We start from the raw sequence: 54,383 nt of genomic DNA on the forward strand, positions 1-54,383 counted from the left end.
AGTGGAAGCATCAATGGCGCGTCAATCAAGCTGCGCCAACCGGAAGTCATCGAGGGCAAGCTGACTCTCGGCGTCGCCGAGGGCATCGAAACGGGCTTGGCCTGCTGGGTCGATTCGCAGGTCCCGACCTGGAGCTGCGTGAGCGCCAACGGCATCAAGTCGTTCATGTGGCCGCCCTCCCTCGAACGCCTGGTGATCTTCGCCGACAACGACCTGTCCGGCGTCGGCCAAGATGCCGCAAAGGCGCGGCCAACTACGTGGCGCGCATGACGCAACTGCTGGCTGGCCAGTGGCGGATGAACGAGTTCCACGAGCTGAAGCCGCAGACGATGCGCATGATCGGGCCGGTCCGCGACGTGTGGATCGACCAGCACAACCAGATCGAGCAAGCAATCTCGGGATCGCTGCGCGAGGTCCGCGGACTGGCGAACAAAGCTGCTGAACACATGGCCCGCATCGCTGTGGACCTGGCTGGCCCAGCGTGGTAAGCGCTACATCACCGTGAACGAAATGGCCCAATACGGTCCCAACAGCGTCCGTAGCGCTAAAACGCTGCGCATCTTGATGAATGTGCTCGTTGAGCACTACCTGGTGCGCCCGGTCCCCACGGTATGGTTGAATTCAACGGCAAGAAACGCCGCGAGGCGTGGGAAGTTCGCATGTGACTTTCAGTCTTCGCATCCCCGGACGGGATGTGCAGGCGTCGGACGCTGCTAATCCGGCTAATCCGCTAATCGACATCGCGACGGTTAGCGAATTAGCTGTATTAGCAGCGTCGGCAGTTTGCATTGCGGTGCAGCCACTGGTACCAATTAGCGGCTCTGCCGGATTAGCAGACCATGAACTCCCCGAAACGATGAACGATACTGGAGGCAGTTCCGTCCGGCGTCCTTGCGCAGGTACACGGAGACCACGATCAAGCTGCAACCCGACGTAGCCACCGCCGTTGCGACCGAACGCCGTACGAAGCGTCGCGCTCGTATCGTATGGATGGGCTATTTGATGTTGCGGATCAACTGAGCGGTCTTCTCGCGGCGCGTGACCAGAGGCTCGACGATCGTCGATTATCCATGGAATGCTCACATGCTGAACAACGCTAGTCTGTCGCGAAAGGTAGAGATTTCTGACTGACGCCCTGCAGCGCTGTAAACATTTCGAGGAAAACAGCTGATCGGTTCACGTTAGGCACACCAGCGCCAGCCAGCGGTGACGAATAACGTGACGAACCGGTGACGAACTAGTTGACGAACGATGCACCTTCCAATAAACCGTCAACTAGAGCCTCTACAACGTCACAAAACTTCAGACCTGCTGCGCGCGCAGCACGAGCATGCATTGCGAACCTGAGTACGCCCCTATTGCCCAGTGCACTGATCACTTGCCTCCGCCCGCCCCCCGAGGTCCGTCTCGTCACCGTGCAGCGCAGCTCAGCGCCGGGGTTGCCTTTAGCGTCAAGACGCACCGCACCTTTGCTGCTTGCCGAAGTGCGGTCACGAGCGGACGGGATAGTCTAGGACCGGCTTTTCGGAAAAGGCCCGTACGTGCTGCAGGGGCAGCAGTTGTACCTGGATCCGCGACATGCCCCCCGTGCTGGATGGCTGCACGTCGACGAATATGGGTTCGAACTGCTGAATCCACCAGACGGACACTTCATCCGCGGTGTGTTCTAATGGGACGCATTGGTCGCCCAATCCGGTTATCGACGGTTTATCCCTGCAGACTCTCGGTCATCTGCTGGCAGTATTTGCCGAGATTTTCCGGCAGTTCAGCGGGACAAACGCCGCATTGCTTATTGCCGGGAACCGCATAATCGATGAATTTAGGATATGGCAGGTTGAGCCCCGCCATGATCTGCCGGAACTCCTCGATCGAGCGGTCTGCACCAAGGCGAGGATTGCGCTCCTTTTCCTGCATGACGGAAGACACCCACCTTTTCTGATAATCATGCGCCGGATAGACGAGCGTTTCATCGGGCAGCGCGAACAGCTTTCCCCGCACGCTGTGGTAGAGCGCATCCGAATCGCCCTGCTGGAAGTCGGTGCGTCCACAAGCTTCGATCAACAGGGCGTCACCGGTGAAGACGCGGTCCCCGAGCACATAGGCGAAATGGCCCGAGGTATGGCCCGGCGTATGCAAGGGCTGGAATTCCATGGAGCCCACCCTGAACGGCGTTCCCTCTTCCAGCTGCACATCCGCACAGTCGACGCGTTCGGCCGCGGGCGCAGCGATCCTGCTCCCAACCTTGTTCTTCAGTTCCAGCGCCGCTGTGATGTGGTCGGCGTGGACGTGGGTGTCGACACTGTATGCAAGTGTCAGCCCCAGGCGCCCGATCTCCTCGAGGTCGCGATCGATGGTCACGATCACGGGGTCGATCAACACCGCCTGCCCGGTTTCCGGACAGCCGATCAGATAGGTGTAGGTGCTGGACAAAGGCTCGAACAGTTGGCGGAAGATCATGCGGCTTCTCCTGGTGACGATCAGGGCATGCCTGCCCCCGGATGCCGCAGTATAGAAGGCCAATCAGGTTTCTGGCGCGCGCTGCCACCACAACACTAGCTTGCTCGAGTGCTAATGCTGCATTAATCCGCGCCCTTTAGCATTTCCTGGCACGCGGTCCCGAAGCCATGACACGGCCGCAACATGACAGCCCTGCTGGCTGTCCTTTCAGGAGCGAAGTGGTGGACGAACTGGACGTGGGAAGTTTTGGAATACCGGTGCTGACTATCCTCGCCAGCGCTGCCGTGAGCTGGTGGTACCGACGCAAGCATGGATGGCATAGCTGGCCAGTGGTATGGAAGACGATCCTTGGGGGGCTGGTTGCCGCCCGGATCACCTACGTGCTCCAGAACGCGCGGGAATATGCTGCCGAGCCGCTCTCGATTCTGAATCTGGGTGATGGTGGATTCTCGGATACGGCAGGCATTCTGGTTGCATTCATGCTGGGCGCGCAGCTGACGGCGAGGACGAACACGCCGCGCCGACCGGTCCTGGCTGCAGTGTTGAGTGCCGGCATAGTCTGGATCGGCGGCGCCATCGCCATGCTCGATTTCGGACCGCCCAGCACACCGGTGCCGCTGGTAGAACTGCGGCGGCTTGATGGCAAACCGGTGCAACTACGGACCCTGACTGACAAGCCGATGGTGGTCAACCTGTGGGCGACATGGTGTCCTCCATGCCGGCGCGAGATGCCTGCGCTGCAGGATGCCCAGAAGCGCCATCCCGACATCACCTTCGTCTTCGTCAACGAAGGTGAGGACGCAGCGACGATCGGGGCGTTCCTCGCACAGCAAAAGCTGGATCTCGACAACGTCCTTACGGACCGGGCCCGCGAAATGGGCCGGCGTACCGGATCGTTCGCCATGCCGACGACGCTTTTTTATGGCAAGGACGGCCGCCTGCTTCTGCGTCACATGGGCGAACTCGACCGTGATGGCCTCGACAGGCGCCTGGAGATGCTCGTAGCGCCCGGTGCCGGATACAAGCGCTGAGAAGTAGCCGGCAGAGCCGGTCGTCTTTGATCACCCCGCCATCGCTGGCAGCGCGAGACGGGACACATGCTTACCGGCGCCGTCCAGGCGCAGCGAATGTCCAGCCGGCTCGGGCGCGAGCTTGAAGGTGCTGACAACGGCCAGCAGCTCTTGTGCCTGCACCTGCATAGAGTCGGCTGCCGCAGCGGCCTCCTCCACGAGTGCCGCATTCTGCTGCGTGACCTGGTCCATCTGGGCAATCGCCTGGTTGACCTGGGCAATCCCGGCACTCTGCTCCTGCCCGGCGAGCGTGATTTCAGCCATGATGTCAGTGACGCGCTTCACGCTGGCAACCACCTCGGTCATGGTGTCGCCTGCGACATTGACGAGCTTGCTACCGGCATCGACCTTGTCCACGGAGTCACCGATCAGCGTCTTGATTTCCTTCGCCGCGGCTGCGCTGCGCTGGGCCAGGTTACGCACTTCCGATGCCACGACCGCGAAGCCGCGTCCCTGCTCGCCCGCGCGGGCTGCTTCCACGGCAGCGTTCAATGCCAGGATGTTGGTCTGGAAGGCGATGCCGTCGATGACGCCGATGATGTCGGCAATGCGCCTGGAAGCCTCGTTGATCGCCCCCATCGTGCCCACGACTTCCTCCACCACCTGACCGCCTTTCAGTGCGACCTGGGAAGCCGTCGTGGCCAGCTCGTTGGCATGGCGTACGCTCTCGGTGTTCTGCTGGACGGTGCTGGTGAGCTCCTCCATCGAAGCCGCAGTCTCTTCGAGCGAACTGGCCTGCTCTTCGGTACGCGCCGACAGGTCGAGGTTGCCCGCCGCGATTTCGCCCGACGCGGTCGTGATCATATCCGTGCCGTCGCGCACCTTCTGCACCAGGGTGGCAAGGCTCTGCTGCATCTGTCGCATGGCGAACATCAGGCTAGTCTGGTTGCGCTCGTCATCGAGGGCAATCTGCACGGTCAGGTCACCAGCGGCAATCGAACCGGCGATGCTCGCAGCGTAGTCCGGCTCGCCGCCGAGCTGGCCGGTAATACTGCGGGTAAGCCAGAACGCGACGGCGCCTCCGGCAACAATGGCGAAGGCAGCAAGCACCAGGCTCAGCGTGAACATCGTCTGCGTACGTGCGGCCAGTTCGGTCTTGACCTGCTCCGCGGCAGCGTTCTTCTCCTTCAGAATCTTCAGCAGCTCCGCACGCATCTCGCGCCAAACCGGGGTTTCCTCGCCGTTCAGGATCGTGGCGCTCGAGGCCGCGTCGGTTTTCACTATTCCGACGATACGATCCTGTACCGCGGCACGCTGCTGCTGCAGGTTTTCCAGTTTCACCAATGCCGCATCCGCGGCAGCATCGTCTTTTGCGAGTACACGGGCTGACTTCAGGGCGTGGTCGAAATCCTTGCGCGCAGCTGCTAGGTTCTTGTAGCCAACTTCGTTGTCGGGCGCGAGGATGACATTGCGCAGCGCTTGCCCCATTTGCAGACCCTGTGCGTACATGGTGTTCGCCTCACCAAGGAACGCCTGGTCCTGATCCACAAAGCTACCGAAGCGTGAGCTTGCATCGCGCATCCCCGAAATCGCGACAGCCAACGCAATCGCAAACAACACAAAGACGATAGCCATGCATAAGGCCATTTTGTTTCGTAACTTCATCCGTTCCTCTTCTGATCTTGGTTCCACTGTATGCACAGCAATTGAGGAAATTATCGATGGAAATATATGATTCCATAAAGAAATAGTTGGCAGTTTTGGCGGGTTTCCTCCCATGTGACGCAAGCACACAACAGGCAACGTCGAGCACCGGACAAGCGTCTTCAGCCTGCGTCCCCGGGAGGGGAAACAGGCTGAATCGTCCACTTGTGATCGTGTCGCGCGCTCATGAGCGCGGGAGGGATCAGCTCATATCAAGCCCTTCAAGTCATTGAACGGATGCGTGTTCATGCTCTGATGAACCTATTTGAATTTCGCCAGCGATGGATCAGTGACACGCTGCTCAGGCAGTCTGGTGATGGACGGCAACTCCGACAGGCGCGGCATCCCGCCTTTCACCTGAACCTTGCCCTCCTTGTCCCGCCAAACCACACCAGGAGTGCCTGCAATGCCAAACCCCTCCATCAGTTCGCCGTTCCTGTGAACGGAGGCAGCCACCGACGGGTGCCCTTGTTCGGTCATGCCTGCGGTCGGCTTCCATGGCTTGCCGTGGTTCTGTTCCATGCGCCTGAACGCCGCTGTCTTGTCGGCCGCCGCAAGGACTTCGATCGCTTTCGGCATGCTGGTTGGCCCGAGCGTCGCAACCGGGATCCAGCGCACCTGAAGCCCTGCCGCCTCGTACGGCTGCACTGCGCGCCACAAGAAGTGGCAGTAAGGGCAGTTCGCGTCGACGAACGCATAGATGATGCTCTTCGGGTTATTGACGGTACCCTCGGCGATGAAGGCCGATTTCTCCAGCTGCGCGAACGCCGCCGCGAAATCCGGCTTGGGGATATACATGTCTTCGTGCTGGGCCGACAGGTTCTGGCCGCGCTCGTCGATCAGCATGCCCGCCACCAGCGTCTTGCCGTCCGCCGTCGTGTAGGCGAGCGAGTGGCGGCTTCCCTGGGACAAGACCCAACCGGTAAGCCCGGACGCCGCCGGGAACTGCCTGACCACCTTGACGCCAGCGCCCACGGCGCGCTCGAGCACCAGCGGGGTCTGCTGGGCGGCGAAGGCCGCACTGTTGATGAATGCTGCCGCGAGTGCGGCAACGAGTGCAACTGGTCGCGCATAGTGGAAAACCTGCATGTCAACTCCGATAAACAAGGTAGTGGTCAAGGTTGGGTGCCCGTTTGCGCGGCCTCGGCCTTGCGCAGCGAAGCGAGGAAGGCATCGGCATCTTCGTAGCCGATGACCCTGGTGCCGCCGAGCTCGCGGCCGTCGGCGCCGAAGAAGATGATCCCCGGCGGCCCGAACAGGCCAAAGCGCTTGAGCAGGGCCTGGTCGGCCGCATTGTTGGCGGTGACGTCGGCCTGGAGCAGGAGCATCTGCGCGAAGCGCGTCTGCACTTGGGGATCGGAGAAGGTGAAACGCTCCATCTCCTTGCACGACACGCACCAGTCCGCGTAAAAGTCGAGCATGACGGTCTTGCCGGGGCTGCTTGCAAGGATGGCATCGAGCTCGTCGACCGAGCGGACGCGCTGGAACGGTGTCTCTCCATGCGCCTCGGCCGTTGCGAACGGCGCCAGGGGATCGCTGCCGCCGGCGGCCAGCCCTGCCAGCTGCGTCAGGCCGAGCACCCCGGCGACCAGGCCGGCCGCCACCGCGAACGGACGGCGTGGACGCGGCAGCAGCAGCGACACGGCATAACCCAGGCCCAGCAGGCCCCAGCCCAGCATCAAGGCTCGGGACGGCAGGACCGGCGCAGCGATCCACAGCGCAGTGCCAAGCATCAGCACGCCGAAGAAGCGCTTGACGCCGACCATCCAGGCCCCGGCTCGCGGCAGCAATGTGCCCGCCGAGGCTCCGACCAGCAGCAGCGGCACGCTCATGCCGGCGGCCATGGCGAACAGCGCACTGCCGCCGATGAAGGCATCCTTGGTCTGGCTGATGTACACGAGCGCGCCCGCAAGCGGCGCGGCGACGCAGGGCCCGACGATCAGTGCCGAGATCGCTCCCATCGCAAACACGCCGGCGTGGGTGCCTGCCCCGTGGCGGTTGGACGCTCCCGTCAGGCGCGACTGGATCACCGCCGGCATCTGCAGCTCGAACACGCCGAACATCGGCAGTGCCAGCACGACCATCAGGAGGGCGAACGCGCCCAGCACCCAGGCGTTCTGCAGTGCCGTCGCCAGTCCTTCACCCGCCAGACCTGCCGCCACGCCCATCGCGGTGTACACGATCGCCATGCCAAGCGAATACGACACGGACAGCGCCAGGCCCCGCAAGCGCGACGTGGCTCCCTTGTCGCCAACGATGATCGAAGAAAGGATCGGCAACATCGGCAGAACGCAGGGCGTGAACGACAGGCCAAGGCCGAGCAGCAGGAACATCGGGACGATAACCGCCAGCTCGCGGCTGCTCAATGCCTGTTCGATGCGGCCGCTATCGCTGTCGTTCGCCAGCGCGCTCGCCGGCGCCGCAGCGGTCGAGGACAATTCCGCGGGCCCGCCAGCGGCCAGGACTGCGGTAGATGCCATCGGCGGGTAGCACAAGCCCTTGTCTGAGCAACCCTGCGACGTGGCCTTCAACGTAAAACTTCCGTTCCCGTCCACGGGAATGCGCACCTTGACGACGCCCCGGTAGGTTTCCATCTCCTTCTGGAAGGTTTCGTCGAAATGCTTTTCGCCAGCCGGGAAGGCAGGCTGTCCGAGCCGGGTCTGCCCGGCTTCGAATGCAAAGCGTTCGCGGTACATGTAATACCCTGGCGCGATGTCGAAGCGCACTTCAGCCGTCTGTCCGTCGACCATGGTGGCGGCGAAGCGGAATGCCTGCTCAGGGGGCAGGAAGTCGTCGTCAGCCGCCGTCGCGCTGCCGGAGGCTGCAAGCAGCACCGCGGCAAGCTGCGCCAGCAGAAGCGCGCGCAGGCACTGATAAAGTTTGGGTACCGTCCGAGATAAGAAAACCATACGCTGTCTCCTGTTTGTTGATGTCGCTATCGCACGCTTTTTGGTTCAGCGCTTGCCGCGCAGGACGGCCAGGTGCTCGGCCAGCGTGGCGCTCGATACCTCGCCCATCCGCTTGTCGACCAGTATTCCGTTCGCGTCGAAGAACAGCGTGGTTGGCAGGCCCGGGGCGCCGGCTGCCTTGGCAAGTTCTCCTCCTGGGTCGAGCACCACATTCCGCAGCGGCAGACCCTCGTGTTTCATATAGGCACGTACGGTGGCGCTGTCCTCGCCCTGGTTGACGAACACGAAATTCAGGTCGCTCGCTTCCCGCTGTGCCTTGCCCAGCGCGGGCATTTCACGCTTGCAGGGCGGACACCAGCTGGCCCAGAGGTTGACCACCAACGGCTTGCCCGCAAACGCGGACAAGGGAACGGCGCGCCCGTCGAGATCCGTCAGCGTCACCTCTGGCAAGGTTTGGGTGTCGGTGGCCATGCGAACCAGCCCGTTCCCGGCGATCCAGATGAAGAGGCCGGCCCATACGGCGCTGACGATCGCTGCGCGCTGGTCGGTCCTGCGCCATGCCAGGATGGCGGCAATGACGGCGGCCGCCGTAAAGCCTGCGATCGGCGCCAATCCACCGTCGCGCAGGTCCGCCAGTCGCCACGGCTCTTCTGCGTACAAAGACCAGTAGCGGGCCACGAAGGCAATGCGTGCAACGAGTACCCCCCCGGCGATGACCAGCCAGAGCGAGCCCTCGGCTTTCACGCCGCGCGCGGCCGCGACCCGGTTGCCGATGGCGGAGCCGAGGATGATCGTTGCAAATATGACCAACAGTTGCGCGGGCAAGGCGAGTGGTCCGAGTGTGACAGTCATGGTGTTATGCTTTCCTGCGCGTGGCGCCGGCCCGGACGGGCCGGGTCAACGCCTGGCGAATGCACGAATCCTATTCCTTGCCGATTAGCACCGCATTAACGAATCTGCCGAACTGGCGGACGCCCGCGCCGGCAATTCCGTTAACCGCCGCATAACCGCAAAGCGGTAAGATCGCGGTTCCTGCTCTTACTACTCGGGTTATCCATGCGTGTACTCGTCATTGAAGACGACGAACTGGTCGCCAGCGGCATCCTGGCCGGCTTGCGCCTGTCGGGAATCGGTGCCGACCACGTCGCCAATGCCTCGCAAGCGGACATGGCGGTGCAGACCGGCCGCTTCGATGTCCTCATCCTCGATCTCGGCCTTCCGGATACGGATGGGCTCAAGCTGCTCAAGCGCTGGCGCGGCGCGGGCAAGGACTGGCCCGTGCTGATCCTGACCGCGCGCGACGACGTGCAGGACAAGGTCGCCGGCCTGCGCAGCGGCGCCGACGACTACCTCGTGAAACCGTTCGAGCTCGATGAACTGGTCGCACGGCTGCACGCCCTGCAGCGGCGCAGTGCCGGCCGCAGTGTCGACCGCATCGAGCATGGTCCGCTTGCCTTCGATCCGGCCACCCAGGTGGTGACCCTGGATGGGGCCCCGGTCGAACTGTCGCGGCGCGAACTGGCCCTGCTCCAGGCCCTCCTCAACAGCGGCCAGCGCATCCTCAGTACCGACCAGGTCAAAGACAGCCTGTATGGACTTACCGACGGTGTCGAAAGCAATGCCTTGAACGTTCACATCTACCACCTGCGCCGCAAGCTCGGGCCGAATATCGTGGAAACCGTGCGCGGCCTTGGGTACCGGCTCGGCAAGGCGGGGACATGAAGACGCTGCGCCTGCGCCTCCTGGTCACGATCGGCGCCTCGTTCGCGCTGTTCTGGACCCTGTCGTCGGTCTGGACGCTGGTCGACCTGCGCGACGAGTTCCGCGACGCACTCGACGAGCGGCTTGCTGCATCGGCGCGCATGGTCGCCGCGCTGATCGTCGATTCGCCCCATCTTTCCGTGAAGCCAGGTTCGCGCGGAGCCAGTCCGATCCCCTACCTCGTCCGTACCGACAACGTGGCCTGCGAGATCCGGCTGCTGCGGGGCGGCGTCGTGGGCCGCACCGAAAATAGCCCGGCACGCCTCGGCCTGGTATCACCCGGTTATCGCACCCGCGTGATCGATGGCGTTACCTGGCGCAGCTACACCATCGAGCACAACGGGATGCGCATCACCACCGCCGACAAGGCGGAGCGCCGCCAGCAGCTGTTCCGGAATATCGCGTTCGCCACCTTTGTGCCCTTCCTGGTCGCCATGGGTGCGACCCTGATCGCGCTATGGTTCGCCGTATGCCATGGACTGCGCCCGCTCGAACGGATCTGTGTCGCCCTTGAAGCGCGCAAGCCCGGTGCGCTCCACCCGCTGCCCGAGCAGGACCTGCCGCATGAACTCGCCCCGCTGGTAACGACCGTCAACGGCCTGCTCGCCAGGATCGAATGCACCATGGAACGCGAACGGCGTTTCACCGGCGACGCCGCGCACGAATTGCGCACGCCGCTGACCGCCGTGAAAACCCATCTCCAGGTCGCCAAGTTGAGTGGCGACGGACCGGACACGGCGGTCGCACTCCAGCAGGCCGAACGGGGGGTGGGCCGCCTGCAGGGCATCATCAACCAGCTCCTGATGCTGGCGCGCGTCGAGGGTTCACTGGCTTTCGACGACGACGAGCGCCTGCCGGCCGGCCTGATCGCGGAGCAGGTCGTGATGCAGCTTCCGGCGCAGCAGGTTGCCAGGGTTTGCGTTCGCGACGAAGGCGGCGCGGTGTGCGCCCTCCGCATACCCGCATCCCTGGCCGTGACGGCGCTGCGAAACATCCTCGACAACGCCCTACGCTACGGCAATGCCGAGGCGGAGGTCGTGCTGCGTATCGTCCGGCATGATGGAATGGCGGGTTTCACGGTGGAAGACCAGGGCAGCGGCATGAGCGACGAGGAGCTCGCCAAGGCAGGCCAGCGTTTCTGGCGCAAAGGCAGCGGCCAGGGCAGCGGCCTTGGCCTATCGATCGTCAAGGCGATCGTCGCGCGCTACGACGGGAGCTGGAAGCTCGAACGCCGCGAGGGCGGCGGACTGGCCGCGCACCTCACCTTTCCTGCGGAATAGCCTCCCGAACCGGTCGTGCCTCAGGCGCGAGGCAGCGCACTCTTCCCGGACAGCAGCCGCCCCGAATTCAGCATGACGCTCAGGCTGCTGGCCAGCATGGCACCAGCGGCGGCAACCGGCGTCACCATGCCGCCCGTGGCCACCGCCAGCACTGCCACGTTATATACCATCGAAAACGCCAGGTTCTGGCGCACGACCCTGACGGTTCGCCGGGCATGTCGCCAGGCCACCGCCACCTGCTCCACCCCGCCGCTCGCAATGACCACCCCTGCTGTCGCAACAGCCGACGGCGTGGCTCCCTGCACCGCGACGCCGCAATCGGCAGCAGCCAGCGCAAGGGCGTCATTGACACCGTCGCCGACGAACACCGAGGGTTTGCCGGCCTGTTCGAGAACCTTCACTTTGTCCTCGGGCAGACAGTGCGCGTGGACGTCAGACGCCTTGAGGCCGACGGCTTGTGCAACCGGAGCCGCCGCCGCGGCACTGTCTCCGGTCACCAGGCGCGTCCTAATTCCTGCCTGCGCAAACGCATGCAGGGCGCCGGCGGCATCTTCGCGTACGCGGTCCTGCAGCAGGACGGCCCCGATCCACATGCCGTTGCGCGCTACCTCAACCCTGGTGCAGTTCTCCGACCTGCCTGCAGGCAAGGTCACGCCCTGCTCTGCGACGAAGCCCGCGCTGCCCACCAGTACCATGTCCTGGCCGTCCCCGCTGCACCACATGCTGCCCCGCGCATGACGCTGCACCTGTCCATCGCCGCGGCTGTCGGCGCCGAGTGTTCCGGCCGCCGCGAGGATCGCGCGCGCCACCGGATGCGCGACGTCCGCTTCCGCCCGCGCCGCGAGGGCAAGTACTTCGGCTGCAACAGCGTGCTGCGAACCCAGCACCTCGCGCACTTCGAGCATGCCTTCGGTCAGGGTGCCGGTCTTGTCGAACAGGATTTCGCGCGCGTTGGCCAGAGCTTCGAGCGATGCCGGGTCGCGCAGCAGGATGCCCTGACGCGCCGCGCTCGCGGTCGAGGCGGCATAGGCCAGCGGCAGGGCCAGCCCGACCGCACAGGGGCAGGCCGCCACCAGCACCGATAAGGCGCGCAAAGCCGCCTGTACCGGGTCGCCAGTTGCGATCCAGCCCAGCACGAAGCTGGCCGCCGCCAGCAATAGCGCGGCGGGCACCAGCCAGCGCGCAAAGCGTTCCGCCTGCATCGCGGCGGCGCTCTTGGTGCCGAGCAGTTCGAGCATGCGCACGCCGATGCGGTCGATAAAGCGCTGGCCCCAGGGCTGTTCGACCCGCAATACCAGCCGCGACGACAGGTTGATGGAGCCGGCAACGACGCTGTCGCCGGGCGCCACCGGCAAAGGAGCCGACTCGCCGCTCACGATCGCGGCGTCGACCTCGCTTTCGCCTTCAGTGACGGTACCGTCGACCGCCACGCGCTCTCCCGCATGGATCAGCACGAGGTCTCCGGGACCTGCCCGGTCCGCGGCCACTTCCGCCGGGGCACCGTCAGCGCCCAGGCGGCGCACCGTTTCCGGCACCGCCTGGCGCAAGGCATTCACCGCCACCGAATTGCGGCGCCGCGCATGCAGTTCGAACAGGCGCCCGCACAAGAGGAAGCTGACCAGCATCGTCGCGGTATCCACGTACACGTCGGCGCTGCCGCGCGCCAATGACCATGCCGAGAGCAGGCAGGACGCCAGCACGCCGGTCGACACCAGCGCATCCATGCCAGGCACGCCGGCACGCAGGGTGCGCCAGCCGGCACGGTAGAAGGCCAGCGCCGACCAGGTCACCACCGGCAGAGCGGCCAGGCAGGAGGCGAGCGCGATCCACCAGCCGGCCTTTGATGCAGCCAGTCCGGCGTCGAGATACAGCGCCACCGAGCCGAGCATGCTCCACATGCCGAAGAAGCCGGCCACGGCGAGCCGCATCCAGACTACGCGCGCCTGCGCGTCGATCTGCCGCTCCAGTTCGTGCGACTCGACCAGCGGCCCGATGCCGTAGCCGAGCCGTTCGACCCGGGCGAACAGTTCGTCCAGGTCGATCTGTTCCGGGTCCCAGCGCACCAGTGCCGAGCCTCCGGCAAAGCTGGTGCTGGCGGCGGTGACGCCGGGCGAGCGCGCGATCGTGCGTTCGACCGCCAGCGCGCAGCTGGCGCACCACATGCCGTCGATGCTGACCACCATGCGCCCGGCACGGCGCAGCGCGTCGCGGTTGATGCCGGCAAAGGCGATGTTCACGACCCTAGCCCTTGCTTGCGGCGACCGGGGTGGCGCGGGCCACGCCGACGCCGATGATCTTGCCGTTCACTTCCTTGCCGTAGTAGCTCTTCTCGTCCTTGTGGAAGCGCTCGCGCGCCTCCTCGATGCTGCCGGTCTGGCGCGGATCCTTCGGCCGCTCGTGGCTGTTGATGTAGGCGGCGACATCCCAGGCCTCCTGGTCCGATAGGCTGTACGGCTTACCGAGCGGCATATTGGCCTTGATGAAGCCGGCCGCCGTGTCGATGCGCGCCATGCCCGCGCCCCAGTTGTAGGCTTCAGGCCCCCACAGCGGCGGGAAGCGCAGCTTGCCGCCTTCGTCCTTGCGGCCCTGGCCATCGTCGCCGTGGCACAGCGCGCAGTTCTGCGCATAGACCTTGGCGCCGCGCGCGTGGTCGTAGCCCTGCGGCGTATCCTTGACCTTGATGTAGCCCCCGCCGCGCATCTGCTCGCCGTTCGGCGCGCCGTCGGCGAGCCAGTACATGTAGATCATCAGGTCCTTGTAGATGTCGTCGCCCGGCGGCGGTGGCTTGCCGGCTTCGGACGCCTGGGCGTTCATCGAATAGTTGAAGCAGCCGTTGATGCGCTCCTCCAGCGTGTTGACCTTCTTGTTCTTGGCCCGGTATTTCGGGTACTGCACATAGGCCGCCCACATCGGCGCCGAGTTCTCGCGGCGGCCGGCGTCGAGGTGGCACTGGGCGCAGGCCATGCTGTTGCCGACGTAGCGCTGGGCGTACTGGGGCGTGTGGATGAAGATGTCGCGGCCGCGGCGGATCGCATCGCCCTCTGGACCGTCGGGCAGTTCGCTCTCGAGCGGCGGCACGAAATAGCCGTCCGGGCCGATCGGCTGCAGCGGCGCGGGCGCCTTTCCTTCCTTGTCCTTCTTGCGCTCGGCGCGCGCGGCCAGCATGTCCTGGCGCACTTTCGCATCGGCCGCCTCGCGCGTGAGCGCCGGCGCCGGCGTATCGGGGGTGAATCCGGCCATCGTCTGGAATCGCTGCCAGGCGCCGGTCTGGACCACCAGGGCGCCGAAGGCGAACAGCACCAGGCCGCCGCCGGCCGCGGCGGCCATGCGGCGGGCGGTGCTGCCCAGGGTGTAAGGCGACTTGGTCGGGGTTTTCTTCAGGTCGTTCATATCGTGTCTCAAAAGCGCATTGCCATCACAGCGTTGGGGTGGAAGCGGCGTCGGCACGGGCCGTCACGGCCGGCGCCGGCATCGAGCCGAGGTAGTCCGACACGGCGCGCATGTCGTCCGGATTCATGCGCCGCGCGACGTCGTCCATCAGCTTTTGCGGCGAGTTCTTGCGCTCGCCCGCATGCCAGGCTGTCAGCTGGGCGAAGATGTAGTCGGGCTGCTGGCCGGCCAGCGCCGGAAAGCCGGGCGCGACGCCCTCACCGTTCATGCCGTGGCACTGGAAGCAGGCCGGCACGTTGGATTTCCAGTCGCCTTTCTCGGCGATCAGCTTGCCGCGTTCCAGGTTGCCGCCCAGGCTGGGCGCCAACGTAACGCGCAGGTCGATGCCGGCGTAGTAGCGCGCCAGCTTCTCGATGTCATCGTCGCTCAGGGCGCGCGCCACGAAGGCCATGGACTCGTTGTGACGCAGGCCCGAGCGGAAGTCCTCCAGCTGCTTGGCCAGGTAGGCAGCCGGCTGGCCGGCCAGGCGCGGCGTATTGAGCTTGCCCTCGCCGGCCGCGCCGTGGCAGGAGGCGCAGCTCCAAGCCTGGCCCTTGCCGGCGGCGACGATCTGCAGCGTCGCTGGATCGGCGGCGCCCAGTCCTTGCACTGCCGGCGCAGGCGCGGCCGCAACGGCTACCGCTGCCGTCGCCGCATCGCGTTGGTTCTCCTGCAGTCCACGGCGTTGCGCCTGGTACTCGGACACGTAGGTCAGCAAGCCCCAGAAGGCCAGTGCGAACACCAGCGCCACCACGAACAGGGGAATCGGGCGCGTCCGTTCCCACGGATCGAAGGCTTCGTCGACCTGCGGCGCTGCCGGGTTCTTGGCCGGATCGTTCTTGTTCATCGCTGTTCTCCCTTCGACAATGCATAACCTTCATCGCGGACGGCCTGGCCCGCCGGCGCTGCCGGATAAGTACGGTTGAGGCCCTGCAGGTAGGCCGCCAGGTCCAGCGCTTCCTGGCGCGCGACGACGACCTCGCCCTGCGGCTGGAACTCGGGCGGCAGCTTGACGACGACTTCGCCCGGCGCTGCCTGCTTCTTGCGCTCGAACAGATAGGGATAGGCCGGCATGATGCTCCACCCGAAGATCGCACGCGGCTGGTACAGGTGGGTCAGGTGCCAGTCGCGGCTCGGCAGGCGCGCGCCCACGTTGAGCAGGTCGGGGCCGGTGCGCATGGTGCCCAGCTGGTGCGGTCGGTCATGGGCAAAGTCGGCCGCGGTCGGGGCCCGGCCCCAGCCTTTCGAGAGGTCGGCCAGGGTCTGCCCGGCCGCGCGCGGCTGCTGGCTGTGGCAATAGACGCAGCCCTGGGTGATGTACTGCTGGCGCCCAGCCAGCTGCTGCGGCGTGTAGTCCACCAGGCCCGCGGCCGGGGCCTGGTCGCGGATCTGGGCGCCCGGGATCACGACCAGCATCAGAGTCGCGAACGCGAGGATGGCGATGGCGCCGACGAAAATCGGAATGAGTCGGTTCATGGTCATGCTCCAGCGGTAGCGGTTGCCGGCGCCTGGCCCGCGATAGCCGTGCGCTGGGTGCCCTTGCCCATCAGGAGGGCGGCGATATGGACGGCGAACACCAGGTGGCCCAAGGTCATCAGGCTGCCGCCGAGCGAGCGCGCCTGCAGGTAGGGGAGCGTGGCGCGGGTCACGGACTCGAAAGAGCGCCCCGGTTCCAGCAGGCCCACGCCTTGCAGCCAGCCGCCGATCGAAACGGCAAAGAAATACACCGCGAAGCCGCCGACCACCAGCCAGAAGTGCAGCTTGAGCAGGCGCGGCCATGGCCAGTCACGCCCGGTGAGATAAGGCAGCATGTAGTAGAAGGCCCCGAACAGCACCATGCTGGTGAAGCCGTAGGCGCCCAGGTGGGCGTGGCCCACCGTGTAGTGGGTGAAGTGGGTGATCGAGTTCACCGGACGCAGCGCCTGCAGCGAGCCCTGGAACGAGGACAGCGTGTACATCAACGCGCCCAGCGCGACGAAGCGCAGCGCCACCGATTGCTTCAGCGCCCAGGCGTTGCGGGCCACCGTGGTGTGCTGGTTGATCGCCACCGCGATCACCGGGATGAACATCATCACGCTATGGACGATCGACAAGGTCACCAGCCAGGTCGGGACCGGGGCGCCGATCAGGTGGTGGATGCCGACCTGGCTGTAGAACAGCGCCAGGCCCCAGAAACCAAGCAGCGACAGGCTGTACGAATACACTGGCTGGCCGACGATCTTCGGGATCAGGTAGTAGGCCGTCCCCACGCCGAGCGGGGTCAGCCACAGGCCGAGCACGTTGTGCGCGAACCACCAGTTGACGGTGGCCTGCTGCACGCCGGCGTGCAGGCCCGGCAGGTTGGCGATGAAGTACAGGACCGGGAACCACACCAGGCCACCCAGGAAGTACCATCCCGACACATAGATGTGGTGCGACTTGCGGTGGCGCGCCGTCATCACCAGCGGAAAGGCCAGGCATGCGCCGCCGACCGCCAGCAGCAAGCCGATCTGCCAGGGAATCTCGAGCCATTCGATGCCTTGCGTGTAGCCCAATGCGATGGCTGTCACGCCCATGGCGACACCGATGGTCCAGACCATGGCGCCGAACATGGCGACGCGCGGGTGACGCAAAGGCGTGTGGAAGATGCGCGGCACGATCCACAGCGCCGAGGCGATGCCGGCAACCGACAGCCAGCCGTAGGCGACCAGGTTCAGGTGCATGGTGCGCATGCGCCCGAAAGTGAGCGGGGCGTGCTGCACCAGCCAGTCGGGCAAGTGCAGCTTGAGCGAAGCGATGACGCCGAATACCGAGCCGAGCACCAGCCAAAAGGCCGCGACGGCCGCCATCAGGAGCACAGTGCGGCGGCCCGCGATGTCGATGCGCTCGCGAATCACGTCGAAGCGGTGGGCATGGGAGCCTTCCGGCGCGCGGCCGAAAGCGGTGGTGTCGTCAGGGGCGCCGGTTTCGCCTGGCTCGAAGATCGTGGAGGCATCGCTTTGCGACAGCGCGAACTGGCGGCGGGCGATCGCCCAGATCAGGAAGCCGAGCGCGGCAAGCGATGCCGTAAAGCTCAGCGCGAGCAGAAGTCCGATTGTGATTGGCATGAAGTTGAAATGCGTGGTGGACTGCGCCAGCAAGGGCACAGACAAGTTCATCGGGTTCGCACAGAGGGAGCGCCGCGGATGCGGCATGGCCCTATATTGACCAGTGCCGTATATTTAGTACGAGCAATTTCTGTTGCAAACAGCAATGCTATGCACCACGGATTAAGGCAGGATTAAGGAAGTTGCCGAGCTGCGGGCGATCGATGGAATCGGCGCTGCAATGCGTCTTGGGCCAGGAATAGCATGCGTGCCGCAGATGCCCCTGGCCTCTGCCATGGCAGGGCTCCCCCTTCCCTTCATACGAATTGTGAAGACATTACGCCATCGCAATTTTTTCTTGCCAGGATTTGAACAAGCCCACCATACTCGCCCCTCGCAAACCCACATTTCAACAAGAGCCAGGGACGATATGCACGCTGCAATGGGCACGACTGAAATCTTCCTGATCGCCATGGCGATCATTTTTACCATTCCCTACCTGATCTGGCGCTTGGCCGATACGGACTATTACGCCCCGCTGGTCGTGGTGCAGATCATTACCGGCATCCTGCTCGGCCCAGGCGTTCTGGGGCGGGCTTACCCGGACTACTATGGCTTCGTGTTCAATCCGGAAGTGATTCAATCGCTCAACGGTATTGCCTGGTGGGCCGTGATGATCTTCGTAATGATCGCCGGCATTGAACTCGACCTGAAAGCCGCCTGGGCGCACCGCCGTGAGAGCGTCATCACCGCATCGCTCGCGCTCGGAACGCCGCTGGTGTTCGGCTGCGTCGCCGCGCTCGGCATGCTGGGCTACGCCGGCTGGATCGGTCCGAAGGCGGAGGGCTGGCAATTCGTGCTGGGCGTCGGCATGGCGTGCGCTGTCACGGCCTTGCCGATCCTGATCTTGCTAATGGAAAAACTGGAAATCCTGCGCCAGCCGATCGGGCAGCGCATCCTGCGCTATGCAAGCCTGGACGATATTGCGATCTGGGGCGTGCTGGCCCTGATTCTGCTCGATTGGGACCGCGTCGGACGCCAGGTCGGGTTCCTGGCTGTGTTCTCCGTCGCGACCGTGTTGTTCCGCAAACTGATGGTCCTACTGCAAGAGCGCGACCGCTGGTACGTCAGCCTGATCTGGCTGACGGCCTGTTCCTTCGCCGCCGACTGGGCCGGCCTGCACTACATGGTTGGCGCCTTCCTTGCAGGTGCGGTCATGGACGCGCACTGGTTCGACCAGAAGAAAATGGATTTGATGCGTCACCACGTGCTGCTGGCCATCATGCCGGTATTCTTCCTATCCACTGGCTTGCGCACCAACTGGGCGGTGGGTGGAGCGGCGGTATTCTTCGTCGCCGCGGTGCTGCTGCTTGCCTCGGTGAGCGGCAAGTTGGCCGGCACCCACCTCGCCGGCAAGATCCTCAACTGGGACAAGGGCGAAGCATCCATCATCGGCTGGCTCCTGCAGACCAAGGCGCTGATCATGATCATCTTCGTCAACATCTTGCTGGACAAGGGGATCGTCACCAGCGAAACCTTCACGGCGCTGCTGTTGATGGCCGTCGGCAGTACCATGCTGACCGTGCCCGTGGTACACGCCAAGTTGCAGCGCGTTGCTGCGCTGGTGTTCAAGTCGGGCTGACGATGCGCAGCGTGGTGCCGGTATCAGCCGCAATGCCGCGAGGTGTCGAACTACGGAAAATACAGGTACAGCAGCCACAGTGCCACGCCCAGCAACGGCGCGAATACGACCAGAAAAGGCATGAGACGCACGCCAATCAGGTCAGGAAGCTGGATGCAGCCGCGATCGCCCCAGGCCAGCACATTCGTGCCAAGCTTCTCGGACAGTTCGGCAAACAGGTAACTACCCGCCAGGAGTCCGACGATCCCAGCGACGGCATCCAGGTTCCCCTGTCCTAACGCTGCGGCGCCGGTTCCCGGGCAATACCCAATCAAGGCAAACCCTGCGCCAAAGACCAGGCCGCCAATGACATTGGCTGCGTATTTCGTGGGCTTGAGGTGCAGCTTGATCAGTCCCCGCGCATGCATGGCGAAAATGCCGATCATCCCAACAAGAATGGCTGTCAGCATGATCTTCATGACCGTGAAATCGCTCAGCAGGAGCGCGCCCAGCAGGACGTCGTACTTGGCAACGCCGCCTTTCTGCAGCAGGAAACCGAAGACCATCCCGAAAAGAAGACCCAGTACGAGCTGCCTTGGCGCGTCGCTTTTGTCAGCCGCGTCGGCAGTGTCCCCCTGGGGGGCGGCGCGGCCGGCGCCGGACTGTGCGGATTTATTGTCCATACATCACCTGTGCCACCAGGGCCCCGCCCGCGAAGAAGCATGCGAGCGCAATCCACGAGCCGACCGACAATTGCAGTGCGCCGCTGATTCCATGGCCGCTCGTGCAACCGCCTGCCAGTCGGGCCCCGAACGCCATGATCACTCCGCCAAGGAAAGCGACCGACAGGCGCAGCGGTACCGAAGTTCCGAAATGCGCTTCCCACAGCGGCGGGATCGCGCTGGCACTGAATTCGCCACCCAACCAGGCGGCAAGGAAGGCCCCGGCGACGATGCCGAAGGCGAGCATGACTTCCCACTCGATCTTTGGAGTCTTATCCTGGTAAAACGCCAGGGAATCGGTGTGTTTTTTCGAAACCAGGTAGCCCAGCAGGCCTGCCATGCGTGCGAAGGCAGTCGACACGCCCAGTGGTTTATTGGAGAAGTAGAACGTCGCCATCGAGAGGACGCCGATAAGGGCGCCGACCAGATAGGGATTCCATGCGCCGCCAGCCGTGTTCATGTTCGCCTCCTTCGCGGGTTATTCGACCTGGTTCCTGTCCAACGGCAGGCCGAGCTTGTCCCAGGCCGTTATGCCGCCAAGCATGTTGAAGACATTGGTATAGCCATTACGCCGAAGGATACTGACCGCCAGCCCGGAGCGATGTCCCACGCTGCAGTGCGCGACGATGCGGCGGTCCTTCGGGATCTCGGGCAGCCTGCCTTCAAGATCGCCTACGTAGATATGGTGTGCGCCGGGTATGTGTTTCTCCTTCCACTCCATGTCGTCGCGCACATCCAGGATATACAGGTCCCCGTCCTCATTCCATCGTGCAGCTTCGCTGGCGCTCGTCGTGCCCAGCGCTTCGATCGGCAAGCCCGCTTCGCGCCATGCCTCGACCCCATTCACGAGCACCCCCTCGACCCGGTCAATGCCGATACGTGCCAGCTGTGCAATTGCCACAGGCGCCTTGCCGGGCTGCTCCACGACGAGGAAGACGGGTGTTCCTTCGTCTGCAAGCCATCCGCCAAACGTGGACAAACCCTCCAGCCAGACATTGTACGAGCCCTGGATGTGCGCGCCTGCGAAGGCATCAGGCGACCGGGTGTCGATCACGATGCCGCTCCTGGCGCGATCACGGAAGGCATCGGGCAACAACACCCGATCATCGGGGGACGCGGGCACGGGCCGACCCGCCTCCAGGTTGACCACTTCCATGTGCGAGAAATACGGCGGGCGCGGCAGATTCTCACCGGCCTTCTGCGCCATGAATTCCGCACGGGTTTTCGTGAATACAGGATTGGTCGCACGTTCGATGCCCAGCGTTGACTCGTCCCGCTGGGAGATGTTCCCCCCACATGCAGAACCCGCCCCGTGTGCCGGCAACAGGATCGCCTGGTCGCCGAGCGGCGCCAGTTTCTGGTGCACCGAATCGTAGAGCAGGCCCGCGTTTTCCGCGGTTTTCTCCGGGTCCGACAGGTCGGTCCTGCCGGTATCGCCCACGAACAGGGCATCTCCGGTGAACACGCCCCAGCACCGGTCGCCGGCGTCAGCGGGATACACCGCGTAGGACATGCTCTCGGGCGTATGTCCCGGGGTGGCGAGCGCGACGAAGCGAGTCGTCCCCACCATGAATTCCTCGCCATCCCCGACTTGTACATCGACGCGGCCGAACAGCGGATGCTTGCCTGCCAGGATCCTGGCGCCCGTGACCTCCGCCAGGCTTGCCGAGCCGAATTCGAAATCCTCCTGGCGATGCGTTTCGATGCAATAGGCAATGCTCAAATCATTGTCGCGCGCCAGCTGCAGGTACTCTGCCACGTCCCGCCGCGGGTCGACGATTACCGCAAGCCCATCGCCGCATCCGAGCACATAGGCGTTGTGGCCCAATCCCTGCGTTTTTACCCGTTGAAAAAACATGGTTCCGCTCCTTTCGTCGAGAGTCAGTCATGCCTGCGGTACGGCGGCGATCGCCGTCGTCACTGTCGCACAATGCGCAGCCGGGCGGCGCACATGCAGGAGTCATTGTCAGCACCGCGGGTTCGTATCCCAGTGTCTCGGGCCGGGATTAACTGCGCGTTAACGTGCGCGACGCGGCATCGGCCGTGCCGGACGGATTTTCCTTGGCACTCCTTGGTGCTTATCGTGAGACGGCGCCCAGCGGCTGTATCTCGACGATACCGTGGTGTGCGGCCGGCAGCGGCTTGAGCAAACGGATGCGGTCCAGCTGCAGCCCGTCTTTCGTCACGCGCTTGCCCGGCAAGGAGTCGAGATACATCTTCACGATGTCGGTGCCGTCGAGCGGTGCGCCCTTTTCATCCTTGATCACCACCACGCCCTTGGCCGGCAGCCTGTTGATAAGGGCAGGAATCTCCTTGTACCAGAGCCCGGCCACGGTATAGGTCGCATCCATGCGCAGCGGTTCGCCATCGATGCGCAGCTTGATCACCCGCGAACCCTGCCGCGCCTCCGGGTCGAAGTCCGCCGTTAGTCCGCTGATGCCCGCGGTCCAGCCATTGATCCATTCGCCGGTCCGCGCCTGCGTGTTCTGCGGATTGCCCTCGAGCGCCTTCTTGATCTGCATGCCGGTCAGCTCGCCGCGCGCGATCTGCGCTCCCACCGGCAGGAAGTGGTACAGATCCTCCAGCCTGATCGGGCCGGGGGCCACCGCCGTGCCATAGCGAAAGCCGGTAATCATGCCAAGCTGCGCCCCGCTCTGCCGGCGGAAGGCATCGGTCAGGAAGTCGTGCGAGGAACCCTCGATCACGGCAGGCATGCGCTCGTTGCTGAAGTTGCTGCGGTACAGCGGCACTTCCGTCTGTCCGACCACGGTATCGATCGGGTAGCGCAGCACTGCGCCGCTGAATGGGTTGGCAATGGCGCCCGGCCTGAACGCCGGACCACTGACCAGCGGCGCGCGCACCTTCGCGACCAGGGCGGCGATGCGCTTGTCCTCGGCCAGCTGTTCGGTGATCCTGTGCGACACGTAGCGCTTGTCGGCAACAACGCCCTTGTCCACGCGCACCTGCAGTTCACCCACTACCTGGCCGTCCATGCCCTGCTCCACGATCAGGGTGCCATTGCGCGAAACCACAGGCCTGGGCGTGATTTCATGCTTGTCCGACGACAGGATCACGTCCACGCCGGGAATGGCATCGGCCAGCGTCAGGTTGCCGTGCAAGCCCAGCTCCGATATCACCACAACCAGGTCGACATCCTGCGCACGCACTTGCTTCACATACTTCGCATACTCTTCCTCGCCGTCAGTGAAACGCAGGCCTGCCGTGACCTTCTGGTCGCCCGCCTGCGGACCGCGGTCCGACGTGAACCCGATGATGCCGACTCGTAAGCTACCGACCTGCTTGATGAGGTAGGGAGGTGCCACGGTCTGCCCGTTTTTTGCTTCTAGTCCGGGATAGTTATCGTAGTACAGGTTCGCAATCACCGGATTCCAGCGCGCTTTCGGCTCAGGGCCGGTAAAGTACGACAGGAACTTGTCCGCCCCGTACACGTAGTCCCAGTTACCGGGCGCATAGGCGTCGAAACGGAAGGCGTTGAGCACTTCAATCATCGCTTCCCCCTTGGTGAACAATGCCTCGGCGCCGCCGTGCAAGGTGTCGCCCGTATTCACCAGCAAGGTCTTTCCGGGATGGGCGCGGCGGATCTGTTCGACCAGCGTGTAGATGCGCGCAACGCCACCTTCCGTCTTGCCCGCCGCGTCGCTGCGCACGCTTGCATGCGGCACGAGGTGGCCATGCAGGTCGCCCATGTGAATCAGGGTTACCTCGCCTGTACGGTCCGAGGCCTTCGCCTGCGCTGCCAGGCCGACGACCAGACCGGCCAGGGCCAACATTGCTGCTTTATTCAATTTCATGGAAGCTCCTTGTGTGGGATTGCCTCCGGCGCAACGGTCCAGGACCACCTGCGCCAGGGCGCTGTCCCAGCGTAAACGCCTCCGATTAAGGCAGGGTTACCACACCCGGGATGCTTGCCATGACTCAGGGCTTGATATAGGCGTACCCCTCCTGGAACTGCAGGCGCGCCACTTCCGCAACACCGGACGGCACCACGGTCGCTTCCGGCAGCACCCGCTTGCGATCGATCTTGCGCCCCTGCAGGGTGTTATTGCACACCCGGAACTGCACCTTGCGGCTCGAGAGTTCCTGGACCACGGCGTCGTAGGGATTGCCGTTCTTGTCCTGGGCATCCTCGAGCAGGAAATCGATCCCGGCGCCGTGGGTGACCACGACGATGCTGGCGTTCGGACTGGCGTTCAGGTGGTTGCGGATATTCCCGAGCGCCTGCATGGCATTGCTCGAGTCGCTGATGTGGTACACGACCTTTTCCGCCCGTCCGGCGGCGGCGGCGCTCACGGCGACACTCAGGAACAGCACGGCAGCAATAACACGAAACAGTTTCATATGGTCTCCTTTGGATGGTAAGCGGCCCTACTTCTGCTGCAGGCTCTCCCGCTCCATGAGCAGGAAGGTCCCGTAGGCATTGATGCGGTTGGCTTGCGCAAAGGCAGGATAACCCGCGTACGCACTCCAGTCCACCTTGGCATAGGCTTCGTCGAAGGTCGCCAGCTCCGCGACCGCCACGCCCATAACCTTGCGCAGGAAGACCAGGTAGGAGCGGGTCAGCTCGAGGTCCTTGCCCGGTTCGCGCGATGCTTCACCATGACCGGGCACCACGACAGCCGGGGCGAGCGCCATCATGCGCTCGAGCGCGGCCAGCCATACCCGGCTGTCGGCATCGCCCACGAAGGGCAGCCGGCCGGTGAAGAACAGGTCGCCGGCGAACAGCAGCCGGTCTTCCTCAACGAGCAGCATGATGTCGTCCGGCGCATGGGCGCCACTGGTGTCGATGACCTGGAAATGCAATCCGCCCATCTCGAACGGGATCGGCTTCCCTCCCGGGAAAGCGAGCCAGCGGTCCGCCGGCAGCAGGCGGGTGCGGCCGTCGACCCAGGGCTTGAGCGATTCCTTGCGCTGCGCCAGGCGCAGGGCGGCGGTGTCCGACGCCAAGTAGCCCCGGCCCTGCTCATGCGCCCAGATTTCGGCGCCCACGGCCTTGAACGCCTGCAGGCCGTAGAAGTGATCGGCGTGGTAGTGGCTGACGATGACGCGGCGGATCGGTTGCTTCGTCACGCTGCGGATGGCCCGCACCATCGCCTCGCCCAGCGCCGGCGTGCCGAGCGCGTCGAACACGACCACGCCCTCTTTGGTGACGACGAAGCCGGCATTCGACATGAAGCCTGCGTTGGCATTGTCGGCCATGCCCGAGTCTCCCCGGAACATGTAGGCGTGCGCGCTGACCTTGATGGGTTTGAGTACCGGAAGCTGGGCCGCGGCAGCACCGGCCGCCAGCCACGATACGGCAGACAGCGCCAGCAGCAGGCGCCATGCGCTGACCAGGAATGCCCGGGTTGTTCGAATGATTTGCATGCTCGAATCCTGTTGCGCGCGGTGGCGCATAGTATGAAACGGGTTCAGAAGTTCAGGTCCTCGGCCACTGCCGCGATGCCGGCGCGTGCGCAGGCGTCGTCGGCGGCGCCGCCAGGAGCGCCAGAGATGCCGATCGCCCCTAGCAATGCGCCGTTCGCCTCGATGGGGATGCCGCCGCCCACGGCCACTACCCGGCGGATGTGCCGGATTCCGTTCGCTTCGGCGCCCTCTTTCGTGGCCAGCGCCAGCGCGGTGGTCGCCATCCTGAAACTGGCCGCCGTCCAGGCCTTGTCGGCGGCGGTTTCCACGGTGTGGCTGCCCGCCAGGCGATCACGCAGCAGCACCTGAACCTGGCCGGCGCGGTCCGTCACCGCCACCGCTACCTGGTAGCCGGCCTGCCGGCATGCAGCCAGCGCAGCCTGGGCGGCCCGCAGGGCCAGCTCCGGCGTCATCAAGGTGACGGTGTAGGTGGCGGGCGCCTGCGCCGCGGCCGGGCCGGCGTGCAGCGCCAGCAGCAGGGCGCCGGCAAGGATGGGTAGCTTCAATCGGTTCTCCTGTCATAGGATGCCGCCAGCGCGCGGCGCGCGCCGGCCAGTGCTTCGTCGAGATAGGCGCCGTACATGCCGGCGACGTCTCCCCCCTCGATCACCGGCACCAGCAGTTTGCCGTGGCCGTCGAGAACCGCCACGCTGGGCGCCACCCGGATACCGTAGCGCGCCGCCAGTGCCCTGCCGTTGCTGGCCCGCTTGTCGAAGCCGCGCAATGGCGTGGCCGACGCCAGGCCGGCTTCACGTACGATCGGACGCCCTTGCGGCGCACCTTCCCGCGACAAGGGCAGAAGGTAGTTGCGCCGCACCGTTTCGCAGTAACTGCAATCGGGCAGCGAGAACAGGATCACGACCGGTACGCGGCGCCGGGCAGCATCGTGGCTGTCCGCAGCGAGATCGTTCGCGGCGGGCAGGCTCGTGTGCTGCGCAGCCGCGCCGCCACTGGCCGCGCAGGCCGCAAGCAGCGCCATGTGCACGATGGCGCGCAACACGGTCCCGGCCCGTTCAATAGACCGGGAAGTAGGCACGCGCCTTGCCCAAATCGTAGGACCATGGCAGACCGGCATTCTTCCAGCCATTCAGGATGCGCTGGCCCTGCTTCTCGCCCGAGGCCACCGCATCGCCTTCGAAGCCGTCCACCACGGTGTACACCGATGTGTAGCCCAGTTCGCTCAGCAGGTTTGCCGCGCGCGCGCTGCGATCGCCCGAGCGGCAGATCACGAGCACGGGCGCATCCTTGCCGAGTCCGGCAGCCTGCATCCGGCGCGCCAGTTCCGGACCGAAGTCGCTGTTGACATCGAGTCGGAACCGGCCCGCCTTGTCGTCCCACGGGGCATCCTCCGGGTGTTCGACGTAGGGAATGTTGGCGTCCACCACGGTCGGCAGGCCGACGTAGGCGACTTCGTAGCGGGTCCGCACGTCGACGAAATAGGCGCGCGCGCCCAGCTCGCGCTTCATTGCATAGGCTTCGCGCGCATCGAGGTAGCGCCCGGCGGTTGTCTGCTTGTTCCTGGGCACGGCACTGGCTTCGACCGCCCACGCATGGGTGCAGGCCAATAACGCGAGCGCGGCCGCCAGTGCCCTAGCTTTCCCAATGATCATCGATCTCCCCTCCTCATGCCATGAGCCCCGGATTGCCCTGCACGCCAATCAGCCGCGGCGTGTTCAGCTTGCGCGGTTTGACCACTTTCTCCGAACGCAGCCATTGCGCCACGACGTCCCATACCGGTTCGCCGGTAGCGCCTTCCGCCACCGGCGCCCAGCCAGCGACCTTGTAGCTCTTCCCCGCTTCGAGCAACTTGCCGTTCAGGCGCATGTCGCTGATGCGCGAGCCCATCGGCGCAGCAGGATCGATTGCGTATGTCATGCCACCGACACGCACCATGTCGCCGCCCTGCTGGTAGTAGGGATCGGGGTTGAACAGGTTGTCCGCCACGTCTTCCAGCACGGTCTTGATGGTCGCGCCCGTCATCGGGGTCAGTGTCGAATGCGAGTACGTAGTGGCGGTCTGGTCCATGAGGTGCTCCATCAGGATCGGGCTGTCCGGCAGCAGCGTGGTGCCCCAGCGGAAGCCTGGCGAGAAGGCCAGGTCGGCGCCCTTGACCGCCATCAGCGCGTCGACGATAAGCTGGTCGAAGGTGCCGTTGAAGTTGCCACGCCGGTAGAGCGTGCCTTCGGTGACCGCCAGTTTTTCGTTCAGGCGCGCCTCATAAGGTTTGCGGATCTTCGCCACCAGGGCCGCCATCTCGCGGTCGGCCGGAAGGAAATTGGAAAACACTGGCAGCAGGCGATACTGGAAAGCCTGCACCTTGCCGCCGCGCACGTCGAAGTCGAGCACGCCTAGGAACTTGCCGTTGCTGCCGGCGTTGGTGACCAGGGTCTTGCCGCCGCCGTTGCTCACGATAAGCGGTGTCGGGACACCGTCGTGCGTGTGCCCGCCCATGATGGCGTCGATACCGCGCACGCGCGAGGCCATCTTCACGTCGACGTCCATGCCGTTGTGGGACAGCACGACCACCGCTTTGGCCCCCTTGGCACGGGCCTCGTCCACCATCGCCTGCATGTTCTCTTCCTGGATGCCGAAGCTCCAGTCGGGAACCATGTGGCGCGGATTGGCAATCGGGGTGTAGGGGAAGGCCTGGCCGATGATGGCCACCGGCACGCCGTTCATTTCCTTGATCACGTAGGGCGGGAACACCGGGTCGCCGAAGTCGTTGGTCTTGACGTTCTGGGCCACGAAATCGACCTTGCCCTTGAAGTCCTTGCCGACAATTTCCTGCACGCGCTTGTCGCCCAGCGTCATTTCCCAGTGCGCCGTCATGACGTCGACGCCCAGCAGCAGCCCGGCGTCGACCATGTCCTGCCCCTTGGTCCAGAGGGCGGTGGCAGACCCCTGCCAGGTATCGCCGCCATCGAGCAGCAGCGCGCCCGGGCGTTCCGCTTTCATCTTCTTGACCAGCGTGGCCAGGTGGGCGAAGCCGCCGACCTTGCCGTAGGTGCGCGCGGCCTTCTCGAAGTCCAGCGCCGTGAAGGCGTGGGCCTGCGGCGTGTGCGGCGCGATGCCGTTTGCCTTGAGCAGGGCTTCGCCGACCAGGTGCGGCATGCGCCCCGCGGCCGGTCCGAGACCGATGTTGACGCTCGGCTCGCGAAAGTGAACTGGCAACAACTGCGCGTGGCAGTCGGTGAAATGCAGGAAGTGCACGTTGCCGAAGCGCGGCAGGTCGTAAAGAGCGCCTGGCGACGGCGCCGCCATGGCGCCGCGGGAGCCGAGCAGCATGCCGCCGGCGGCGGCCATCCCGAGCAGTTGCGCGAATTCGCGCCGATTCATACCCATGCTATGTCCTCGATGCTGTTATGCGGCGGACGTCCAGCGTCCCGCCGCCGTGCTTCACTGATTGACGGGCGAGGCTGGATCGAGCAGCAGCGCCATCACATCCTTGATCTGGGCCTCGGTCAGGATGCCGCTGTGCCCGAAACGCGGCATGTTAGAGCAGGCGGTATACGCCTGGGCGTTATAGATCTTTCCCCAGGTGTACTTGAGCATCTCGTCGCTGGCGCCGCGGATCTTGCCATAGTTGTACAGGCTCGGCCCGATGTTACCGAACGAAATCTCCTTCTTCGAGATCTGGTGGCAGGCATAGCAGTTGCCGCCGTTGATGCCGCCAACCATGTCGGACGACTGCATGCCGCGTCCGTTCTGGGCGATCTTCTCGCCCTCCTTCCAGTCGCCGAGATACTTGCCGTCGGCGGGTTGGCGGATGTTCTTCATCTGCGTGGCTTCAATCCGGGCCGCGACCTCGGCCGGGCGCTCCTGCGGATATTGGCTGCACAGCTGCTGGGCCTCGTCCTGGGTGGTTACGCGCTCCAGCGTGGCCGGCCCCTTCGAGCGGAAGTCCTGCTTCAGCAAGTCGAGCGCGGCCTGCCGGTAGTCGGGTTCAACTGCAACGGTTGCGCAGCCGGCGGCGGCGGCGCCCAGCACGGCGATCAGCGTTATCTTCAGTGGTCTCATGCTGGTCTCCTATCGTTTCAGTGCGGGGCCGGCGTACACGCCGCCGTTTGCGTTTTTCGCAAGGAACATCGTGATCGCGGTGATCGCCTCGGATGCGTACATCGGCTCGGGGAAGCGCTGTTGGCGGAAGCAGTCGTTCAGGCGGTGCTGCATGGTGCGAACCTCTCCCTGGGAAACGCGGTAGGCGGGCCAGGTAGTGTAGGCCGCCTGTGCATTCGCCTTCTCCAGAATGTTCGGAAGTTCCTGCAGGCGGATGCGCTGACCCGAGGTGGAGTGGCAAGTGGCGCAGGCGAAATCGTGCGCGCCGCCACGGTAGAAGAACAGCTGCTTGCCCGTCTCGTAAGCCTGCGTTTCCTTCGGATGCCGGGTCGACACGGCCATCGTGGCGCCCCGCGACTCGGCCGTGATGTAGGCGACCAGCGCTTCGATGTCCGACTGCTTGCCGGTCGAGCCAAAGGGGATCCTGGTCGCCTCGTCCCTGCTGAGCCCCTGCAGGGTCATCCGGCAATACAGCAGGCGCTGTTCGAGATCCATGACCTTGTCGACGTCCTTGAAGTAGCGCGGAAGCTCGGCGTAGGCCCCCTTGAGCACGCCTGGCCCCTTGCCGAAGTCGCATTGCTCCAGCGATGCATTCTTGGGCCCCGCTCTCTTCTTCCACAATTCTTCGCCGCGCATCTCCCACAACTCGGCGGGATTGCCGTCTGCCAGCATCTGGCGGTATTTGGCGATCTCGTCGGTCGCCGACGATTGGGCCAGCGCCGTGGCGCATAGCGCCAGCAGCGACGCTGCGACGAAACCGGAACGCTTCCTGGTCATGGCTGTCTCCTTTTGATATGTCTGCGCGGTCTGGCGCCGCGCATGCCTGCACCCCGGCCCGGGGCGCCTCGTGCGTCAGCTGATGGTGCCTTCGTCGGTACGGGTGTCGCCCGCGCTGTCGACCCAGGTCACGCTGACCTTGTCGCCCTTGGCGGCGCCCTTGAACTTGAACGCCAGGAACGGATCCTTCGATACCGAGGGACCGAAGTTCGCGTCCAGCACGACCTTGTCCTTCACCTTTGCCACGAGCGTCTTGATGTAATGGGCTGGGATCACTTTACCGGACGCATCCTTACGCTGTCCGGTCTCCATGTCATGCCGCATCAAGACCTTCACTTCGACCGTGTCGCCGGCGAGGCTGGCGCGGATACGCATTGGGTCTGCCATGTTGTTTCCTTTCAATGAGCTTGATTGATCAGCCGCCGCAGCCGCCGAGCGTGACCTTGATTTCCTTGCTGGCCACTAGCCACTTGCCGTCGGCGCGCACCAGCGCATGAACGTTCGAGGTCGCCCCCATCTTGACGCGCGTGGTCACGGCCGCCTCGGTGCCGGCCGGGATGTTGAAGCTGGCCGACATGGCGCTCGGGTTCTTTTCCACCAGGACCGCCATGAAATCAGTCTTCGGCACCTTGCTGGCGATCGATACCGGCACCACGGCGCCGTTCTCGGCAATGTCCGGTCCAGTGATCGACACGTCGGAGCTGACCATGAACTTGTCCCCGCCCAGTTCCTTGAGCGCCGCCTCGACGCTCTTGGCGTCGAACACTTTCTGGCTCCATTCGGCCGCGAACACGTCTGCCGGTTTCAGCACGCCTGCGGCAAAGGCCGCCCCCAGGATCGCGCTGATGCGCATGACATTGCGTCGCTGTTGATTCATACCATCCTCCACTTGTTGAAAACGCTGCGCCGCCGGAGCGGCATGCATGCTTACTTCACCTGCGCCAGGTATTTGTCGAGACGATCCTTGCTCATGACAAAGGATTTCGACAGGCTCTCCGCGCCCTTTTTCGCCTCAGCCAGGTTGACCGGCTTGCCGACCTGGATCACCCCGGCCATGGCCATCATCTTGTGCGGCTCGCACACGTAGACGTAGACACCCTCCTGGTCGAGCTTGACCGAGATTTCCTCGTCCGGCTTGCCTTTCCACGCGGTGGCGCCGGCCGGGGTCACGACCGAGGCGCTGTTGTGCGATACATCGACCTTGATAAACTTGACCGTATCGCCCTTGGCGACCTTCAGGAACCCCGGCTCGAAAACCATGGTGCCGTCCTTGCCGGTGTTGAGCATCTTGACCTGGTGGTCGGCGGCCATCGCCCCTGCGCAGGCGATCGACAGGATGAGTCCGGTTACGACATGTTTCATATTGCTGCATCTCCATTTTAGTAGTGTTACCGGTTCGGCTTGTTGCCGAACTGCTTCATTGCGGGGCCAAAATCCAGCCCACCAGCACCTTCAGATCCTCCTCCTTCACATGGGCCTGAGGAGGCATCGGGACCGCACCCCAGGCGCCGCTGCTGCCCTGCCTGATCCTGTCGGCCAGCCGTTCAGGCGCACCGACATCGTCCTTGTACTTGGCGCGCACCGCGGCAAAGCTCGGTCCAATGACCTTGTTGTCGATGCCATGGCAAGCCAGGCAGGCGTTCGCTTGCAGCAGGGCCGTCGGCACGGTGGCGCCGGCCGCCTTGACCGGCGCTGCCGGTGCCGCGGTCGCCGCGTCGGTGGCGGCGGCAGCGCGGCTGGCCGGTGCGGGACGGGTGGTATCGACACCGCGGGGGGCGCCGAAACCGCGGGTCTGCAAAGCCAGGTTGCCATGGGCATTGCGCGCCGCCTCGGGCAGCGTCGAACGGGGCGCCGGATCTACCGGGCAGTCCTTCATGCAGGCCACGCTACGCACGTCGGGCTTGCCTTTGACGTCCCACATCCCATGCTTGGTCACCATGCCATTGCGGTTTGGCATGCGCGCCTGTGCCTGCGCCATCGTTTTATCGGAGAGCACGAAGTCCTCCGGAATGATCTCGCCCATGTTCAGCAGGTAGGCGGTCACCGCGTACACCTCGTCGGTGGTGAGCGACTTCGGCGCGGTCCAGGGCATGGCGCGGTTGATGTAGTCCCAGAGCGTGGAGACGGTCGCCACTTTCATCAGGGTGGTCTTCTGCGGCTGGCGACCGTTGGCGAGCGCGGCCACGCGGCCGGTCTTGACGTCTTCCGCCGTCGTGCCGCCAACCAGCGGCGTGAATACCTCATTGGACTCGCCGAAGGTGCCATGGCAGGAGGCACACTTGCCTTCCCATACGACCTGGCCGGCCGCCACGGTCCCAGAACCTTTCGGCAAGCCCTTGAAATCGGGCCGCACGTCGATATCCCATGCGGCCACTTCCTTCGGGGTGGCAGGACGTCCTGGCAAGGCCTGGGGACCGGCGAGCGCGGCCGCGGCGGCAGCCGCCAGCAGCGCACCCGCCGCAAGCTTAATAGACCTGGACATTCGACACCTCCCCCGATTGCGCCACTTGCCAGGACTGGATCGCATTGTTGTGATAGATCGAGCGCGTGCCGCGCACCGCGCGCAGCTCGTTGATCTTTGGCTGAACGTAGCCGGAATCGTCGATCGCGCGCGATTGCAGAATGGCCGGTGCGCCGTTCCACTCCCAGTCGATGTTAAAGCGGGTCAGGCATTTGCTCAGCACCGGCGTCTCGAGCCGTGCGGTGCGCCAGTTGCGTCCGCCGTCGACCGAGACGTCGACCCGCTTGACCTTGCCGCGTCCGGACCAGGCCAGGCCGGTGATGTTGTAGAAGCCCGTATCGAGCAGCCGCTGGCCGGCCGACGGCGTGGTAATCACCGATTTGCATTCCTGGATCGAGGTGTACTGGCGATAGCTGCCGTCAGGCATGGCGTCCATGTAATGGATTGCCTCGTCCTTCGTTGCGTATGGCTGGTCGCCGACTTCTATACGGCGCAGCCACTTCACCCACGAGACACCCTGAATGCCCGGCACGACGAGGCGCAGCGGATAGCCATTTTCCGGACGCAGCATTTCGCCATTCATGGCCCAGGCGACGATCACGTCGTCCAGCGCCCTGTCGATCGGGATAGTGCGGGTCATCGATGAACCGTCCGCGCCTTCGGCCAGCACGACTTTGGCCTTGCGCTTGTCGTAGCCACAGTCTTCCAGCAGCACCGAAAGTGGCACACCGGTAAACTCGCTGCAGCTGAGCATGCCGTGCGAATACTGCACTGACGGGACAGCCACGTTGCCCCACTCCATGGCAGTATTTGCCCCGCACTCGATGAAATGCATGCGCGACACCGAGGGCATGCGCATCAGGTCATCCATCGTATAAACCTTCGCCTGCCGGACTAGGCCGTTGATCATGAAGCGATGCTTGCTCGGGTCGATGTCGTGCCATCCTTGGTGGTGGCGCTCGAAGTGCAGGCCGGAGGGCGTGATGATGCCAAACAGGCCCTGCAAGGGAGTAAAGGCCACGGAAGCCGCCGACACGCGGGTCAACCCGGGAGACTCCCGGCGCTGCAGGTTTGCCTCGAACTGGGACGGCATGCCGTAGGGCGCCGAGGCGACCGGCTTGCCAAGCGTGAGCGCATGCTCGGGCAAAGTCAGGATATTCGGATCGCCCTCGCCCGCCTGGGCGAGGACTCCACCGCTTGCCATTGCAGCGCTGGCTGCGAGAAAGCTGCGGCGCAGGAAGCCACGCCGCTCTTCGTTCAGGCCGTGCTCGTTGATTTCATTGATCAGAGTACGTTCTACAAAATTCTCTGGCGCCTTCATTACACGGCCGAATTTGCGTATCGGGTTGCCCATCTACTCCATCCTTGCGAGAAACAATAAAATATCGGTATGAGCATATGCCTATATGCGCATAGAAGCATATTCAAACTAAACAGCTGCCGCTCTATTACTATGCGGCTTCTTAGCTACCCGTCATGAAATTTTCGATCGTTGCCTGATCTATCTGGCGGCTTTTCTTCACCTTCTCCGCCATGTGGCTACAGACAGTGCGGCACAAGGCGATCGTGTTCTGGTCTTCGATGCGGTAGTACACCTGCGCGCCGTCCCTGCGGCGTCCAAGAATACGGGCTCGATACAGCATGTTCAGTTGACGCGAGACGTTGGCCTGGTTGGCCCCGAGCTGCTTCACGATCGCACCAACGGACTGCTCGCCATTGCACAGGGCATGTAGGATCTTCAAACGTGTTGGTTCAGAGAGCAAGCTGAAGTAATTCGAGACTTGTTCGAATACCTCTGCCATCTCCTCCTTGTCGAGATCAACATCCATGCCAGTCTGTGCAATTCATTTATGAGCTTATGTATTTATAAGCATATAACCATTAAGATAGATATGGTGCAAGATATTTCGATGCTGCAAAGCGGCAAAGAGCGTCATGCCCAGGTCTGCCCTACCGACAGACGAGCAAGGCTCAGAACTCACCACGCGCCGCGTGATCAAGCATTTTCAGCATGGTCGCACGCACCCGTGTCACTCTCGCACGCAGTTCGGGGGGCATCGGTTGCCCCAGCTTGATCAGGATGTCCATGTCCATCGTGTAGACCCAGAGGCCGTCCTCCTGCTCCACAACGGCAATCCGGCACGGCAGGAACGCCGCCATCGCCGGACTAAAATCGACGATCGCCCGTGCGGTATCGGGATCGCAATACGAGTAAATTTTGAGGTATTTTTGCGCCCGTCCGGTGCGCTGTGCCAGTTCGTTAGAGAGAAACAACTCGCCAACCGGTCGGAGGTTGTCTTCTGCAGCAACGCTCGTGAAGGCTTCTTCGATCTCCTGGATCGATACGCCTGGCGCGACCTTGCGTGACCAGGTGGTTGCCACTGCCGCGTCGCCGCCGGCGTCGACCCACTTGCCGAATACCGTGCCAGCTTCGCGTGCGGCGCCCGGTTCGGTGCGTGCGAGGACGCTTAGGGTATTGCAGCCCGAAATCGCAGCTGCAAGGGAAATGACGGCAGTAATATGGCGAATCGAGGAACGCATGGGACTGTTTCTATTGGAATTGTGCCAGCAGCATATGCGTCTGCCAATTCCTGAGCAAGTAAACCTTGCGCGCCCCTCTCTGAACGCGACTATTGCAGAGGAAAACCGCTACCGTTCGTCACAGTTCTCCATACGAGTGCAAGCCTGACAGGAACATGTTCACCCCAATGAAGGCAAAGGTCGTCACCAGCAGGCCCACCACAGCCCACCATGCTGCGACGCGGCCGCGCAATCCGTTCATCAGGCGGAGGTGCAGCCAGGTTGCGTAGTTGAGCCAGACGATCAAGGCCCAGGTTTCCTTCGGATCCCAAGACCAGTAGCCGCCCCAGGCTTCGGCCGCCCACAGGGCGCCGAGGATGGTGGCGACCGTGAAGAACGCAAAGCCAACCGAGATCGACTTGTACATCACGTCGTCCAGCACTTCTAGCGAAGGCAGGCGGTCGGCCAGGATGCCGTGCGATTTCAGCAGGTAAGCACAACCGACCATCGCGGCCAGCGCAAAAGTGCCGTAGCCGATGAAGTTGGCCGGTACGTGAATCTTCATCCACCAGCTCTGCAACGCCGGCACCAGCGGCTGGATCTGGGCGGCGTCGCGCGACACCGTGTACCAGAGGAGGAAGACGACCGCGGCGGCGATGATCAGCAGGACGAAGGCGCCCAACTGGAGGGTGGCGTAGCGCTCTTCGTAATACAGGTGGAACAGCGCGGTGATCAGCGCGAACAGGATGAAGACCTCATACAGGTTCGACACCGGAATGTGGCCGATATCTGCCCCCATCAGGTAGGACTCGAACCAGCGCACCGCCATACCGGTGAAACCCAGGACCACTGCGGCCCAGCATAGCCGCGAGCCGAGCGCACTGCTGGCATGCGAGCGCGCCAGCATCCCGATCCAGTAGAACACGGTCGAGAACACGAACAGCACGCTCATCCAGAGGATGGCCGACTGGCTCGACAGCATGTATTTCAGGAAGAAATTTTGTTCCGCCGTTGCCAGCGAACCGTCATAGAGCGACACGGCCCACAAGGACAACAGCGCGGACAGCGGGAACAGCCAGCGCACCGGCTTCCAGTGCCAGCCGAGCGCGGCCAGCGTCGGCGCGGTTAGCAACAGGATCGCGCGCTCGTAGCCATCCATGAAAGCGGCATAACGGTTGAGCGCGAACAGCGCGGCGGCCAACAGGCCGGCGCCGAACATCCAATCAACGCCCGTTAGACGCCGAAAATAGCCGGGTGCCTCCTTGTAAACGGCGCCCGGATTCGGTTGGGATGCTTCCATGCTTGTCTCCATCAATCGTTTTTATAAATGTGCGTTGTTGGCGCAGACCGGCAGGCCGCCCACGTCGCGACTACACGGCTTTTCTGCCGACCAGGCCGATGAGTGCTGAACGCCCTGCGTGTTGCGTTCCTTCGGCCAGGTTTGCCTCGTAATTCAGGAGCTCGACGATGTCCAGTGAGCCAAGTTCCGCACGTAGTATTTCCTCGGTATAAAGATTCTCCAACATCCCAGGACCGCCTGTCTTGTAGTCGAGTTGCCTGGGCGTATATCCCTGCAAAATCAGGATGCCACCCGGCTTCAGCGTCCTGATGATGTTTGCGAACAGGCGGGCCCGCATGGGCGGGTCGGCAAACTGAACGAAGATCGCCGCGACCACGTCGTAAGATGCCGGCTCCCAGCTCCAAACATCACAATCGGCGATGTGGAAGTCAACCGCCACCTGTGCATCGCCGGCGAGCTGCCTGGCCTTGCCGACGGCCACCGACGAGACATCGAACGCGTCCACGCTCAGGCCCTGGCGTGCGAGCCAGACACTGTTCCGGCCCTCGCCGTCCGCGACCGCTAACGCCCGCATCCCCGGCCGGAGCAGGTGCCCTTGGCTAGCCAGGTAGTCGTTGGGCGCCGTCCCGAAGAGAAATTCGGATGAGCCGTATCGCTGGTCCCACAAGCTTGCCGCCTTTGCCGCTGTATCTTCCGCCATCGCAATCCTTGTCCATGTGTCAGGCGCTGTGCGGCAAACCCAGGTTCTGGTTCGCCGGTACGGCGACATCGATCCGTTTCGGTTTGGGCAGATCCAGCTCGGCCATCAACTGGACGAACTCGTCGCGGCTGCGCTTGGCTAGGCGCGCATTGTGCTGCTTCTCCCAACCGATCGTCGATACCACCTGCCCCTTGTAGTCGTGCCCCGGCCACATCAACATGTCGTCCGGAAGCGAAAACAGCTTCTTCGTCACGCTGTCGAACAAGGCATCGGCGCTGCCGCTCTGGAAATCGGTACGGCCGCAACCGTTGATCAGGAGGGTGTCGCCGGTGAACACGTTATTGCGCCACACATAGCTCATGCTCCCTGCGGTATGGCCAGGAGTATGCAATACGAGAATCTCTTCTCCGCCGAAGCGGATCACATCCCCGTCGTTCAGCTGGACGTCGGCAGGAGGTATGCCGCAGCCGCTTGGGACCGCAGCCTTGGCGCCGGTTAGCTCGCGCAGCTTGCCGGCGGACGTGACGTGGTCCGCATGGGCATGCGTCTCAAGGACGTAAGCCAGCTTCAGGTCGAGGCGCCGCAGGTGCTCCAGGTCGCGTTCCCAATGCTCGTCGACAGGATCGATCAGCACTGCCTCGCCGCCGGCCTGGGTTGCAAGAATATAGGTAAAAGTCGAAGACTCGGTGTCAAACAACTGAATCGGTTTGAGATTCATGGAGGTTCTCCTTGAAATAGGATGGGTGCCGCATGGCGGCTCGGGTTATCGGTACAGCACCTTGGCGATCATGCCCACGGCGACGAGCGCCGACACGGCGGCGAAGCCGATCTGCAACTGGGGCCCGGCCAAGCGGTCCGATACGATGCGACCGCCCAGCATGCCGGCTAGTGCCCCTGCGGCGAACGGCAGTGCCACCGGCCAGCTCATCGAGCCGGCGATCGCGCTCGAGGCAACTCCCGTCACCGATACCAGTGCGATCACCGCAAGCGAGGTCGCCACGGTCGACTGCATATCCAGGTTGGTATAACGCTGCAGCGCCGGCACCATCACGAAGCCGCCGCCAACACCAAGCAGGCCGGAGAGCAAGCCGGCAACCGTGCCTGACAGCGCGAGCGAACGCGCGCAGCGCGCCGTCCAGACAAAGCGGCCCGTGCCGCCGTCGCGCATGCACGGCTGCTCGATGTCGATAGCGTCCTGACGGACAGCCTCTTTAGCCGTAGCACGCCGAAATGTTTTGAAAGCCACAAACAAGAGGACGAGTGCGAACAGTACGCTCAGCCAGCGATTGTCGATGCGATTCGCAAGCCATAAGCCGACTGGCGACAACAGCATTCCTGTCACCGAAATCAGCAGCGCGGCCCGGTAGCGTACGATCCCGGCCTTCAAGCCGAGGATGGCCCCGAGGGCCGCCGCCATGCCGACCGCCAGCAAGCCGATTGGACCGGCCTGGGCAACCCCCATCTGCATGCCGAAGACGAGGAGCGGCACCGCGAGAATGCCGCCGCCGGCACCGGTAAGAGCGAGGACCACGCCGACCACTAGACCCAGCCCCAGACTGATCAGCATGACGTCGCCCTCACCCTGGTGCTGCGCTTACGCACGCTGCTTGCCTGGGGCAGCCGGCAGGCGCTCCAGCAGCTCGAAGATCGCCATACCGGCCAGCAGTGCGCCGGTGAAAATGAGCGGCTTCTCACCACCGCCGACCAGCGACACCAACGCCGGACCCGGGCAGTATCCCGCCAAGCCCCAGCCTACCCCGAATGTCAAACCGCCGAACACCAGCCGCCGGTCGATCAGCGTGGCGGTCGGCAAGCGCATGGCATCTCCCAGCAGCGACTTTTTGCGCTCGGCGGCAAAATGGAACGCGATGAAGCCAACTGCGATCGCGCCACCCATGACGAATGCCAGCGAAGGATCCCAGTCACCAGCCAGGTCGAGAAAATTCAGGACTTTCGCCGGATCGGCCATGCCCGATACGAGCAGCCCGATACCAAAGATCAGCCCGACGATCAATGCCATTACGATCTGCATGAGAAATCCCTCCTTAAGCCACCAGGTGGCGTACGACATACACAGTGAGGAAGCCGGCCAGCATGAAGCTTGCAGTGGCAACCAGGGAACGCGGCGAACGCCGCGACAGTCCGCATACGCCGTGGCCGCTGGTGCAGCCGCCCCCATAGCGCGTGCCCAGCCCAACCAGCAATCCGGCGACAACCAGTGTCCCGGTGCCGGCGTCGATGCGAGCCTCCGGCAAGGTGGCAAACATCCCGTATACCAAAGGCGCACCGAGCAGTCCCGCCAGAAATGCGATACGCCAAGCGATGTCGCCGCGCAGCGGACGCAGTAAACCACCGAGCACGCCGCTAATGCCGGCAATCCTGCCATTGAACAGTACAAACAGCGCGGCTGAGAGACCGATCAGCAAGCCGCCGAACAGCGACGCCCACGGCGTGAACTCGCTCCAGTTGATGGTCATGATTGACTCTCCTTCGTCGATTTACAGTACAGCTCATACAAAACTTCCATCACTGCCATCGCTTCCCTGCTCGCTATGCTGTAATAGATCTGCTTGCCCTCGCGGCGGGTATGGACCAACTGCTCGTCGCGCAGCACGCCAAGCTGTTGCGAGAGTGTCGGCTGGCGAATGTCGGTCAAGGCTTCCAGCTCGCTGACGCAGAACTCCCCCTGTGTCATCTGGCAAAGCAGCAGCAGGCGGTCGATGTTTCCCAGCGCCTTCAACAGGCCGCAAGCCTGCTCTGCAGCACGGCGCATCGATTTGATATCGATGCCATCGGCAGGACACAGCCCCGCTTCTTCATCTATCTTTAACATCCTGTACACCCTTCAAAATACATTTTTATAGTATATCGCATATCAAACTATTTTCAAGTATATTGTTGCCGATGTCGGCGACCCGAGACATCGTGTGCGCGTGCCGGGTTGGGGTCAGACATATGCTTTGACATGCCCGAATCGATGCAAGTGAATTGCTCACTTGACAGCTGATAATGTTCCCTCATCCGCATGGCCAGGCAGCAGCGCTCCTTCTGTCGGCCTTAATCTCGAACGCGCTTTGGTCAGACGGCAAACTCAACCATCCAGGAGATCCCATGAAATTCAAACAGCTCAACCCGGACCTCGCGGTCTCGCAACAAGTTCAACTCGAGGACATCCCCACCTTGGCAAAGAACGGTTTTCGTTCGATCATTTGCAACCGGCCGGACGGCGAAGGACCGGACCAGCCTGCGTTCTGCGAGATCGAACAGGAAGCTGCCCGTTTCGGAATGGAAGCACGGTATCTGCCGGCCGCGCCGGATGATGTCACCGATGCCCATTCGGCAGCGTTCAAGCAATTGATGGCCGAGTTGCCAAAGCCGGTACTCGGCTATTGCCGCACTGGACGCCGGTCCACGTCGATGTGGGTGCTTTCCCGCGCGGGCGACGAATCCCCCACCAAACTGCTGGAGACTGCGTCGCAGGCCGGATACGATCTCAACGCACTCGCGCAGCGCCTTGAGAAAAAATAGAGTGAGATAGGGAACCCCACGATCATGCTAATCCAGCTATTCCGCCAATTACCCTCTCGTCAATTAGCGGAATAGCTAAGTTAGCAGTCTGGGGGAGATCCTGATGCCGCGCCCCTTGCAGGTGCCACGTTAACGCCCGAGTCCATGAGCAAGATTACCCAGACATGATCATATTGCCGCTGCATCCACCGGCTCCTAAGCGTACCGACCCTGGAATTTAGCGTTGATGGGTTTTTTTTGGGGGGGGGGTACTACAAAGACAGACGAAAAAAAGCCCCTATTAAGGGGCATTTTCTCTCAAACTTGGCGGAGACGGTGGGATTCGAACCCACGATACAGGTATAAGCCGTATGCATCCTTAGCAGGGATGTGCCTTCGGCCACTCGGCCACGTCTCCAGTCAGGACCAACTTCGCAGTCAGCGCTGAGTGCAGGCATCTTACGTTCTGGACCTCATTTGGTCAAGATTGCACGGCAAAATTTCTGAAAATAATTATGCCTGTTCGAGGTTGAATGCCTTGTGCAGGGCGCGTACGGCCAGCTCCATGTACTTCTCGTCGATCAGCACCGAGATCTTGATCTCGGAGGTCGAGATCATCAGGATGTTGATGCCCTCTTCCGACAGCGTGCGGAACATTTGCGAGGCGACGCCGACGTGGCTGCGCATGCCCACGCCCACGGCCGACACCTTCGACACCTTGGCGTCGCCCAGCACCTTGGCCGCGCCCAGCGATTCGCGCTGGGTTTCCAGGACGCTCATTGCCTTCACGTAGTCGCCCCGCGACACGGTGAAGGTGAAGTCGGTCTTGCCGTCGACCGACTGGTTCTGGATGATCATGTCCACTTCAACATTGGCTTCGGCGATAGGGCCGAGGATGTGGAAGGCGACGCCTGGTTTGTCCGGCACGCCCAGAACGGTGATCTTGGCTTCATCGCGGTTAAAGGCGATACCGGAGATGACGGCTTGTTCCATATTGCTTTCTTCCTCAAACGAAATCAGGGTGCCGGACTTCGCTTCTTCGTCCAGCGGCATCAGGGGATCGGTCAGCGACGACAGCACGCGCGTCGGGACCTGGTAGTTACCGGCAAATTCGACCGAGCGCGTCTGCAGCACTTTCGAACCCAGCGAGGCCAGCTCGAGCATTTCTTCGAAGGTGATCTTCGACAGGCGGCGCGCCTCGTCCACCACGCGCGGGTCGGTCGTGTAGACGCCGTCGACGTCAGTGTAGATCAGGCATTCGTCGGCCTTCAGCGCTGCCGCAATCGCGACCGCGGAAGTGTCCGAGCCGCCGCGGCCCAGGGTCGAGATATTGCCGTCTTCGTCCATGCCCTGGAAACCCGTGATGATCACGATCTTGCCGGCATTCAGGTCGCCGCGCACGCGGGTGTCGTCGATCGACTGGATGCGCGCCTTCGTGAACGAGGAGTCGGTGCGGATGCCCGCCTGCCAGCCGGTGTAGGAGACGGCATCCTTTCCGATCGCCAGCAGCGCCATGGCCAGCAGGCCCACCGAGACCTGCTCGCCGGTCGAGGCGATCATGTCGAGTTCGCGCGGGTCCGGCTGCGCCATGATTTCCTTGGCCAGTCCAATCAGGCGGTTGGTTTCGCCGGACATTGCCGACGGCACCACGACGATCTGGTGGCCCGCGTCGTGCCACTTGGCCACGCGCGTGGCGACATTCTTGATACGGTCCGTCGAGCCCATCGACGTCCCGCCATATTTGTGGACAATTAAAGCCATATCAGGAGGGTTCCAGCGTGTTGAAGGATCAAAAGGGGACCCTCACTCTAGCATGCTGCAGCGCAGTATCACAAGGCAGGGAATAGAAAAAGCTATACGAAAAGAAAATAAAGTAATACGTTTTTCGTACAGAAACTATCCCTGGACTGCCAACCAGCGCAGGGCGATGCGTTCGCCCTCCCCCGTCGCCAGGTGATGGCAGTCCATGCCGATGCCGGCGGCGAACAGCAGCGCGCGGCCGGCGCTCACCACGGGCGCGCGTTCGCGCTCCCAGGCCGGCACGCCGAGCGACTGGTAATGGGCCTTCAGGCCGCGTGTCGGGCGGTTCGGGGCCAGTTTGAGGCGCTCGCCGCCCTTGCGGAAATCGATGGTGAGGGTTTGCGCGCGCAGCCAGGCTGCATCGAAGCCTTCGGGCGACGGGTCGAAGTGCAGCACGCCGCCGTAGCTTGGGAAGGCCAGCGACGCTTCGCCGCTCCAACGGAAGCTCTCGCCGAATTTTTCGATCACGCCTTCATCGTCCGGATCGCGCATGCCGGCCAGATCGGGCAGCCGCGGCGTGATGTGCAGCTTGCCGCGATGGCGGCGGATATGGCAGGCCGGGTGCGTCACCTTGAGCTGGGCGTCTTCGCGCGCCGAGAACAATTGCGACACCATCTCGGCCAGCCAGGCAGTCGAGGGCATGGCCAGGCCCTGCTTGCCGAACAGGTGGCGCAGCAGATTATCCACGCGGTCGCGGCTGAGCAATTGCAGCCGCGCCAGGTCGACGGTGTCGCCATCGAGGCAGGCGGCGAGATCTTGCGCGGCCAATTCGTCCAGCATGCGCTGGGCCGATTGCACGTGCGCCGCGCCGCGCGCCAGGCGCTGCTGGAAGCCCGGGAAGGCCGCGGCCAGGGCGGGCATCACCGTGTGGCGCAGCGCATTGCGCGCATAGCGCGGGTCGCTATTGGATTCGTCTTCCACCCACGCCAGATTTTCAAGCTGCGCATAGGCTTCGAGCCCGGCGCGCGAGACGGACAGCAAGGGGCGCGCCATGACAAGTGCAGGATCGCCCAGCAGTTCGGGCGCCGCGTTGGCGGCGTCCATGCCGGACAGGCCGGCCGGCCCCGAGCCGCGCAGCAGTTGCAGCAGCACGGTTTCGGCCTGGTCGTCGAGGTGGTGGGCGGTGAGCAGCAGCGGCACGCCGTGCTGCAGGCACATCTCGCCCAGGGCGCGGTAGCGGAGCTTGCGCGCGGCGGCTTCCGTGCCATCCTTGCCCTTGACGACGTCCACGCGGCGATGATCGAACGCGATGCCGAGCGCCGAGCAGGCTTGCCGGCAATGCGCCAGCCAGGCGTCGGCATTCGGGCTCAGGCCGTGGTGGACGTGGAAGACGTGCAGCGCAATGCCCCGGCTCGACGCCCAGTCGTGCGCGAGCCGCAGCAGGACCATCGAATCGAGGCCGCCGCTGCAGGCAATCGCCAGGGAAGTCGGGGGAGTTGCGGCGCGCAGGCCGCTCAAGGCCTGCGCAAAGACTGCCGGTACGGCTCCGGCTTTGGGATGGCTCACTCTTCGCGCGGCAGCGTTTCCTTGAACTTGCCGTAGCTCATCAGTTTCTGGTGACGGGCTTCGAGCAGATCCTTGGTCTTGACGCCGTTGAACTGGCGCAGGGTATCGGCCAGTGCGCGCTTGAGCATCTGCGCCATGCCTTTCGGATCGCGATGCGCGCCGCCCAGCGGCTCGCTGACGATCTTGTCGATCAGGCCGATGGCCTTGAGGCGATGCGCGGTCAGGCCCAGGGCGTCGGCGGCGTCGGAAGCGCGCTCCGAGGTCTTCCACAGGATCGAGGCGCAGCCTTCCGGCGAAATCACCGAATAGGTGGCGTATTGCAGCATCAGCACGGCGTCGCCCACGGCGATGGCCAGCGCGCCGCCCGAGCCGCCTTCACCGATGATGGTGGCGATCAGCGGCACTTTCAGCTCGGCCATGACGTAGAGGTTGTGGCCGATCGCTTCGGACTGGCCGCGCTCTTCGGCGTCGATGCCCGGGAAGGCGCCCGGGGTGTCCACGAAGGTGAAGATCGGCAGGCCGAATTTCTCGGCAACCTTCATCAGGCGCATGGCCTTGCGGTAGCCTTCGGGTTTCGGCATGCCGAAGTTGCGCATGGCGCGTTCTTTGGTGTCGCGGCCCTTCTGGTGGCCGATGACCATGCAGGCCTGGCCGTTGAAGCGCGCGAGGCCGCCGATGATCGACTGGTCGTCGGCAAAGGTACGGTCGCCGTGCAGTTCGTGGAAGTCGGTGAAGATCTCGTTCACGTAGTCCATGGTGTATGGACGCTGCGGGTGGCGGGCGATCTGCGACACCTGCCATGGCGTGAGCTTGGCGTAGATGTCCTTGGTCAGCTGCTGGCTCTTCTTGGCCAGGCGGTCGATCTCTTCGGAGATGTCGACGGCGGAATCGTCCTGCACGAAGCGCAGTTCTTCAATCTTGGAATCGAGCTCGGCGATTGGCTGTTCAAAATTGAGGAAAGTTGTTTTAGTCATTGTACCTCCGGATTATTTCGTGGCCACAGCGTCCGTCTCGGCGGTACGCTACCAGCCTGCTTTGGCCTGATTTTGGGCGCTATTTTACCGTACCCGTGCGCGCTGGGAAGACCTAAACAGGGTCCAGGCTGCGCCACAGGTACCAGGTGGCCACCGTGCGCCAGGGTTCCCAGTTGGCGGCGACCTCGCGCGCATCGCTGCGGGAAACAGGTTCGCCAGAGAAATAGTTCTGGCTGATACCCTGGATCAGGCCGGCGTCGTCGAGCGGCAGGACGTTCGGGCGGAGCAGATTAAATATCAAAAACATCTCCGCTGTCCAGCGGCTGATGCCGCGGATCTGGACCAGTTCGGCGATGACGGCCTCGTCGTCCATCTGCGACCACAGATCGGCATGGACGCGTTTTGCCTTGAAATGGTCGGCCAGGTCGAGGATGTATTCGGTCTTGCGCTTGGACAGCCCGCAGCCGGCCAGCTCGAACGCGCCGGCCTTCAGCACTTGCGCCGGGGACAGTTTTGGACAGATGGCGAGCAGCTTGCCCCAGGCCAGGTCGGCCGCCTTGGGCGTGACCTGCTGGCCGACGATGGAACGGGCCAGCGTGGTGAAGGGGTCGGGATGGCCGCGCAGGTGCAGGTCGCCGAATTGCGGGATCAGCTTGTTCATGATGCGGTCGCGCGCCATCAGCGCGGCTTTCGCCTCCGCCCAATAGGCTGGAACCGACAGTTCGCCCGGCGCTTCAAGCGCCGCCACCGGCTTGTCCTTGTCCGCCATTATGCGCGGCGCCAGGTCGTCGTTCCGTCCGGCTTGTCTTCCAGGATGATCCCGGCGGCAGTCAGTTCGGCGCGGATGGCGTCCGCTTCGGCAAAATTGCGGGCCTTCTTGACGGCGGCGCGGCGGGCGATGGCCTCAATCACGCCGGCGTCGGCGCCCTCTTCGCCGCTGCCGCCCTGCAGGTAGGCCTGGGGCGAACGCTCGAGCAGGCCCAGCACGCCGGCCAGGGCTTTCAGCTGACGCGCGGCCTCCACCGACTTGGTGCGATTGACTTCGCTTGCCAGGTCGAACAGCTCGGCCACTGCCAGCGCGGTATTGAAGTCGTCGTCCATCGCTTCGCGGAAACGCACGGCGTGCGCTTCGTCCCAATCCACCGCCGGGGTGTCGCTGCCGAGCTCGACCATCGACAGCGCCGTGTACAGGCGCGTCAGCGCGCCCTTGGCGTCGTCGATATGGGCATCGGAATAGTTCAGCGGGCTGCGGTAGTGCGCGCGCACGATGAAGAAGCGGATGACTTCGGCGTCGTATTGCTTGAGCACGTCGCGGATGGTGAAGAAATTGCCCAGGGACTTGGACATCTTCTCGTTGTCCACGCGCACGAAGCCGTTGTGGATCCAGTAGTTGACCATGTTGCCGCCGAAGGCGCCTTCGGACTGGGCGATCTCGTTCTCGTGGTGCGGGAACTGCAGGTCGGCGCCGCCGCCATGGATGTCGAAATGCTCGCCGAGCGTGGCGCAGGACATGGCCGAGCACTCGATATGCCAGCCCGGACGGCCCTTGCCCCATTTCGAATCCCACTGGGCCTCGGCCGGCTCGGATTCCTTGGCGGCCTTCCAGAGCACGAAGTCGAGTGGATCGCGCTTGCCGCTGTTGACGTCGACGCGCTCGCCGGCGCGCAGGTCGTCGAGCGACTTGCCCGACAGCTTGCCGTAGCCTTCGAAGCCGCGCACGGCGTAATTCACGTCGCCATCAACGCTCTTGTAGGCCAGGCCCCTGGCTTCGAGCTGCTCGATGATCGACAGCATCTGCGGCACGTATTCGGTGGCGCGCGGCACGACCGTTGGCGGCAGCATGTTGAGAGCAGCGATGTCCTCGTTCATGTAGGTGACATTGCGCGCCACCAGCTCCTTGATGCTCTCGCCATTTTCCACGGCGCGCTTGATGATCTTGTCATCGATGTCGGTGATGTTGCGGACGTAGTTTACTTCGTAGCCCGACGCCATGAGCCAGCGGTAAATCACGTCGAAGGCCATCATCATCCGCGCATGCCCGATGTGGCAGTAGTCGTAGACGGTCATGCCGCAGACATACATGCCGGCCTTGCCGGCTTCCATTGGGACAAATACCTGCTTGTCACGCGCGAGCGTGTTGTAGATCTTGAGTTGGCTCATGGGTGTGTTCTAACGGGACGAGAAATCGGGCAATGCGGTAGCGGGACACACACTGGGTAAAGCGTGCGCCGGCACAGCGGGATTGCGTCGAGATCGTCTGAACCCTTGGTGTTGTTCTTCTTTGATAGAATGGGACGTTCCGCGCAAAGTATAGCATTGTTAAAATCCCGGCTGGCCGCATATGGCTCAGCTTTATTTTTCGGGAAAAGACTTGACATCGCCTTGCGCGATGTCCACCAGAGGAGAGCCCAGACAATGACCGCATCGATCCGCACCTTCCTGCTGCGCCGCCTCGCGCTTGGCGCAGGCGCCCTGCTCCTGTCTGGCGCCGTTTTGGCCGATGCGCCGCTTGAAGCCACCGCGGCGCCCGTCAACGGGCCCCAGGTATCGCTGAAAACCTCGATGGGCGAGATCGTGCTGCAGCTGGACCAGGACAAGGCGCCGAAGACGGTGACCAACTTCATGCAGTACGTGAAGCAGGGCTTTTACAAGGGCACGATCTTCCACCGCGTGATCGAAGGCTTCATGATCCAGGCCGGCGGCATGAACGAGAAGTTCGAGGGCCGCCATACCAACAAGCCGATCAAGAACGAATCGAACAACGGCCTGTCGAACCAGCCGTACACGGTGGCCATGGCGCGCGAAGACCATCCGGATTCGGCCACCTCGCAATTCTTCATCAACGTGGCCGACAATTCCGGCATCGACTATCCGAACTACAAGGGCTCGGGTTATACCGTGTTCGGCAAGGTCGTGAAGGGCCAGGAAGTCGTGGACAGAATCAAGGGCGTACTGGTGGACGACGTCAAGGGCATGCAGAACGTGCCGGTGAAACCCATCTTCATTCAGTCCGCGACCGTCCTCAAGGGCGACAAGCTTGTAAAATAAGCGTTGCGGTTCTCGCACTCTTAACAAAAACCAACTCAAAGGACATTCGATGACCAGCGTACGCCTGACCACCAACATGGGCAACATCACCCTCGAACTGGACGCGGAAAAAGCGCCGAAGACGGTTGCCAACTTTGTCGACTACGTCAACAAGGGCCACTTCACCAACACCATCTTCCACCGCGTGATCAAGGACTTCATGGTCCAGGGCGGCGGTTTCGAGCCGGGCATGAAGCAGAAGGCCACCGACGCCACCGTCGAGAACGAAGGCAAGAACGGCCTGAAGAACGACAAGTACACCGTCGCCATGGCCCGCACCTCGGCCCCGCACTCGGCATCGGCCCAGTTCTTCATCAACACCAAAGACAACGCCTTCCTGAACTATCCAGGCCAGGACGGCTGGGGCTATGCCGTGTTCGGCAAGGTCACCGAAGGCCAGGACATCGTCGACCAGATGAACGCCGTCAAGACCAGCCGCACGGGCATGCACTCGGACGTGCCGGTCGAGCCGATCATCATCGAAAAAGCCGAAGTCATCTGATGAAGGCAGTGCGCGGGCTGTTGCAGCACCCATCCATCCGATGACGACGCTCGCGCTCTTCGTGTCCGACCTGCACCTGCAGGCGGCGCACCCGCGCACGGCCGAGGCCTTTTTCGGCTTCCTGGCCGGGCGCGCGCTGCAAGCCGAGCAGTTGTACCTGCTGGGCGACATCTTCGAATACTGGGCCGGCGACGACGATCTGTCCGAGCCTTTCCACGCAACAGTCATCGATGCGCTGCGCGCCGTGAGCGATGCGGGCGTGCGCGTGTATTGGCTGGCGGGGAACCGCGATTTCCTGGCCGGGCCGGGCCTGGCGGAAGCGGCGGGACTTACCTTGCTGGCCGAACCATACGTCATCGAGGCGGGTGGCAAACGCATTGCGCTGGTGCATGGCGACGCCCAATGCACCGCCGACCTCAAGTACATGGCCTTCCGCGCCCAGGTGCGCGACCCCGAATGGCAGCAGCAATTCCTCGGCATGCCCCTTAGTCAGAGGAAAGCGATCATCGCCGGATTGCGCGAAGGCAGCCGCGAGGCGCAGGCGGGGCAGTCGTACGAGATCATGGATGTGACGCCTGGCGCTGTCGATGCGCTGTTTGCCGCGACCGGGGCCGAAGTGATCGTCCACGGGCATACGCACCGGCCGGCGATGCATGAGGTCGGTGAAAGGGTGCGGTATGTGTTGCCGGATTGGGAGCTGGATGTGGCGCCCTTCCGGGGTGGGTGGCTGGAGCTGGATGAGCGTGGTCGGTTTACGCCCCGCGTAGTCGATTGATACGTAGGGTGGGCGGCTCCGCCGCCCGCGCGTTCAACATGGGCATGAATAATCGTCGCGTTTGAACGAGCCGGATTTGAACGCGCGGGCGGGAGACCCGCCCACCCTACCGTACTTCGTCCAACAGTTGCGGATGCCTTCCCAGCAACCGCAGCAGCTTCACCAGCGCCACCGGCGCTTCCGCTTTCCCCGCCTCGAAGCGGGCAAACTCCCCCTCCCCTTCGCCGAACATCTCGTCCGCCTTGCCCCGGGTCAGCCCGAGCGCCTTGCGCATGTTGCGGATCTCGACCGGCCCCGCTTCGTCGACCTGGCGCCTGAACTCCTTGATCAGCTCGCCGTAGTGTTCGTGCTCGCCCATCGTGAAGATCACCTCGCTGCAGCCGGCGCAGCAGTCGGCCATCACCTCGGGAATCGTGAGGCTCTTCCCCTTGTAGCTGTAGACCATCTCGCGGGCGGCGTGGACCAGTGGCGACACGCCACAGTTCGGGCAGTTGTGCATCGTGCGTCTCCTTGTTCCCTGGCTTAGCATCCTACCAAAATGCGCGGCGACAGCGCGCCCGCAGGGCAGGCTCAAACAATCTCGCATATGCATGTTGACACTCACCAAACTGGTGTTATACATTACTACAACACCACCTCAACGATGCACCAACACGGAGTAACACGATGAACCACAGCGCGTTTCGACAAAGGAGGGCTGGACATGACAGTCGGCTGGAATGACAACACCCCCATCTACCGCCAGCTCAAGGAGCGGGTGGTGGGCATGATGCTCGACGGCTTGCTCAAGGCGGGCGATGCCCTGCCCTCGGTGCGCCAGATCGCGGCCGAATATCAACTCAATCCGATCACCGTATCGAAGGCTTACCAGGAACTGGTCGACGAGAACTTAGTGGAAAAGCGAAGGGGAATTGGCATGTACGTCACCGAAGGAGCAAGCGAGAAACTCTTGTCCACCGAACGCGAGCGCTTCATTCGCGAAGAGTGGCCTGCCATGGTCGAACGCATCCGCCGCCTCGGCCTGGACCTCGAACAGCTGCTGCGCGCCAGCCCCGGCACGGCGCCGGGAGGTACAGCATGAGTGCCGTGATCCAGGCGCGCGGCCTGACCAAGCGCTACGGCAAGCGTACCGCCGTCGACGGCATCGATTTCGACATTCCGGCCGGGCGCATCGTCGGCCTGATCGGTCCCAACGGCTCGGGCAAGACCACCACCCTGAAAGCGGCGCTGGGCCTGATTCCCTTCGACGGCCAACTGTCGGTGCTGGGCTTCGACCCGCGCACCCAGCGCGACGACCTGATGAAGGAAGTCTGCTTCATCGCCGACGTGGCGATCCTGCCGCGCTGGCTGAAAGTACGCGACGCGATCGACTTCGTGGCCGGCGTGCACCCGCGCTTCGACCGCAGCAAGGCCGAGCGCTACATCGCCGGCACCAAGCTCGCCCCTGGCATGAAGGTCAAGGAGATGTCGAAGGGGATGATCGTCCAGCTGCACCTGGCGCTGGTGATGGCGATCGACGCCAAGCTGCTGGTACTCGATGAACCGACCCTGGGCCTGGACATCATCTACCGCAAGCAGTTCTACCAGAACCTGCTGGAAGACTACTTCGACGAAGAGAAGACCATCGTCATCACCACCCACCAGGTGGAAGAGGTCGAGCACATCCTGACCGACCTGATGTTCATCCGCGACGGCAAGATCGTGCTGGCGGCGTCGATGGAAGAAGTCGGCGAGCGCTATACCGAAGTGATGGTTGCGGCCGACAAGGTCAATGCGGCCAACGCGCTGCAGCCGATCGACCAGCGCACCGTGTTCGGCAAGTCGGTGATGCTGTTCGATGCGAACAAATCGGGCGGCGTGGCACGCAGCCAGCTCGCCCAGCTGGGCGAAACCCGTAACCCCAGCGTTGCCGACCTGTTCGTCGCAACCATGAAAGGAACCTACGCATGAAAACCATGAAATGGCTGCTCCAGCGCGAGTTCTGGGAGCACAAGGGCGCATTCTTCTGGGCGCCGATCGCGGTGGCCATCGCGATGGTGGTCTTCATCGGCGGCGGCTTCATGTACAGCATGGCTTTCGGCGGGACGGAACACATCCAGATCGACGGCCAGAACCTGGTCTCGATCCAGGGCTTCCCGCAGGCGCTGCGCTACAAGATCGCCCACATCGCGGCCTCGAGCTACATGGGCATCGCCGCGCCCCTGTTCATCGTGCTGCCGGTGGTGGTGTTCTTCTACTGCCTGTCGGCCCTGTACGACGACCGGCGCGACCGCAGCATCCTGTTCTGGAAGTCGCTGCCGCTGTCGGACCGCGACACCGTGCTCTCGAAAGTCGTCACCGCCCTGGTGGTGGCGCCGCTGGTCACGATCGTCGTCGCCGTCGCCGCCTCGCTGGTGCTGCTGGTGCTCGGCATGATCGCCGCCGCCGGCAAGGGCCTGAATCTGTTCGCACCGGTGCTGTCGGAACCGAACCTGTATCTCAGTCCCCTGTACCTGCTGGCCTTCCTGCCGCTGTACATCCTGTGGGCGCTACCGACCGTCGGCTGGCTGCTGCTGGTGTCGAGCTGGGCGCGCTCCAAGGTCTTCCTGTGGGCGGTGGGTATTCCCCTGATCACGGTGGTGCTGCTCAAGTGGTTCAATTTCCTGCTCAGCCAGGTGTCGAACACGCTGGTCGACGTCGACTGGTTCGTCGAGCAGGTGGTGGTGCGCGGCCTCGGCGGCCTGCTGCCGGGGATCTGGCTGGGCGCCGCCGACATGTCGGTCTTCGACAATGCGGACAAGGGGATCGACCCGGCACTGCTGCTCGGCCAGTCCTACCTGACCCTGGCGACGCCGGGCGTGTGGCTGGGCGTGGCGGCCGGCGTGGCGATGCTGTACGCGGCGATCCGCCTGCGCCGTTTCCGCGACGAGGGTTGATGATGCGGGCACTGAAAGCCATCCTTGCCGCCACCCTGCTCCTGTGCAGCGCCGCCGGCGCCGCACAGGAGGCGCGGGTCAAGGAACTCGATCCGGTGCACGTCAATGCGATGCGCAACCCGGAGGTGCGCAAGTACAAGGCGGTGCTGGCGGGACTGGATGCGTTCGACAAGCACCGCAAGCTGGCGCCCACGGTTCCGAAGCTGGAGTTCCGGCTCACGCCGCGCGGCACGGACGACAAGCTGGAGCCGCTGGCGGTGCGCCTGGCCGGGGACGATGGCTTCAAGCTGCCCCTGGCCCTGGATGCCGGCATGCGCTTCGTGGTGCCCCGCAGCGAGGCGGCGCTGGACGCCAGGAGCGAGCTGGAACTGAACCGGAAACGCCACGCCTACCGCATCGAGCCCGACATCCGCACGCCGGGCCTGGGCGCCAACCAGCGCCGCCTGGGCGACCTGCGGCTGGAATGCAAGGTCATGATCGCGATCGGAAAGGAAGAAATGCCGCTGTGGGCCGTGGTGCTGGTCAACGGCGTCCTGCTCAGGACCGACTGGTGCGGTTTCTTCGGCGATGAAAGAGGCGGCGCCTATGCCGAGGCGAAGAAGGAAGCGCATTTCGGCTACCGGGCCGAGCGGCCCCTGGCGCGCGCCCTGCTGGTCGAGGGCAATCGCTCGGCGCAGCTGCAAGTCCAGGGGAAATCGTTCAACGTCCCGATCGGGAATACCAGCTGGAGCGACGATGCGATCGTCGAGCTGAGCTTCGAGGAACCGCCTACTGGAACTGCTGGCGGAACGCCTCGAACTGGGCCTTGAGGTTTTCGAGTTCGCCGCGCAGGGCGGCGACTTCCTGTTCCAGCTGGCCGACGCGGCCGCCGCTGCTGCCTGAAGCGCCGGCGGCCGCAGGTTCGTAGGCATTGGCTGCGATCTCGCCGCCCAGCAGGTGGCCGTAGCGCGGCTCCTTGGTGCCCGGTGCGCGTTCCAGGCGCGCCACCAGCGGCGGGTATTTATCGATCAGGAACTGCAGCGTGGCCTCGACGTCCTGCACGCTCTTGAATTCATGCAGGCGGCCGGTGCGGGTGCGGATCTCGCCGGCAGTCTGCAGGCCGCGCAGCATCAGGATCGCCAGCACGGCGACCTTGTCCTGCTCCAGGGTCCACTTGATGCGCATGCGGTGCTCGTATTTCACGACGCGGGCGCCCGCTTGCGAAGTCGCATTGACCAGCTTGCGTTCGATGAGGCGCTGCAGCGTGTCCTGCACGACCTCGTCGGTCATCTGCATCACCGGATCGCGGCTGGACAGCTGGTTGCAGCCGTTGACGATGGCGTTGAGCGACATCGGGTAGTTGTCGGGCGTGAGCGCCTCTTTCTCGGCCAGCACCGCGAGCACGCGGGTTTCCAGAGTGTCCAGCACCGCAGGGCTGTCGCTGCCCGGCGCGCCAGTGGCTTCATTCGTCATGCGTTTCCTTATTCGACCAGTCGGTTCAGTTGTTCCGAGTCGAGTTTATCACCCTCCTCCACCTTCGGACAGCACAGGCCGGCTTCGCGCATGGTGTTGGTCAGGCGCTCGATCTGCTCGTCCTGCCTGGCCACGTGGTCGATCAGCCCGCGCAGGGCTTTCGACAGCGGGTCGTCGCCGTTGGGCGTGACGCCATAGGCGGCGAACAGGTGGGCGCTGCGCGACTGGTCTTCCTTACGGATGATGTGGGCCGGGTTGCCGACGGCCGTCGCGCCGCTTGGCACCGGCTTGATGACGACGGCGTTGGAGCCGATCTTGGCGTATTCGCCGACCGTGAAGGCGCCCAGCACCTGGGCTCCGGCGCCGACGATCACGCCGCGCTCCAGGGTCGGGTGGCGCTTGGTGCCGGCCACCAGCGTGGTGCCGCCCAGGGTGACGCCCTGGTAGATGGTGCAGTCGTCGCCCACCACGGCGGTCTCGCCGATGACGACGCCGAAGCCGTGGTCGATGAAGACGCGCCGGCCGATCACGGCGCCGGGGTGGATCTCGATGCCGGTGACGACGCGCGCGGCATAGGAAATGAAGCGGCCGATCCACTTCAGGTTCAGCTTCCAGCAGGCATGCGCCCAGCCGTGCATGATCACGGCATGCAGGCCGGGATAGCAGGTC

The 54,383-nt window shown here is 63.7% G+C and carries 59 protein-coding genes and 1 tRNA gene (2 of these 60 cut by a window edge); 15 read left to right on the forward strand and 45 right to left on the reverse strand.

The genetic code is table 11. The annotated features are described in order from the left end of the window. The 3 genes in view from AC56LR_RS02365 to AC56LR_RS02375 are tightly spaced (at most 22 nt apart) and all read left to right on the forward strand, a layout consistent with a single transcriptional unit that may run on beyond the window. On the forward strand, window positions 1–270 hold the 3' end of the coding sequence (locus AC56LR_RS02365; protein WP_497126999.1) for a DUF7146 domain-containing protein. It extends 546 nt beyond the left edge of the window; the window shows 270 of its 816 coding nt (coding positions 547–816); its start codon lies beyond the left edge, outside the window; it ends in the stop codon at window positions 268–270. Further along, on the forward strand, window positions 168–488 hold the full coding sequence (locus AC56LR_RS02370) for a DUF3987 domain-containing protein (protein ID WP_497127001.1): 321 nt from the start codon (window positions 168–170) through the stop codon (window positions 486–488). The genes AC56LR_RS02365 and AC56LR_RS02370 overlap by 103 nt, the downstream gene beginning before the upstream one ends. A gap of 22 nt (window positions 489–510) precedes the next feature. Beyond that, entirely contained in the window at window positions 511–717 is a 207-nt protein-coding gene (locus AC56LR_RS02375; protein ID WP_497127750.1) for a hypothetical protein, read from the forward strand. 990 nt (window positions 718–1,707) lie between these two features. Here AC56LR_RS02375 and AC56LR_RS02380 read toward each other — a convergent pair. Continuing rightward, a complete protein-coding gene (locus AC56LR_RS02380; RefSeq protein ID WP_497127003.1) occupies window positions 1,708–2,457 on the reverse strand; it encodes an MBL fold metallo-hydrolase in 750 nt (249 codons plus the stop codon). Between the two features lie 221 nt (window positions 2,458–2,678). Between AC56LR_RS02380 and AC56LR_RS02385 the strand changes: the two genes are divergently transcribed. Further along, window positions 2,679–3,488: a redoxin family protein gene (locus AC56LR_RS02385; RefSeq protein WP_497127005.1), complete on the forward strand. Its 810-nt coding sequence runs from the start codon at window positions 2,679–2,681 to the stop codon at window positions 3,486–3,488. A 30-nt stretch (window positions 3,489–3,518) separates the two neighbouring features. On the opposite strand, the gene AC56LR_RS02390 is transcribed toward AC56LR_RS02385, so the two are convergent. The 4 genes from AC56LR_RS02390 to AC56LR_RS02405 all read right to left on the reverse strand — a co-directional run bounded on the left by AC56LR_RS02390 (window position 3,519) and on the right by AC56LR_RS02405 (window position 8,932). After that, window positions 3,519–5,102: a methyl-accepting chemotaxis protein gene (locus AC56LR_RS02390; protein ID WP_497127007.1), complete on the reverse strand. Its 1,584-nt coding sequence runs from the start codon at window positions 5,100–5,102 to the stop codon at window positions 3,519–3,521. Window positions 5,103–5,432: 330 nt separating this feature from the next. Then, window positions 5,433–6,260, reverse strand: a complete 828-nt coding sequence (gene dsbG / locus AC56LR_RS02395; protein WP_497127009.1) for a thiol:disulfide interchange protein DsbG — start codon at window positions 6,258–6,260, stop codon at window positions 5,433–5,435. A 26-nt stretch (window positions 6,261–6,286) separates the two neighbouring features. Continuing rightward, window positions 6,287–8,080, reverse strand: coding sequence for a protein-disulfide reductase DsbD (gene dsbD, locus AC56LR_RS02400; protein WP_497127011.1), 1,794 nt, complete (start codon window positions 8,078–8,080; stop codon window positions 6,287–6,289). Between the two features lie 45 nt (window positions 8,081–8,125). Then, window positions 8,126–8,932, reverse strand: a complete 807-nt coding sequence (locus AC56LR_RS02405; protein ID WP_497127013.1) for a TlpA family protein disulfide reductase — start codon at window positions 8,930–8,932, stop codon at window positions 8,126–8,128. A 204-nt stretch (window positions 8,933–9,136) separates the two neighbouring features. On the opposite strand from AC56LR_RS02405, the gene AC56LR_RS02410 reads away from it, so the two are divergent. Together AC56LR_RS02410 and AC56LR_RS02415 are read left to right on the forward strand one after the other, a co-directional pair. Beyond that, entirely contained in the window at window positions 9,137–9,802 is a 666-nt protein-coding gene (locus AC56LR_RS02410; protein ID WP_497127015.1) for a response regulator, read from the forward strand. Next, the gene (locus AC56LR_RS02415; RefSeq protein ID WP_497127017.1) at window positions 9,799–11,121 is read left to right on the forward strand and encodes an ATP-binding protein; all 1,323 of its coding nucleotides are present in this window, start codon (window positions 9,799–9,801) and stop codon (window positions 11,119–11,121) included. The genes AC56LR_RS02410 and AC56LR_RS02415 overlap by 4 nt, the downstream gene beginning before the upstream one ends. Before the next feature lie 20 nt (window positions 11,122–11,141). Here AC56LR_RS02415 and AC56LR_RS02420 read toward each other — a convergent pair whose 3' ends face one another. The 5 genes from AC56LR_RS02420 to AC56LR_RS02440 are packed head-to-tail and all read right to left on the reverse strand — an operon-like array spanning window position 11,142 to window position 17,636. After that, complete coding sequence (locus tag AC56LR_RS02420; protein WP_497127019.1) at window positions 11,142–13,358, reverse strand: heavy metal translocating P-type ATPase; 2,217 nt, start codon at window positions 13,356–13,358, stop codon at window positions 11,142–11,144. Window positions 13,359–13,362: 4 nt separating this feature from the next. After that, entirely contained in the window at window positions 13,363–14,511 is a 1,149-nt protein-coding gene (locus AC56LR_RS02425) for a c-type cytochrome (protein WP_497127021.1), read from the reverse strand. Between the two features lie 25 nt (window positions 14,512–14,536). Continuing rightward, window positions 14,537–15,397: a c-type cytochrome gene (locus AC56LR_RS02430; RefSeq protein ID WP_497127023.1), complete on the reverse strand. Its 861-nt coding sequence runs from the start codon at window positions 15,395–15,397 to the stop codon at window positions 14,537–14,539. Then, window positions 15,394–16,026, reverse strand: coding sequence for a cbb3-type cytochrome c oxidase subunit II (locus AC56LR_RS02435; RefSeq protein WP_497127025.1), 633 nt, complete (start codon window positions 16,024–16,026; stop codon window positions 15,394–15,396). Before AC56LR_RS02435 ends, AC56LR_RS02430 begins: the two co-directional genes overlap by 4 nt. Before the next feature lie 2 nt (window positions 16,027–16,028). Next, a complete protein-coding gene (locus AC56LR_RS02440; protein ID WP_497127027.1) occupies window positions 16,029–17,636 on the reverse strand; it encodes a cbb3-type cytochrome c oxidase subunit I in 1,608 nt (535 codons plus the stop codon). A gap of 421 nt (window positions 17,637–18,057) precedes the next feature. Here AC56LR_RS02440 and AC56LR_RS02445 point away from each other — a divergent pair, with 421 nt between their 5' ends. Further along, entirely contained in the window at window positions 18,058–19,257 is a 1,200-nt protein-coding gene (locus AC56LR_RS02445; RefSeq protein WP_497127752.1) for a cation:proton antiporter, read from the forward strand. A gap of 50 nt (window positions 19,258–19,307) precedes the next feature. Here AC56LR_RS02445 and AC56LR_RS02450 read toward each other — a convergent pair whose 3' ends face one another. From AC56LR_RS02450 to AC56LR_RS02575, 26 genes are all read right to left on the reverse strand, one after another. Beyond that, the gene (locus AC56LR_RS02450; protein ID WP_497127029.1) at window positions 19,308–19,919 is read right to left on the reverse strand and encodes a YeeE/YedE thiosulfate transporter family protein; all 612 of its coding nucleotides are present in this window, start codon (window positions 19,917–19,919) and stop codon (window positions 19,308–19,310) included. Beyond that, window positions 19,909–20,418 (reverse strand): YeeE/YedE thiosulfate transporter family protein, encoded by a 510-nt coding sequence (locus AC56LR_RS02455; protein ID WP_497127031.1) that lies wholly within the window; start codon window positions 20,416–20,418, stop codon window positions 19,909–19,911. Before AC56LR_RS02455 ends, AC56LR_RS02450 begins: the two co-directional genes overlap by 11 nt. Window positions 20,419–20,436: 18 nt before the next feature. Beyond that, window positions 20,437–21,816, reverse strand: a complete 1,380-nt coding sequence (locus AC56LR_RS02460; protein WP_497127033.1) for a rhodanese-like domain-containing protein — start codon at window positions 21,814–21,816, stop codon at window positions 20,437–20,439. Window positions 21,817–22,036: 220 nt separating this feature from the next. Continuing rightward, window positions 22,037–23,770, reverse strand: coding sequence for a bifunctional metallophosphatase/5'-nucleotidase (locus AC56LR_RS02465; RefSeq protein WP_497127035.1), 1,734 nt, complete (start codon window positions 23,768–23,770; stop codon window positions 22,037–22,039). A gap of 124 nt (window positions 23,771–23,894) precedes the next feature. Beyond that, window positions 23,895–24,317 carry a DsrE family protein gene (locus AC56LR_RS02470; protein ID WP_497127038.1) on the reverse strand — a complete coding sequence of 141 codons (423 nt, stop codon included), beginning with the start codon at window positions 24,315–24,317 and terminating at the stop codon, window positions 23,895–23,897. Between the two features lie 27 nt (window positions 24,318–24,344). After that, complete coding sequence (locus AC56LR_RS02475; protein WP_497127040.1) at window positions 24,345–25,343, reverse strand: MBL fold metallo-hydrolase; 999 nt, start codon at window positions 25,341–25,343, stop codon at window positions 24,345–24,347. A 44-nt stretch (window positions 25,344–25,387) separates the two neighbouring features. Next, window positions 25,388–25,888 (reverse strand): GlcG/HbpS family heme-binding protein, encoded by a 501-nt coding sequence (locus AC56LR_RS02480; RefSeq protein ID WP_497127042.1) that lies wholly within the window; start codon window positions 25,886–25,888, stop codon window positions 25,388–25,390. Beyond that, window positions 25,885–26,382, reverse strand: coding sequence for a thioredoxin fold domain-containing protein (locus AC56LR_RS02485; RefSeq protein WP_497127044.1), 498 nt, complete (start codon window positions 26,380–26,382; stop codon window positions 25,885–25,887). The genes AC56LR_RS02480 and AC56LR_RS02485 overlap by 4 nt, the downstream gene beginning before the upstream one ends. A 13-nt stretch (window positions 26,383–26,395) precedes the next feature. Then, the gene (locus tag AC56LR_RS02490) at window positions 26,396–26,992 is read right to left on the reverse strand and encodes a rhodanese-like domain-containing protein (protein ID WP_497127047.1); all 597 of its coding nucleotides are present in this window, start codon (window positions 26,990–26,992) and stop codon (window positions 26,396–26,398) included. Between the two features lie 13 nt (window positions 26,993–27,005). After that, window positions 27,006–28,718 carry a thiosulfohydrolase SoxB gene (gene soxB, locus AC56LR_RS02495; protein ID WP_497127754.1) on the reverse strand — a complete coding sequence of 571 codons (1,713 nt, stop codon included), beginning with the start codon at window positions 28,716–28,718 and terminating at the stop codon, window positions 27,006–27,008. A gap of 60 nt (window positions 28,719–28,778) precedes the next feature. Beyond that, window positions 28,779–29,399, reverse strand: a complete 621-nt coding sequence (gene soxX, locus AC56LR_RS02500; protein WP_497127049.1) for a sulfur oxidation c-type cytochrome SoxX — start codon at window positions 29,397–29,399, stop codon at window positions 28,779–28,781. Window positions 29,400–29,408: 9 nt separating this feature from the next. Next, complete coding sequence (soxA, locus tag AC56LR_RS02505; RefSeq protein ID WP_497127051.1) at window positions 29,409–30,215, reverse strand: sulfur oxidation c-type cytochrome SoxA; 807 nt, start codon at window positions 30,213–30,215, stop codon at window positions 29,409–29,411. Window positions 30,216–30,290: 75 nt separating this feature from the next. Further along, window positions 30,291–30,602, reverse strand: coding sequence for a thiosulfate oxidation carrier complex protein SoxZ (gene soxZ / locus AC56LR_RS02510; protein ID WP_497127054.1), 312 nt, complete (start codon window positions 30,600–30,602; stop codon window positions 30,291–30,293). A gap of 28 nt (window positions 30,603–30,630) precedes the next feature. Then, complete coding sequence (gene soxY / locus AC56LR_RS02515) at window positions 30,631–31,092, reverse strand: thiosulfate oxidation carrier protein SoxY (protein ID WP_497127056.1); 462 nt, start codon at window positions 31,090–31,092, stop codon at window positions 30,631–30,633. 50 nt (window positions 31,093–31,142) lie between these two features. After that, window positions 31,143–31,577 carry a pseudoazurin gene (locus AC56LR_RS02520; RefSeq protein WP_497127059.1) on the reverse strand — a complete coding sequence of 145 codons (435 nt, stop codon included), beginning with the start codon at window positions 31,575–31,577 and terminating at the stop codon, window positions 31,143–31,145. A 55-nt stretch (window positions 31,578–31,632) separates the two neighbouring features. After that, entirely contained in the window at window positions 31,633–32,697 is a 1,065-nt protein-coding gene (locus AC56LR_RS02525) for a c-type cytochrome (protein WP_497127062.1), read from the reverse strand. Next, window positions 32,681–34,030, reverse strand: a complete 1,350-nt coding sequence (gene soxC / locus AC56LR_RS02530; protein ID WP_497127064.1) for a sulfite dehydrogenase — start codon at window positions 34,028–34,030, stop codon at window positions 32,681–32,683. The genes AC56LR_RS02525 and soxC overlap by 17 nt, the downstream gene beginning before the upstream one ends. Before the next feature lie 109 nt (window positions 34,031–34,139). Continuing rightward, window positions 34,140–34,505: an ArsR/SmtB family transcription factor gene (locus AC56LR_RS02535; RefSeq protein WP_497127066.1), complete on the reverse strand. Its 366-nt coding sequence runs from the start codon at window positions 34,503–34,505 to the stop codon at window positions 34,140–34,142. A gap of 142 nt (window positions 34,506–34,647) precedes the next feature. Next, on the reverse strand, window positions 34,648–35,217 hold the full coding sequence (locus AC56LR_RS02540; RefSeq protein WP_497127068.1) for a DUF302 domain-containing protein: 570 nt from the start codon (window positions 35,215–35,217) through the stop codon (window positions 34,648–34,650). A 118-nt stretch (window positions 35,218–35,335) separates the two neighbouring features. Beyond that, window positions 35,336–36,496: a c-type cytochrome biogenesis protein CcsB gene (ccsB, locus tag AC56LR_RS02545; RefSeq protein WP_497127070.1), complete on the reverse strand. Its 1,161-nt coding sequence runs from the start codon at window positions 36,494–36,496 to the stop codon at window positions 35,336–35,338. A gap of 70 nt (window positions 36,497–36,566) precedes the next feature. Then, window positions 36,567–37,196: a class I SAM-dependent methyltransferase gene (locus tag AC56LR_RS02550; RefSeq protein WP_497127073.1), complete on the reverse strand. Its 630-nt coding sequence runs from the start codon at window positions 37,194–37,196 to the stop codon at window positions 36,567–36,569. A gap of 19 nt (window positions 37,197–37,215) precedes the next feature. Beyond that, entirely contained in the window at window positions 37,216–37,914 is a 699-nt protein-coding gene (locus AC56LR_RS02555; protein ID WP_497127075.1) for an MBL fold metallo-hydrolase, read from the reverse strand. Between the two features lie 45 nt (window positions 37,915–37,959). Further along, window positions 37,960–38,763, reverse strand: coding sequence for a sulfite exporter TauE/SafE family protein (locus AC56LR_RS02560; protein ID WP_497127077.1), 804 nt, complete (start codon window positions 38,761–38,763; stop codon window positions 37,960–37,962). A gap of 27 nt (window positions 38,764–38,790) precedes the next feature. After that, a complete protein-coding gene (locus AC56LR_RS02565) occupies window positions 38,791–39,228 on the reverse strand; it encodes a YeeE/YedE family protein (protein WP_497127079.1) in 438 nt (145 codons plus the stop codon). 13 nt (window positions 39,229–39,241) lie between these two features. Then, entirely contained in the window at window positions 39,242–39,673 is a 432-nt protein-coding gene (locus AC56LR_RS02570) for a YeeE/YedE family protein (protein ID WP_497127082.1), read from the reverse strand. Beyond that, complete coding sequence (locus AC56LR_RS02575; RefSeq protein WP_497127084.1) at window positions 39,670–40,029, reverse strand: ArsR/SmtB family transcription factor; 360 nt, start codon at window positions 40,027–40,029, stop codon at window positions 39,670–39,672. The genes AC56LR_RS02570 and AC56LR_RS02575 overlap by 4 nt, the downstream gene beginning before the upstream one ends. A 278-nt stretch (window positions 40,030–40,307) precedes the next feature. Here AC56LR_RS02575 and AC56LR_RS02580 point away from each other — a divergent pair, with 278 nt between their 5' ends. Further along, on the forward strand, window positions 40,308–40,724 hold the full coding sequence (locus AC56LR_RS02580; RefSeq protein ID WP_497127086.1) for a protein tyrosine phosphatase family protein: 417 nt from the start codon (window positions 40,308–40,310) through the stop codon (window positions 40,722–40,724). Between the two features lie 304 nt (window positions 40,725–41,028). On the opposite strand, the gene AC56LR_RS02585 is transcribed toward AC56LR_RS02580, so the two are convergent. The 6 genes from AC56LR_RS02585 to cysS all read right to left on the reverse strand — a co-directional run bounded on the left by AC56LR_RS02585 (window position 41,029) and on the right by cysS (window position 47,143). Further along, window positions 41,029–41,121: transfer RNA gene (locus AC56LR_RS02585), tRNA-Ser, on the reverse strand. 95 nt (window positions 41,122–41,216) lie between these two features. Continuing rightward, window positions 41,217–42,464 carry an aspartate kinase gene (locus AC56LR_RS02590; protein WP_497127090.1) on the reverse strand — a complete coding sequence of 416 codons (1,248 nt, stop codon included), beginning with the start codon at window positions 42,462–42,464 and terminating at the stop codon, window positions 41,217–41,219. 135 nt (window positions 42,465–42,599) lie between these two features. Further along, window positions 42,600–44,009: a tRNA lysidine(34) synthetase TilS gene (gene tilS / locus AC56LR_RS02595; RefSeq protein ID WP_497127092.1), complete on the reverse strand. Its 1,410-nt coding sequence runs from the start codon at window positions 44,007–44,009 to the stop codon at window positions 42,600–42,602. After that, a complete protein-coding gene (locus AC56LR_RS02600) occupies window positions 44,006–44,983 on the reverse strand; it encodes an acetyl-CoA carboxylase carboxyltransferase subunit alpha (RefSeq protein WP_497127094.1) in 978 nt (325 codons plus the stop codon). Before AC56LR_RS02600 ends, tilS begins: the two co-directional genes overlap by 4 nt. Before the next feature lie 112 nt (window positions 44,984–45,095). Continuing rightward, window positions 45,096–45,752 carry a DNA-3-methyladenine glycosylase family protein gene (locus AC56LR_RS02605; RefSeq protein WP_497127096.1) on the reverse strand — a complete coding sequence of 219 codons (657 nt, stop codon included), beginning with the start codon at window positions 45,750–45,752 and terminating at the stop codon, window positions 45,096–45,098. Beyond that, window positions 45,752–47,143: a cysteine--tRNA ligase gene (gene cysS, locus AC56LR_RS02610; RefSeq protein WP_497127098.1), complete on the reverse strand. Its 1,392-nt coding sequence runs from the start codon at window positions 47,141–47,143 to the stop codon at window positions 45,752–45,754. Before cysS ends, AC56LR_RS02605 begins: the two co-directional genes overlap by 1 nt. Before the next feature lie 255 nt (window positions 47,144–47,398). On the opposite strand from cysS, the gene AC56LR_RS02615 reads away from it, so the two are divergent. The 3 genes from AC56LR_RS02615 to AC56LR_RS02625 are packed head-to-tail and all read left to right on the forward strand — an operon-like array spanning window position 47,399 to window position 49,347. Next, complete coding sequence (locus tag AC56LR_RS02615) at window positions 47,399–48,031, forward strand: peptidylprolyl isomerase (RefSeq protein ID WP_497127101.1); 633 nt, start codon at window positions 47,399–47,401, stop codon at window positions 48,029–48,031. Between the two features lie 49 nt (window positions 48,032–48,080). Continuing rightward, window positions 48,081–48,572: a peptidylprolyl isomerase gene (locus AC56LR_RS02620; protein ID WP_497127103.1), complete on the forward strand. Its 492-nt coding sequence runs from the start codon at window positions 48,081–48,083 to the stop codon at window positions 48,570–48,572. Between the two features lie 40 nt (window positions 48,573–48,612). Then, window positions 48,613–49,347: a UDP-2,3-diacylglucosamine diphosphatase gene (locus AC56LR_RS02625; protein WP_497127105.1), complete on the forward strand. Its 735-nt coding sequence runs from the start codon at window positions 48,613–48,615 to the stop codon at window positions 49,345–49,347. Between the two features lie 106 nt (window positions 49,348–49,453). Here the strand turns inward: AC56LR_RS02625 and AC56LR_RS02630 are convergent, their stop codons facing one another. Further along, window positions 49,454–49,846: a type II TA system antitoxin MqsA family protein gene (locus AC56LR_RS02630; RefSeq protein ID WP_497127107.1), complete on the reverse strand. Its 393-nt coding sequence runs from the start codon at window positions 49,844–49,846 to the stop codon at window positions 49,454–49,456. A 204-nt stretch (window positions 49,847–50,050) separates the two neighbouring features. Between AC56LR_RS02630 and AC56LR_RS02635 the strand changes: the two genes are divergently transcribed. The 4 genes from AC56LR_RS02635 to AC56LR_RS02650 are packed head-to-tail and all read left to right on the forward strand — an operon-like array spanning window position 50,051 to window position 53,071. Then, window positions 50,051–50,428, forward strand: a complete 378-nt coding sequence (locus AC56LR_RS02635) for a GntR family transcriptional regulator (protein ID WP_497127109.1) — start codon at window positions 50,051–50,053, stop codon at window positions 50,426–50,428. Continuing rightward, complete coding sequence (locus tag AC56LR_RS02640; protein ID WP_497127111.1) at window positions 50,425–51,297, forward strand: ABC transporter ATP-binding protein; 873 nt, start codon at window positions 50,425–50,427, stop codon at window positions 51,295–51,297. Before AC56LR_RS02635 ends, AC56LR_RS02640 begins: the two co-directional genes overlap by 4 nt. Then, window positions 51,294–52,262 (forward strand): hypothetical protein, encoded by a 969-nt coding sequence (locus tag AC56LR_RS02645; RefSeq protein ID WP_497127113.1) that lies wholly within the window; start codon window positions 51,294–51,296, stop codon window positions 52,260–52,262. The genes AC56LR_RS02640 and AC56LR_RS02645 overlap by 4 nt, the downstream gene beginning before the upstream one ends. After that, window positions 52,262–53,071 carry a hypothetical protein gene (locus AC56LR_RS02650; protein ID WP_497127115.1) on the forward strand — a complete coding sequence of 270 codons (810 nt, stop codon included), beginning with the start codon at window positions 52,262–52,264 and terminating at the stop codon, window positions 53,069–53,071. Before AC56LR_RS02645 ends, AC56LR_RS02650 begins: the two co-directional genes overlap by 1 nt. On the opposite strand, the gene AC56LR_RS02655 is transcribed toward AC56LR_RS02650, so the two are convergent. Continuing rightward, window positions 53,031–53,714, reverse strand: coding sequence for a YceH family protein (locus AC56LR_RS02655; protein ID WP_497127117.1), 684 nt, complete (start codon window positions 53,712–53,714; stop codon window positions 53,031–53,033). The genes AC56LR_RS02650 and AC56LR_RS02655 overlap by 41 nt on opposite strands. A gap of 8 nt (window positions 53,715–53,722) precedes the next feature. Further along, a protein-coding gene (gene cysE, locus AC56LR_RS02660) for a serine O-acetyltransferase (protein ID WP_497127120.1) crosses the window boundary here: on the reverse strand, window positions 53,723–54,383 show its 3' portion. The gene runs 89 nt beyond the window's last position; only the last 661 of its 750 coding nucleotides appear in the window; its start codon lies beyond the right edge, outside the window; it ends in the stop codon at window positions 53,723–53,725.

Source organism: Telluria sp. ZT3P39 (assembly GCF_059685935.1).

What these genes read in the sequence shown, in the direction of transcription:
- AC56LR_RS02375 (WP_497127750.1), top strand. Translation starts at nt 511, where the DNA reads ATGGCCCAATACGGTCCCAACAGCGTCCGTAGCGCTAAAACGCTGCGC.
- AC56LR_RS02380 (WP_497127003.1), bottom strand. Translation starts at nt 2,457, where the DNA reads ATGATCTTCCGCCAACTGTTCGAGCCTTTGTCCAGCACCTACACCTAT.
- AC56LR_RS02390 (WP_497127007.1), bottom strand. Translation starts at nt 5,102, where the DNA reads ATGGCTATCGTCTTTGTGTTGTTTGCGATTGCGTTGGCTGTCGCGATT.
- dsbG (WP_497127009.1), bottom strand. Translation starts at nt 6,260, where the DNA reads ATGCAGGTTTTCCACTATGCGCGACCAGTTGCACTCGTTGCCGCACTC.
- dsbD (WP_497127011.1), bottom strand. Translation starts at nt 8,080, where the DNA reads ATGGTTTTCTTATCTCGGACGGTACCCAAACTTTATCAGTGCCTGCGC.
- AC56LR_RS02405 (WP_497127013.1), bottom strand. Translation starts at nt 8,932, where the DNA reads ATGACTGTCACACTCGGACCACTCGCCTTGCCCGCGCAACTGTTGGTC.
- AC56LR_RS02410 (WP_497127015.1), top strand. Translation starts at nt 9,137, where the DNA reads ATGCGTGTACTCGTCATTGAAGACGACGAACTGGTCGCCAGCGGCATC.
- AC56LR_RS02415 (WP_497127017.1), top strand. Translation starts at nt 9,799, where the DNA reads ATGAAGACGCTGCGCCTGCGCCTCCTGGTCACGATCGGCGCCTCGTTC.
- AC56LR_RS02425 (WP_497127021.1), bottom strand. Translation starts at nt 14,511, where the DNA reads ATGAACGACCTGAAGAAAACCCCGACCAAGTCGCCTTACACCCTGGGC.
- AC56LR_RS02430 (WP_497127023.1), bottom strand. Translation starts at nt 15,397, where the DNA reads ATGAACAAGAACGATCCGGCCAAGAACCCGGCAGCGCCGCAGGTCGAC.
- AC56LR_RS02435 (WP_497127025.1), bottom strand. Translation starts at nt 16,026, where the DNA reads ATGAACCGACTCATTCCGATTTTCGTCGGCGCCATCGCCATCCTCGCG.
- AC56LR_RS02440 (WP_497127027.1), bottom strand. Translation starts at nt 17,636, where the DNA reads ATGCCAATCACAATCGGACTTCTGCTCGCGCTGAGCTTTACGGCATCG.
- AC56LR_RS02445 (WP_497127752.1), top strand. Translation starts at nt 18,058, where the DNA reads ATGGGCACGACTGAAATCTTCCTGATCGCCATGGCGATCATTTTTACC.
- AC56LR_RS02450 (WP_497127029.1), bottom strand. Translation starts at nt 19,919, where the DNA reads ATGGACAATAAATCCGCACAGTCCGGCGCCGGCCGCGCCGCCCCCCAG.
- AC56LR_RS02455 (WP_497127031.1), bottom strand. Translation starts at nt 20,418, where the DNA reads ATGAACACGGCTGGCGGCGCATGGAATCCCTATCTGGTCGGCGCCCTT.
- AC56LR_RS02460 (WP_497127033.1), bottom strand. Translation starts at nt 21,816, where the DNA reads ATGTTTTTTCAACGGGTAAAAACGCAGGGATTGGGCCACAACGCCTAT.
- AC56LR_RS02465 (WP_497127035.1), bottom strand. Translation starts at nt 23,770, where the DNA reads ATGAAATTGAATAAAGCAGCAATGTTGGCCCTGGCCGGTCTGGTCGTC.
- AC56LR_RS02470 (WP_497127038.1), bottom strand. Translation starts at nt 24,317, where the DNA reads ATGAAACTGTTTCGTGTTATTGCTGCCGTGCTGTTCCTGAGTGTCGCC.
- AC56LR_RS02475 (WP_497127040.1), bottom strand. Translation starts at nt 25,343, where the DNA reads ATGCAAATCATTCGAACAACCCGGGCATTCCTGGTCAGCGCATGGCGC.
- AC56LR_RS02490 (WP_497127047.1), bottom strand. Translation starts at nt 26,992, where the DNA reads ATGATCATTGGGAAAGCTAGGGCACTGGCGGCCGCGCTCGCGTTATTG.
- soxB (WP_497127754.1), bottom strand. Translation starts at nt 28,718, where the DNA reads ATGAATCGGCGCGAATTCGCGCAACTGCTCGGGATGGCCGCCGCCGGC.
- soxX (WP_497127049.1), bottom strand. Translation starts at nt 29,399, where the DNA reads ATGAGACCACTGAAGATAACGCTGATCGCCGTGCTGGGCGCCGCCGCC.
- soxA (WP_497127051.1), bottom strand. Translation starts at nt 30,215, where the DNA reads ATGACCAGGAAGCGTTCCGGTTTCGTCGCAGCGTCGCTGCTGGCGCTA.
- soxZ (WP_497127054.1), bottom strand. Translation starts at nt 30,602, where the DNA reads ATGGCAGACCCAATGCGTATCCGCGCCAGCCTCGCCGGCGACACGGTC.
- soxY (WP_497127056.1), bottom strand. Translation starts at nt 31,092, where the DNA reads ATGAATCAACAGCGACGCAATGTCATGCGCATCAGCGCGATCCTGGGG.
- AC56LR_RS02520 (WP_497127059.1), bottom strand. Translation starts at nt 31,577, where the DNA reads ATGAAACATGTCGTAACCGGACTCATCCTGTCGATCGCCTGCGCAGGG.
- AC56LR_RS02525 (WP_497127062.1), bottom strand. Translation starts at nt 32,697, where the DNA reads ATGTCCAGGTCTATTAAGCTTGCGGCGGGTGCGCTGCTGGCGGCTGCC.
- soxC (WP_497127064.1), bottom strand. Translation starts at nt 34,030, where the DNA reads ATGGGCAACCCGATACGCAAATTCGGCCGTGTAATGAAGGCGCCAGAG.
- AC56LR_RS02535 (WP_497127066.1), bottom strand. Translation starts at nt 34,505, where the DNA reads ATGGATGTTGATCTCGACAAGGAGGAGATGGCAGAGGTATTCGAACAA.
- AC56LR_RS02540 (WP_497127068.1), bottom strand. Translation starts at nt 35,217, where the DNA reads ATGCGTTCCTCGATTCGCCATATTACTGCCGTCATTTCCCTTGCAGCT.
- ccsB (WP_497127070.1), bottom strand. Translation starts at nt 36,496, where the DNA reads ATGGAAGCATCCCAACCGAATCCGGGCGCCGTTTACAAGGAGGCACCC.
- AC56LR_RS02550 (WP_497127073.1), bottom strand. Translation starts at nt 37,196, where the DNA reads ATGGCGGAAGATACAGCGGCAAAGGCGGCAAGCTTGTGGGACCAGCGA.
- AC56LR_RS02555 (WP_497127075.1), bottom strand. Translation starts at nt 37,914, where the DNA reads ATGAATCTCAAACCGATTCAGTTGTTTGACACCGAGTCTTCGACTTTT.
- AC56LR_RS02560 (WP_497127077.1), bottom strand. Translation starts at nt 38,763, where the DNA reads ATGCTGATCAGTCTGGGGCTGGGTCTAGTGGTCGGCGTGGTCCTCGCT.
- AC56LR_RS02565 (WP_497127079.1), bottom strand. Translation starts at nt 39,228, where the DNA reads ATGCAGATCGTAATGGCATTGATCGTCGGGCTGATCTTTGGTATCGGG.
- AC56LR_RS02570 (WP_497127082.1), bottom strand. Translation starts at nt 39,673, where the DNA reads ATGACCATCAACTGGAGCGAGTTCACGCCGTGGGCGTCGCTGTTCGGC.
- AC56LR_RS02575 (WP_497127084.1), bottom strand. Translation starts at nt 40,029, where the DNA reads ATGTTAAAGATAGATGAAGAAGCGGGGCTGTGTCCTGCCGATGGCATC.
- AC56LR_RS02580 (WP_497127086.1), top strand. Translation starts at nt 40,308, where the DNA reads ATGAAATTCAAACAGCTCAACCCGGACCTCGCGGTCTCGCAACAAGTT.
- AC56LR_RS02590 (WP_497127090.1), bottom strand. Translation starts at nt 42,464, where the DNA reads ATGGCTTTAATTGTCCACAAATATGGCGGGACGTCGATGGGCTCGACG.
- AC56LR_RS02600 (WP_497127094.1), bottom strand. Translation starts at nt 44,983, where the DNA reads ATGACTAAAACAACTTTCCTCAATTTTGAACAGCCAATCGCCGAGCTC.
- AC56LR_RS02605 (WP_497127096.1), bottom strand. Translation starts at nt 45,752, where the DNA reads ATGGCGGACAAGGACAAGCCGGTGGCGGCGCTTGAAGCGCCGGGCGAA.
- cysS (WP_497127098.1), bottom strand. Translation starts at nt 47,143, where the DNA reads ATGAGCCAACTCAAGATCTACAACACGCTCGCGCGTGACAAGCAGGTA.
- AC56LR_RS02615 (WP_497127101.1), top strand. Translation starts at nt 47,399, where the DNA reads ATGACCGCATCGATCCGCACCTTCCTGCTGCGCCGCCTCGCGCTTGGC.
- AC56LR_RS02620 (WP_497127103.1), top strand. Translation starts at nt 48,081, where the DNA reads ATGACCAGCGTACGCCTGACCACCAACATGGGCAACATCACCCTCGAA.
- AC56LR_RS02625 (WP_497127105.1), top strand. Translation starts at nt 48,613, where the DNA reads ATGACGACGCTCGCGCTCTTCGTGTCCGACCTGCACCTGCAGGCGGCG.
- AC56LR_RS02630 (WP_497127107.1), bottom strand. Translation starts at nt 49,846, where the DNA reads ATGCACAACTGCCCGAACTGTGGCGTGTCGCCACTGGTCCACGCCGCC.
- AC56LR_RS02635 (WP_497127109.1), top strand. Translation starts at nt 50,051, where the DNA reads ATGACAGTCGGCTGGAATGACAACACCCCCATCTACCGCCAGCTCAAG.
- AC56LR_RS02640 (WP_497127111.1), top strand. Translation starts at nt 50,425, where the DNA reads ATGAGTGCCGTGATCCAGGCGCGCGGCCTGACCAAGCGCTACGGCAAG.
- AC56LR_RS02645 (WP_497127113.1), top strand. Translation starts at nt 51,294, where the DNA reads ATGAAAACCATGAAATGGCTGCTCCAGCGCGAGTTCTGGGAGCACAAG.
- AC56LR_RS02650 (WP_497127115.1), top strand. Translation starts at nt 52,262, where the DNA reads ATGATGCGGGCACTGAAAGCCATCCTTGCCGCCACCCTGCTCCTGTGC.
- AC56LR_RS02655 (WP_497127117.1), bottom strand. Translation starts at nt 53,714, where the DNA reads ATGACGAATGAAGCCACTGGCGCGCCGGGCAGCGACAGCCCTGCGGTG.